At 37.4% G+C, this 57,671-nt stretch carries 54 protein-coding genes and 5 tRNA genes (2 of these 59 running past the window's edge); 37 read left to right on the forward strand and 22 right to left on the reverse strand.

Annotated features, from left to right (window positions below; all coding sequences use genetic code 11):
* Together ACQKNZ_RS00875 and ACQKNZ_RS00880 are read right to left on the reverse strand one after the other, a co-directional pair.
* On the reverse strand, positions 1-460 hold the start of the coding sequence (locus ACQKNZ_RS00875; protein WP_427657535.1) for a BMP family lipoprotein. The gene continues 518 nt to the left of window position 1, outside the view; only the first 460 of its 978 coding nucleotides appear in the window; its start codon is at positions 458-460; its stop codon lies beyond the left edge, outside the window.
* A 187-nt stretch (positions 461-647) separates the two neighbouring features.
* Positions 648-1,523, reverse strand: a complete 876-nt coding sequence (locus ACQKNZ_RS00880) for an SPASM domain-containing protein (RefSeq protein ID WP_144538422.1) — start codon at positions 1,521-1,523, stop codon at positions 648-650.
* 171 nt (positions 1,524-1,694) lie between these two features.
* Here ACQKNZ_RS00880 and ACQKNZ_RS00885 point away from each other — a divergent pair, with 171 nt between their 5' ends.
* The gene (locus ACQKNZ_RS00885) at positions 1,695-2,693 is read left to right on the forward strand and encodes a Gfo/Idh/MocA family protein (RefSeq protein ID WP_427657538.1); all 999 of its coding nucleotides are present in this window, start codon (positions 1,695-1,697) and stop codon (positions 2,691-2,693) included.
* A 187-nt stretch (positions 2,694-2,880) separates the two neighbouring features.
* Here the strand turns inward: ACQKNZ_RS00885 and ACQKNZ_RS00890 are convergent, their stop codons facing one another.
* Positions 2,881-4,491 (reverse strand): glycoside hydrolase family 43 protein, encoded by a 1,611-nt coding sequence (locus ACQKNZ_RS00890; RefSeq protein WP_340862390.1) that lies wholly within the window; start codon positions 4,489-4,491, stop codon positions 2,881-2,883.
* Positions 4,492-4,698: 207 nt separating this feature from the next.
* A complete protein-coding gene (locus ACQKNZ_RS00895) occupies positions 4,699-5,895 on the reverse strand; it encodes an ROK family protein (RefSeq protein WP_427657540.1) in 1,197 nt (398 codons plus the stop codon).
* Positions 5,896-6,060: 165 nt separating this feature from the next.
* Here ACQKNZ_RS00895 and ACQKNZ_RS00900 point away from each other — a divergent pair, with 165 nt between their 5' ends.
* The 3 genes from ACQKNZ_RS00900 (at position 6,061) to ACQKNZ_RS00910 (ending at position 9,160) form a co-directional block, all read left to right on the forward strand.
* On the forward strand, positions 6,061-7,353 hold the full coding sequence (locus tag ACQKNZ_RS00900) for an extracellular solute-binding protein (protein ID WP_154311843.1): 1,293 nt from the start codon (positions 6,061-6,063) through the stop codon (positions 7,351-7,353).
* A gap of 93 nt (positions 7,354-7,446) precedes the next feature.
* Positions 7,447-8,325 (forward strand): carbohydrate ABC transporter permease, encoded by an 879-nt coding sequence (locus ACQKNZ_RS00905; protein ID WP_427657542.1) that lies wholly within the window; start codon positions 7,447-7,449, stop codon positions 8,323-8,325.
* 13 nt (positions 8,326-8,338) lie between these two features.
* Positions 8,339-9,160, forward strand: a complete 822-nt coding sequence (locus ACQKNZ_RS00910) for a carbohydrate ABC transporter permease (protein ID WP_427657544.1) — start codon at positions 8,339-8,341, stop codon at positions 9,158-9,160.
* A 29-nt stretch (positions 9,161-9,189) separates the two neighbouring features.
* Here the strand turns inward: ACQKNZ_RS00910 and ACQKNZ_RS00915 are convergent, their stop codons facing one another.
* Positions 9,190-9,825, reverse strand: a complete 636-nt coding sequence (locus ACQKNZ_RS00915) for a YesL family protein (protein WP_154311837.1) — start codon at positions 9,823-9,825, stop codon at positions 9,190-9,192.
* Positions 9,826-10,024: 199 nt separating this feature from the next.
* Between ACQKNZ_RS00915 and xylA the strand changes: the two genes are divergently transcribed.
* From xylA to ACQKNZ_RS00930, 3 genes are all read left to right on the forward strand, one after another.
* Positions 10,025-11,347 (forward strand): xylose isomerase, encoded by a 1,323-nt coding sequence (gene xylA / locus ACQKNZ_RS00920; protein ID WP_427657547.1) that lies wholly within the window; start codon positions 10,025-10,027, stop codon positions 11,345-11,347.
* Positions 11,348-11,377: 30 nt separating this feature from the next.
* Positions 11,378-12,877, forward strand: a complete 1,500-nt coding sequence (xylB, locus tag ACQKNZ_RS00925; RefSeq protein ID WP_154311835.1) for a xylulokinase — start codon at positions 11,378-11,380, stop codon at positions 12,875-12,877.
* Positions 12,878-12,975: 98 nt separating this feature from the next.
* A complete protein-coding gene (locus ACQKNZ_RS00930; protein ID WP_427658879.1) occupies positions 12,976-14,025 on the forward strand; it encodes an aldose epimerase family protein in 1,050 nt (349 codons plus the stop codon).
* 132 nt (positions 14,026-14,157) lie between these two features.
* On the opposite strand, the gene ACQKNZ_RS00935 is transcribed toward ACQKNZ_RS00930, so the two are convergent.
* The 6 genes from ACQKNZ_RS00935 to ACQKNZ_RS00960 all read right to left on the reverse strand — a co-directional run bounded on the left by ACQKNZ_RS00935 (position 14,158) and on the right by ACQKNZ_RS00960 (position 15,565).
* Positions 14,158-14,811, reverse strand: coding sequence for a hypothetical protein (locus ACQKNZ_RS00935; RefSeq protein WP_154311832.1), 654 nt, complete (start codon positions 14,809-14,811; stop codon positions 14,158-14,160).
* 145 nt (positions 14,812-14,956) lie between these two features.
* Positions 14,957-15,027, reverse strand: a tRNA-Gly gene (locus tag ACQKNZ_RS00940).
* A 15-nt stretch (positions 15,028-15,042) separates the two neighbouring features.
* Positions 15,043-15,118: transfer RNA gene (locus ACQKNZ_RS00945), tRNA-Phe, on the reverse strand.
* A 111-nt stretch (positions 15,119-15,229) separates the two neighbouring features.
* Positions 15,230-15,305: transfer RNA gene (locus ACQKNZ_RS00950), tRNA-Asp, on the reverse strand.
* 3 nt (positions 15,306-15,308) lie between these two features.
* A tRNA-Met gene (locus ACQKNZ_RS00955) sits at positions 15,309-15,385 on the reverse strand.
* Positions 15,386-15,472: 87 nt separating this feature from the next.
* A tRNA-Ser gene (locus tag ACQKNZ_RS00960) sits at positions 15,473-15,565 on the reverse strand.
* 199 nt (positions 15,566-15,764) lie between these two features.
* Between ACQKNZ_RS00960 and ACQKNZ_RS00965 the strand changes: the two genes are divergently transcribed.
* The 4 genes from ACQKNZ_RS00965 to ACQKNZ_RS00980 all read left to right on the forward strand — a co-directional run bounded on the left by ACQKNZ_RS00965 (position 15,765) and on the right by ACQKNZ_RS00980 (position 21,330).
* The gene (locus ACQKNZ_RS00965; RefSeq protein WP_427657549.1) at positions 15,765-17,177 is read left to right on the forward strand and encodes a vWA domain-containing protein; all 1,413 of its coding nucleotides are present in this window, start codon (positions 15,765-15,767) and stop codon (positions 17,175-17,177) included.
* A gap of 14 nt (positions 17,178-17,191) precedes the next feature.
* Positions 17,192-18,880: a MutS-related protein gene (locus ACQKNZ_RS00970; protein ID WP_427657551.1), complete on the forward strand. Its 1,689-nt coding sequence runs from the start codon at positions 17,192-17,194 to the stop codon at positions 18,878-18,880.
* Between the two features lie 111 nt (positions 18,881-18,991).
* On the forward strand, positions 18,992-20,524 hold the full coding sequence (locus tag ACQKNZ_RS00975; protein ID WP_144538427.1) for a DEAD/DEAH box helicase: 1,533 nt from the start codon (positions 18,992-18,994) through the stop codon (positions 20,522-20,524).
* A gap of 29 nt (positions 20,525-20,553) precedes the next feature.
* Complete coding sequence (locus ACQKNZ_RS00980) at positions 20,554-21,330, forward strand: YqhG family protein (protein WP_427657553.1); 777 nt, start codon at positions 20,554-20,556, stop codon at positions 21,328-21,330.
* 46 nt (positions 21,331-21,376) lie between these two features.
* Here the strand turns inward: ACQKNZ_RS00980 and ACQKNZ_RS00985 are convergent, their stop codons facing one another.
* Positions 21,377-22,495, reverse strand: coding sequence for an NADH-dependent flavin oxidoreductase (locus ACQKNZ_RS00985; RefSeq protein ID WP_427657555.1), 1,119 nt, complete (start codon positions 22,493-22,495; stop codon positions 21,377-21,379).
* Between the two features lie 157 nt (positions 22,496-22,652).
* Between ACQKNZ_RS00985 and ACQKNZ_RS00990 the strand changes: the two genes are divergently transcribed.
* The 4 genes from ACQKNZ_RS00990 (at position 22,653) to ACQKNZ_RS01005 (ending at position 25,787) form a co-directional block, all read left to right on the forward strand.
* On the forward strand, positions 22,653-23,330 hold the full coding sequence (locus tag ACQKNZ_RS00990; RefSeq protein ID WP_427657557.1) for an HAD family hydrolase: 678 nt from the start codon (positions 22,653-22,655) through the stop codon (positions 23,328-23,330).
* A 4-nt stretch (positions 23,331-23,334) separates the two neighbouring features.
* On the forward strand, positions 23,335-24,087 hold the full coding sequence (locus ACQKNZ_RS00995) for a DUF2071 domain-containing protein (RefSeq protein WP_144538431.1): 753 nt from the start codon (positions 23,335-23,337) through the stop codon (positions 24,085-24,087).
* Positions 24,088-24,109: 22 nt separating this feature from the next.
* Complete coding sequence (locus ACQKNZ_RS01000) at positions 24,110-25,054, forward strand: MBL fold metallo-hydrolase (protein ID WP_427657559.1); 945 nt, start codon at positions 24,110-24,112, stop codon at positions 25,052-25,054.
* Between the two features lie 259 nt (positions 25,055-25,313).
* Entirely contained in the window at positions 25,314-25,787 is a 474-nt protein-coding gene (locus ACQKNZ_RS01005; protein WP_427657561.1) for a hypothetical protein, read from the forward strand.
* Positions 25,788-25,826: 39 nt separating this feature from the next.
* On the opposite strand, the gene ACQKNZ_RS01010 is transcribed toward ACQKNZ_RS01005, so the two are convergent.
* The 4 genes from ACQKNZ_RS01010 to ACQKNZ_RS01025 are packed head-to-tail and all read right to left on the reverse strand — an operon-like array spanning position 25,827 to position 27,995.
* Complete coding sequence (locus ACQKNZ_RS01010) at positions 25,827-26,207, reverse strand: SLAP domain-containing protein (RefSeq protein WP_427657563.1); 381 nt, start codon at positions 26,205-26,207, stop codon at positions 25,827-25,829.
* A 36-nt stretch (positions 26,208-26,243) separates the two neighbouring features.
* Positions 26,244-26,543: a hypothetical protein gene (locus ACQKNZ_RS01015; protein ID WP_427657565.1), complete on the reverse strand. Its 300-nt coding sequence runs from the start codon at positions 26,541-26,543 to the stop codon at positions 26,244-26,246.
* On the reverse strand, positions 26,525-27,514 hold the full coding sequence (locus ACQKNZ_RS01020) for an anti-sigma factor (protein WP_340862403.1): 990 nt from the start codon (positions 27,512-27,514) through the stop codon (positions 26,525-26,527). The genes ACQKNZ_RS01015 and ACQKNZ_RS01020 overlap by 19 nt, the downstream gene beginning before the upstream one ends.
* Positions 27,507-27,995, reverse strand: coding sequence for a sigma-70 family RNA polymerase sigma factor (locus ACQKNZ_RS01025; protein ID WP_427657567.1), 489 nt, complete (start codon positions 27,993-27,995; stop codon positions 27,507-27,509). The genes ACQKNZ_RS01020 and ACQKNZ_RS01025 overlap by 8 nt, the downstream gene beginning before the upstream one ends.
* A 147-nt stretch (positions 27,996-28,142) precedes the next feature.
* Between ACQKNZ_RS01025 and ACQKNZ_RS01030 the strand changes: the two genes are divergently transcribed.
* Positions 28,143-29,117 carry a macro domain-containing protein gene (locus ACQKNZ_RS01030; protein WP_427657569.1) on the forward strand — a complete coding sequence of 325 codons (975 nt, stop codon included), beginning with the start codon at positions 28,143-28,145 and terminating at the stop codon, positions 29,115-29,117.
* A gap of 44 nt (positions 29,118-29,161) precedes the next feature.
* On the opposite strand, the gene ACQKNZ_RS01035 is transcribed toward ACQKNZ_RS01030, so the two are convergent.
* A complete protein-coding gene (locus ACQKNZ_RS01035) occupies positions 29,162-29,386 on the reverse strand; it encodes a sulfurtransferase TusA family protein (protein WP_144538438.1) in 225 nt (74 codons plus the stop codon).
* A 70-nt stretch (positions 29,387-29,456) separates the two neighbouring features.
* The gene (locus ACQKNZ_RS01040; RefSeq protein ID WP_151113794.1) at positions 29,457-30,512 is read right to left on the reverse strand and encodes a YeeE/YedE family protein; all 1,056 of its coding nucleotides are present in this window, start codon (positions 30,510-30,512) and stop codon (positions 29,457-29,459) included.
* A 211-nt stretch (positions 30,513-30,723) separates the two neighbouring features.
* Here ACQKNZ_RS01040 and ACQKNZ_RS01045 point away from each other — a divergent pair, with 211 nt between their 5' ends.
* Positions 30,724-31,380, forward strand: coding sequence for a vWA domain-containing protein (locus ACQKNZ_RS01045; RefSeq protein WP_427657571.1), 657 nt, complete (start codon positions 30,724-30,726; stop codon positions 31,378-31,380).
* A 165-nt stretch (positions 31,381-31,545) separates the two neighbouring features.
* On the forward strand, positions 31,546-32,457 hold the full coding sequence (gene hemH, locus ACQKNZ_RS01050; protein WP_427657573.1) for a ferrochelatase: 912 nt from the start codon (positions 31,546-31,548) through the stop codon (positions 32,455-32,457).
* Between the two features lie 46 nt (positions 32,458-32,503).
* On the opposite strand, the gene ACQKNZ_RS01055 is transcribed toward hemH, so the two are convergent.
* A complete protein-coding gene (locus ACQKNZ_RS01055) occupies positions 32,504-32,869 on the reverse strand; it encodes a hypothetical protein (protein WP_427657575.1) in 366 nt (121 codons plus the stop codon).
* 233 nt (positions 32,870-33,102) lie between these two features.
* Here ACQKNZ_RS01055 and ACQKNZ_RS01060 point away from each other — a divergent pair, with 233 nt between their 5' ends.
* The 12 genes from ACQKNZ_RS01060 to ACQKNZ_RS01115 all read left to right on the forward strand — a co-directional run bounded on the left by ACQKNZ_RS01060 (position 33,103) and on the right by ACQKNZ_RS01115 (position 49,181).
* The gene (locus tag ACQKNZ_RS01060) at positions 33,103-33,810 is read left to right on the forward strand and encodes an alpha/beta fold hydrolase (RefSeq protein WP_427657577.1); all 708 of its coding nucleotides are present in this window, start codon (positions 33,103-33,105) and stop codon (positions 33,808-33,810) included.
* A 121-nt stretch (positions 33,811-33,931) separates the two neighbouring features.
* Positions 33,932-34,579, forward strand: coding sequence for an SIMPL domain-containing protein (locus ACQKNZ_RS01065; RefSeq protein WP_427657579.1), 648 nt, complete (start codon positions 33,932-33,934; stop codon positions 34,577-34,579).
* Between the two features lie 97 nt (positions 34,580-34,676).
* Positions 34,677-35,882, forward strand: a complete 1,206-nt coding sequence (locus ACQKNZ_RS01070) for an EAL-associated domain-containing protein (RefSeq protein ID WP_340862411.1) — start codon at positions 34,677-34,679, stop codon at positions 35,880-35,882.
* Between the two features lie 232 nt (positions 35,883-36,114).
* Positions 36,115-37,326, forward strand: coding sequence for a NupC/NupG family nucleoside CNT transporter (locus tag ACQKNZ_RS01075; RefSeq protein ID WP_427657581.1), 1,212 nt, complete (start codon positions 36,115-36,117; stop codon positions 37,324-37,326).
* A 244-nt stretch (positions 37,327-37,570) separates the two neighbouring features.
* Entirely contained in the window at positions 37,571-38,344 is a 774-nt protein-coding gene (locus ACQKNZ_RS01080) for an ABC transporter ATP-binding protein (protein ID WP_151111581.1), read from the forward strand.
* A gap of 16 nt (positions 38,345-38,360) precedes the next feature.
* The gene (locus ACQKNZ_RS01085; protein ID WP_151111580.1) at positions 38,361-40,238 is read left to right on the forward strand and encodes an AMP-dependent synthetase/ligase; all 1,878 of its coding nucleotides are present in this window, start codon (positions 38,361-38,363) and stop codon (positions 40,236-40,238) included.
* On the forward strand, positions 40,235-41,119 hold the full coding sequence (locus ACQKNZ_RS01090; protein WP_427657584.1) for a branched-chain amino acid ABC transporter permease: 885 nt from the start codon (positions 40,235-40,237) through the stop codon (positions 41,117-41,119). Before ACQKNZ_RS01085 ends, ACQKNZ_RS01090 begins: the two co-directional genes overlap by 4 nt.
* A gap of 4 nt (positions 41,120-41,123) precedes the next feature.
* Positions 41,124-42,185, forward strand: coding sequence for an ABC transporter permease subunit (locus ACQKNZ_RS01095; RefSeq protein ID WP_144538449.1), 1,062 nt, complete (start codon positions 41,124-41,126; stop codon positions 42,183-42,185).
* Positions 42,186-42,222: 37 nt separating this feature from the next.
* The gene (locus ACQKNZ_RS01100) at positions 42,223-43,437 is read left to right on the forward strand and encodes an ABC transporter substrate-binding protein (protein ID WP_340862412.1); all 1,215 of its coding nucleotides are present in this window, start codon (positions 42,223-42,225) and stop codon (positions 43,435-43,437) included.
* A gap of 20 nt (positions 43,438-43,457) precedes the next feature.
* Complete coding sequence (locus tag ACQKNZ_RS01105) at positions 43,458-44,249, forward strand: ABC transporter ATP-binding protein (protein WP_144538451.1); 792 nt, start codon at positions 43,458-43,460, stop codon at positions 44,247-44,249.
* A gap of 541 nt (positions 44,250-44,790) precedes the next feature.
* Complete coding sequence (locus ACQKNZ_RS01110; RefSeq protein ID WP_427657587.1) at positions 44,791-47,529, forward strand: EAL domain-containing protein; 2,739 nt, start codon at positions 44,791-44,793, stop codon at positions 47,527-47,529.
* A gap of 14 nt (positions 47,530-47,543) precedes the next feature.
* Complete coding sequence (locus ACQKNZ_RS01115; protein WP_342577896.1) at positions 47,544-49,181, forward strand: thiamine pyrophosphate-binding protein; 1,638 nt, start codon at positions 47,544-47,546, stop codon at positions 49,179-49,181.
* Positions 49,182-49,232: 51 nt separating this feature from the next.
* Here the strand turns inward: ACQKNZ_RS01115 and ACQKNZ_RS01120 are convergent, their stop codons facing one another.
* Positions 49,233-49,940, reverse strand: coding sequence for a hypothetical protein (locus ACQKNZ_RS01120; protein WP_342577897.1), 708 nt, complete (start codon positions 49,938-49,940; stop codon positions 49,233-49,235).
* Between the two features lie 407 nt (positions 49,941-50,347).
* Between ACQKNZ_RS01120 and nagA the strand changes: the two genes are divergently transcribed.
* The 3 genes from nagA to ACQKNZ_RS01135 all read left to right on the forward strand — a co-directional run bounded on the left by nagA (position 50,348) and on the right by ACQKNZ_RS01135 (position 53,428).
* Complete coding sequence (nagA, locus tag ACQKNZ_RS01125) at positions 50,348-51,514, forward strand: N-acetylglucosamine-6-phosphate deacetylase (RefSeq protein WP_427657590.1); 1,167 nt, start codon at positions 50,348-50,350, stop codon at positions 51,512-51,514.
* A 10-nt stretch (positions 51,515-51,524) separates the two neighbouring features.
* Positions 51,525-52,232 carry a glucosamine-6-phosphate deaminase gene (gene nagB / locus ACQKNZ_RS01130; RefSeq protein WP_427658882.1) on the forward strand — a complete coding sequence of 236 codons (708 nt, stop codon included), beginning with the start codon at positions 51,525-51,527 and terminating at the stop codon, positions 52,230-52,232.
* A gap of 194 nt (positions 52,233-52,426) precedes the next feature.
* Positions 52,427-53,428, forward strand: coding sequence for a YeiH family protein (locus ACQKNZ_RS01135; protein ID WP_427657592.1), 1,002 nt, complete (start codon positions 52,427-52,429; stop codon positions 53,426-53,428).
* A gap of 69 nt (positions 53,429-53,497) precedes the next feature.
* Here ACQKNZ_RS01135 and ACQKNZ_RS01140 read toward each other — a convergent pair whose 3' ends face one another.
* Positions 53,498-54,127: an alpha/beta hydrolase gene (locus ACQKNZ_RS01140; RefSeq protein WP_340844032.1), complete on the reverse strand. Its 630-nt coding sequence runs from the start codon at positions 54,125-54,127 to the stop codon at positions 53,498-53,500.
* 151 nt (positions 54,128-54,278) lie between these two features.
* Here ACQKNZ_RS01140 and ACQKNZ_RS01145 point away from each other — a divergent pair, with 151 nt between their 5' ends.
* Together ACQKNZ_RS01145 and ACQKNZ_RS01150 are read left to right on the forward strand one after the other, a co-directional pair.
* Positions 54,279-55,541: a cytochrome P450 gene (locus tag ACQKNZ_RS01145; protein WP_427657594.1), complete on the forward strand. Its 1,263-nt coding sequence runs from the start codon at positions 54,279-54,281 to the stop codon at positions 55,539-55,541.
* A gap of 10 nt (positions 55,542-55,551) precedes the next feature.
* Positions 55,552-55,785, forward strand: a complete 234-nt coding sequence (locus ACQKNZ_RS01150) for a hypothetical protein (RefSeq protein WP_151111572.1) — start codon at positions 55,552-55,554, stop codon at positions 55,783-55,785.
* A 111-nt stretch (positions 55,786-55,896) separates the two neighbouring features.
* Here ACQKNZ_RS01150 and ACQKNZ_RS01155 read toward each other — a convergent pair whose 3' ends face one another.
* Positions 55,897-56,814, reverse strand: a complete 918-nt coding sequence (locus ACQKNZ_RS01155; RefSeq protein WP_144538461.1) for a DMT family transporter — start codon at positions 56,812-56,814, stop codon at positions 55,897-55,899.
* A 292-nt stretch (positions 56,815-57,106) separates the two neighbouring features.
* Between ACQKNZ_RS01155 and ACQKNZ_RS01160 the strand changes: the two genes are divergently transcribed.
* Both ACQKNZ_RS01160 and ACQKNZ_RS01165 read left to right on the forward strand, forming a co-directional pair.
* Complete coding sequence (locus ACQKNZ_RS01160; RefSeq protein WP_144538462.1) at positions 57,107-57,367, forward strand: metal-sensitive transcriptional regulator; 261 nt, start codon at positions 57,107-57,109, stop codon at positions 57,365-57,367.
* A 55-nt stretch (positions 57,368-57,422) separates the two neighbouring features.
* A protein-coding gene (locus ACQKNZ_RS01165; protein ID WP_144538463.1) for a DsrE/DsrF/DrsH-like family protein crosses the window boundary here: on the forward strand, positions 57,423-57,671 show its 5' portion. It continues 228 nt past the right edge of the window; only the first 249 of its 477 coding nucleotides appear in the window; it begins with the start codon at positions 57,423-57,425; its stop codon lies beyond the right edge, outside the window.

Raw genomic sequence — 57,671 nt, forward strand, 5'->3', positions numbered from 1 at the left:
CGTTAGTCTTGGTTTTCATACCAGCTAGTGCGCCTATTAAAAAAGAAGCTTCTTCTTCTTTGAAAGTAATATTATAAATATTAGGAAGATCTGACTGAGAGTCAATTAATAAAAAAGTCTTGTCAGGATACTTTTTTGCTATTGTTTCCATAGGTTCTAGCATAGAGAATCCTAAACCAATGATTAAATCATTCTCTTGTTTTACTAATTCCTCTAAACCATTTTCATAGGTTTCACTATCTTGGATTTCTCGATAATCAAAAGAAATATTTAATTCATCTCGTGCCTTTTCAAGACCCGCAAATCCTAAATCTGAAAAAGATTGGTCGCCTAAACCAGCTTCTGAAAGCATGATACCTATTTTCATTTGGTTGCTTTGATTGTCTATTTGGGAACTCGAACAAGCAGTTATCATGAGACTAAAAATTATTATACTTATAATAAGGATAATTTTATTCATTAAATCAATTCCAATCTTTATTTATTGTCACTAAGAAGATATCGTCCGGATTTGATATTTATTTATATATATTAAAATAGTAACTTTAGTTGAAAAATTCTATTACTTCTATATTTAAGACAGATAAAAACCCATCGGAGACAATTCTCGATGGGCTGCTACTTATTTCTTATATAGATGAACAAAATTAAACCCCAAATCTCTGTCTATATCCACATTTTCTGCACATTTCTTCAACGGCTTCTCTTCTTGTGAATCCATCATAAAGTGCATTTGCTCGTTCACTTTCAATGATTTCGGAGAAGGGGGTTTTATTGACATTGCCTAGGTTAATGACACCTTCACCGTCTAAACAACACGGGACAACTGTTCCGTCTACTAAGATGGCGGCTTGGCTACGAAGGGCGTGGCAGAATCCTTTGCCATCGTCCTCAGGGGCTTGAAGGCTTGGCCATTGAAATTCATGGTCTTGGTTTAGGAAAACGTTTGGTGCAATTTTAATCCCTTTGCCTGGCTGTACCTTTTCTTCGATCTTGAAGTCTAGGTTATATTCGTTTTCTAGAATTTCTAAGGTTTCACGATTTCTTCGTTGTACCAGATCAGACACCTGATCTTGTTGGAGATTCCATAAACGATAGGAAATGATAGTATTATGCTCTCTCGAATCACGAACAAATTCAAGAATATCTCCTAGGTACTTTTCTCGATTCTCAGATCCCTCATGGCCATCAAAGCTGTGAAGAGAGAAGTTTATTTGGCGTAGCGCAGGTTTTCCTAATAATTTCTCTCGGTTCTTCTTAATAAGTGTCCCGTTTGTAGTAATATTCACTTTAAACCCTTTGGCATGAGCTGCGTCTAGAAGCTGGTCAATTCTAGCATGGAGCAATGGCTCTCCTTTAACATGCAGGTAAATATATCTCGTATGGTCCTTTATCTGATCAAGGATGTTATTAAAAGCATCCAATTTAATGATGTTGGCCTTGCGGGCAGTTGGTGGACAAAAGCTACATGCAAGATTACAAACACTTGTAATTTCAATATACATTTTCTTAAAAGTTTTCAAGTTTTCTTCACCGTTCCAGTTCTATTTGATAAACAACTATACTCATTTTAACAGAAAAAGAATTTAGGGGAGGGCTTTCTAAAAGTATATTTTTGTGAAGGAGGAAAATACTCAGACTTTGCCGAACAAAGCATTATGAAATACTCTATGAAATACAAGGAGGCGAGTACAGTGGCGAACAAAATTCGTTGGGGAATTTTAAGTACAGCAAGAATTGCGCAAGAGCAGCTTATTCCGGCTATCAAAAGGGCGAGCAATGCTGAATTGGTAGCTATTGCGAGTAGAGGAAGTAATGTTCACGATGTGGCGAGAGCTTTAGATATTCCTATTGCTTATGAAAGCTATGAGGAGCTTCTCGCTAATCCAATGATTGATGCGGTCTATATTCCGCTACCTAATCATTTGCATAAGGAGTGGGTATTTAAATCAGCTAAGGCAGGAAAGCATATACTTTGTGAAAAGCCGATATCTCTTACAGCAAAAGAGGCGTCAGAGATGGTAGAAATTTGTATGGAACAAAATGTGAAATTCATGGAGGCTTTCATGTATCAGCTCCATCCACAGCATAATCGTGTGAAAGAACTGATTTCATCTGGTGCGATAGGAGAAATTAAACTAATCACATCAAGTCACTCATTTTATATGGGCAATCGTAAAAGCCAATTTAGAATGAATAAAGAAATGGGGGGAGGCAGTCTATTTGATGTGGGCTGTTATTGTATTCATGCAATCCGATACATGGCGGATGCAGAACCAGTGAAGGTCCATTGCTTGGCAGATCTAGATAGTGAAACCGAAGTCGACATAAGTGCTTTTGGAACTTTACAATTAGATAATGGTATTCATGCTACCTTCAATTGTAGCTTTGACATGGCAGGAAGAAATGAATATGAAATAGTGGGATCTTTAGGGACGATTAAAGTACCATTCGCATTTCGGCCAGACCAGAATGGTGGTTTAGGAAGAATTTTAATCCAACAACATGACATGACACTAGAAGAAAGTATACATGGTGACCTCTACCGTATAGAAGTGGAACATTTCTCGGATGCCATCTTAAACAACACAAACCCCGAAGTGACTGGGGGATTTAGTGTGGAGAACATGCGAGTGATAGAAGCTTGTCTGGAATCTATTAAAACGGGTGAAGTGATAGAAATAATAAGATAAATTATATTTTATTTATGGAGTGCTATATGAGGGGTATTAAAGGACTGCTAGTACAATTCATCACCTAAAAAAGCACCGCAATTGCGGTGCTAAGAATTTTTATATTTTAGTGACTACTAAATACACTTGGAAATAGACAATTTATTCGTTATCAAAGCCTTCTTTCATTTAGAAGGCTTTTTCAATGTTATTCTGTTTCTTTATAGATAAAATAATCAAAATCGGCAGGCAGACTTTGCCCCGAAGTATCCTGACACTGCATACCGACAAATGCACCGGTAAAGAAGCCGCCACCTTGAATATAGTCATCGGATAATTTATGTGAAGCAAATGGAATAGGGATTAGTGTCCAGCTTTCGCCATTATATGAATACGAATATTCGTAAATAGACGTCTTAACATCTACTCGTAGATATATATATTCCAACTCTTCAGGAATAATAATTTCTCTTCCTTGGAGCGGTTGGTCAAACACAAAGTTATCGCATGTACTTAACTCAAGAATTCTTCCCTTTTCCTCATGCCACGAAATCTGAAGTGCTGTCCAGTTTTCCGTATTATAGTAATTAACAAGACCAGCCGATTGCTGGAAGCTATTCGGGTTAAAGGCTACTTTTGTTTCTGCAGTGAAGTTAAAGTGTTGCCAACGTCTTGCTATAAACGCTTGTGTAAATTTTGATGTTAATGATTCCTTCCCGTAAAGCCTTAAATGGCCGGGGTTATCTTTTAATGAAACAATATGTTCTCCAAGTGGTATACGCAGTGATTGGAAATGATTATTTAAGCGTTCGCCATTAAAATTGTCCTTCTCCTCAAAATCTTTTTCCCATGCTACTTCTTCAATAGCTGGCCCTTCAATTTCAAGTGATGGTCCGTTACCATTAACGACATAAGGCCAATCATTCTTCCACTCTAATCTTTGAATGGCCGTCTCTCTTCCCAGTGGACAATATCCTCGTGGATCGAGTAATGGCTGGTTATCTTTTGGTAGTGGTCTGCCAGTTAAGTGAACTAAAAACCATTCATCCGTATGGGTGTGAACGATAGAAGCATGACCAGACTTTTGTAAAGGATTTCGTGGATAGGGAAATGAAGTTATTAACGGATTATCCGGATGTACCTCGTAAGGCCCCTCTAATTTTTTCGAACGTGCAATAGTTGCAGCATGGTCGTATTTTGTGCCACCTTCTGCAGTCAATAAATAATAATAGTCATTGATCTTGTAAAGGTGAGGGGCCTCTACCAACTTAATATCTGTTCCTTTAAAAATAATAGTAGACTCCCCAACTAGTTTTTGCTGCTTTACATCATATTCCTGAAGTTCAATACCATAAAAATTATGATGGTGAAGACGGTGATCCCATTTCATATTTACTAAGTACTTTTTTCCAGATTCATCATGGTATAAGGATGGATCAAAACCAGAACTGTTCAGATAGATAGGCTCTGACCATTCTCCGTCAATTTTGTCGCATGTAACAAGATAGTTATGGCAATCCTTCCATTGTCCCTCTGTGACTTTTACATCCGTGAAAATTAGCCAAAACTGGCCATCACTGTAGGATAATGCAGGAGCCCAAACACCACCGGAGTTAGGATTCCCCATCATATTCAATTGACTAATACGATTAAGAGGACGGGAAGCTAAACGCCAATTTTTTAAATCCTTTGAATGATAAATACCAACACCGGGGAACCATTCAAATGTAGAAACGGCAATATAATAGTCTTCCCCAACTCTGCAAATACTTGGATCTGGATTAAACCCGGGTAAAATGGGATTTCGTATAGTTGTCAATTGTCATCATCCTTTGCATCCGATTATTTTTTGTCTACTTCAAGCTTGTGTAGTTTCTATACAATACATTTGAAGATAGACTTCGCAGTATTGATGTCTCTTCTAATAATCTCGAAATAAATTTTCCAATATACCAATACATTTAACACTAGAAAAAATAAAACGGCAAGTCATAATTTTTAGATAATTTTAAAACTAGTAAAGCTTTTATTCTAATGTATTATCTTGTTGGATACTGACACTCAAAAAATTTTCAATGGAAAAAGCAGCAACCCCTAGAGCAGTAGATCGTGTCGAGAGCTCTGAAAAATCGATTTGCAAATCATTTTGTTGGAACCATAAAGCTTGATTCGAGACTCTCTTGTTTAACGAGTACTTTAACCATTTTTCAGAGTAAGCTAAACGGTTACCGATGATTACTTGTTGTGGGTTAAAGATATTAATAATGTTATTAATACCGATACCTAAATAGTCTCCCGTCTGTTCAAACAGTTTAATGACCTCGTCATTTCCACTCTCTGCTAGGTTTACTAAACCTTCTAAGTCTTGCGTATCAGAAGGAATATCCAATTTCTCAGCATGTCTAATGAGAGCTTGTTCTGAAGCATATAACTCCCAGCAACCCTCGTTTCCACAGCGACATTTAGCATCCCCTGCTTGGATGGTCATGTGACCTAATTCACCAGAGAATCCATTAAATCCTTTATAAAGGGAGCCATTGAGTATTAACCCAACACCGATACCTATACCAGCACTCACGTATATGACGTTTTCAAAATCTTTACCTGCACCGAAATGTTTTTCCCCGTATGCTCCGGCATTGGCTTCGTTTTCTATGATAATTGGAAGATTATATTTTTCTTCTAGTACCTCTTTCAGGTTTACATTTCTCCAGTTTAAATTCGGTGCTAGTAGAATGTTACCATCCTTATCCACAATCCCAGGTACGCCAACACCGATTCCTATAACGCCATGAGGACATTCAGGAGTGGCAGTGAGGAGGAATTCTATTGTTTCAAATAACTTTATCTCAATCTGTTCATAGGATAAATTCTTAAATGTTATTTGCTTCTCTTTGTGAATATTTCCGTTAAGGTCTGTTAGCACGCCAAGTAAATAGTTAACACCTATGTCTATTCCGATGGAGTAACCTGCTTTTTCATTGAAAAGCAACATAACTGGTCTTCTTCCACCACTGGATTCTCCAGGCCCAGATTCATAGATGAGATGTTCGTCTAGTAAATCATTTACTAAAGATGACACAGTTCCTTTGTTTAATCCGACCTGACTTGCAACAGAGGCCCTGGAGATAGGGGAATTGTATTTTATTTTATCTAGAACTAGCGATTTGTTCCCTTTTTTCACCACATGATGATTCCATGTTTGGTTAGCACTCAGTTTCATCCTATTCAGCTCTTTCTATATCATTTTCATCATTCTAACATATAAATGACAAAGAAAAAAACTTTGTTTATCCACTAGACTAACATAGTGTTATTTGCTACAATGAAAACGCATACAATAGTCAGAATATTGTTGTAAAAATAATTTGGGGTGGGGGAAATAAGAATGAAAATCAACAAAATGATTAAAATTCTATTATTTGCTTCTGTATTTTATTTATTGGCAGGATGTTCAGATTCAAACGAAACATCTTCAAACGCAAATGGGGACAAAGAGATTAAGTTTATGCATTTATGGCCCGAAGGAAGTTCCAAGCAGCATTACGATGTAGTAAATGAAATTATTGCGGATTATGAAAAAGAACATGAAGGAGTCAAGGTGGATCTGGAAGTTTTAAGTAATGAACAGTATAAAGACAAGTTAAGAGTTTTATCGACATCTAAAGAGCTTCCTGATGTAGGGATGACCTGGGCAGCAGGGTTCTTAGAGCCATATGTTGGTGGTAACATGTTCGCTCCTTTAGATGATGTCATTAAAGATCAATTAAGCGATAGCTTCGTTCCAGGAACTGCGGAAGCCTATGCCCTAGACGGTAAAACATACGGTTTACCATTAGAGTTAAACATTGTAACTCTTTATTATAATAAAGCCATGTTTGAGGAACATAATTTAGAAGCACCAAAGACTTTTGAAGAATTAGAAAATGTTATAAAAGTCTTTAAAGAAGATGGTATTGATCCAATTGCTTTAGGAAACAAAGATGCTTGGACAGGATCACTTTGGTATATGTATTTAGCGGATCGTCTTGGAGGAGCAGAAGTTCTAAACAAGGCAATTGATCGTTCAGGTTCTTTTGAAGATCCAGCATTAGTAGAGGCAGCGAAAAAGGTACAAGATCTTGTGAATATGGGTGCATTCGTCAATGGGTTTAATGGTTTAGCAGATGAAGAAGCAAAAAGTATGTTCATGAGTGAGCAGGTTCCAATGTATTTGATAGCTACTTGGGATCTACCGAACTATACAACAAATGAATCTGTTCCGCAGGAATTTAGAGATTCTGTTGAATATCTGAAATTCCCGACTGTTGACGGTAATGGAGATATGGATAGCTTTGTTGGAGGACCAGGGGTAGGGCTATTCGTAGCTGAGAACTCAGATGTAAAAGAAGAAGCAAAGGATTTTGCAGCATACTTTGTTAAGCAATGGGGAGAAAAAGCTGTTACACAAGCTGGCGTAATCCCTGCTACTAAAGTAGATGCAGATTCATTGGATCTTCCAGAGATGTATATCAATATTTTGAATGAACTAAATGAGGCAAGTAATATTACTCTATTTGCAGATGTTCAAATGAGTCCAAATGTGGCACAAGTTCATTTAGATTCTATTCAAGCTCTTTTTGGAAAGGAAATGACTCCAGAAGAATTTTCAAAAGCACATGAGGATGCCCTTTCAAAATAGAAGATAGCTTTAAGAAGATTTGTCAGTGTATGTGAGGGTTATCCTATTAGTTGGATAGCCCTTGTCTACCTGATAAGGAGGGAGTTACTTGTTATGAACAAGGTAATGTCTAACAAACTGCTAATAGCGTTATATATTTCTCCGGCGCTATTACTAGTTTTGGTGTTGGTATTCATTCCGCTAATTTTATCGGGATACTATGGCTTAATGGAATGGGATGGGATAGGTGAAAAAACGTTCGTCGGATTAGAGAATTATATAAAAGGTCTCCAGGATATGAAATTTTGGAGTAGTGCCTATCATTCATTCTTGTTAGCGATATTCTCCACGCTGAGCTTGGCCATTTATTTAACAATATCTTTTGTTTTGGCATCCAAGATAAAAGGATCTGATCTTTTAAGAAAAATATATTTAATACCGATGTTACTGTCCTCTGTGGCGATAGCACAGCTCTGGATTAAAGTGTATAACCCATCTAACGGTATTTTAAATGTTTTTCTAAAGCAAATAGGAGTGGAAAATCCTCCTGCTTGGTTAGCGGATCCGTCTCTCGTTTTGTTTGCTATATTTATCCCGATTTTGTGGCAATATGCAGGATTTTATATTTTGATTTACTATGCTGCATTGAAGAATATCCCAGAGTCATTAATTGAAGCAGCAAGAATGGATGGTGCTACAGCATTCCAAATTGCCACAAAGATTAAGTTGCCATTAATCAAAGAAGTCGTAAGTGTGACAGTCGTATTAGCGATAATTGGGTCGTTAAAATACTTTGATTTAATTTATGTGATGACTTCTGGTGGTCCGAATGGTGCAAGTGAAGTAATGGCTTCCTATATGTATAAACTAGCATTTTCAAGCTATAACTTTGGATATGGAAGTGCGATTGGATTCCTTCTATTAATTATTACTTTAATTGTAACTTTTGTTATTCGTAAATTAACTACACCAAAAGAGAGAATAGAATATTAAAGGAGGTTTGTATATGAAACGCGTTGGCTACTTCTTTCTATATTTCAGTCTAATAGTAGTAGCATTGTTTCAAATCATCCCGCTAATATGGTTATTTATTTTCTCATTAAAAGATAATCGGGAAATATTTGCGGGATCACCATTTGCCTTACCTTCTGAGTTTAGGTGGGAAAATTATCTAAAAGTTTGGGATGGAGGTATAGGAGTTTACTTTTTTAATAGTGTTTGGATTACAGCTCTTGCGATAGTGTTAACTGTTCTTTTTGCAAGTATGGCTACTTTTGCTATTACTCGAATGAGGTGGAAGCTAAGCGGAGCTGTACTAAGTCTGTTTGTCATCGGGTTAATGATTCCTATCCATTCAGCGCTTATCCCACTCTACAGTATGTTTTTGAGTGTAAATTTAATAGATAACCCGTTCGGTGTTGTTATTACATATACAGCCTATAATCTGCCAATTACCATGATGATCTTACTCGGGTTCTATTACACGCTACCAAAGGAAATTGAGGAAGCTGCTGTTATAGACGGTTGCTCAGTTAATCGGATGTTTTTTAAGGTTATTCTTCCAATGACCACACCAGTAATGGCTACAACAGTAGTCATTAATATGATCTATAACTGGAATGAGTTTGTGTTCGTCAATACATTTATAAGCTCTGAGAAATACAAAACGTTAACGGTTGGTATCCAAAATTTCATTGGACAGTATATGACGGATTGGGGAGCGATAGGAGCTACGCTGATCATAAGCGTATTGCCAATCATTATCGCCTTTATTTTCTTTAGCAATAAAGTAGTGGAAGGTATCTCGGCAAGTGCTGTGAAAGGGTAAAGCTAATAGCTTCACGTATATAGAAGCTATTACCCATTGCTTGATTTTAATGCCTCTTGTTTTTCACTTACTTTTTGAAATGCAAGGAGGCCAAATCTCATAGATATAAGAGCATAGACGCTTCCGCCAAATATAAATCCGATAGCTGGAAGAATGCTTATTAAATAGAAGAAGGGCAATAAGCAGAGAAAGATGAATAGCGTAGTAATTGGATTGATTAGCATAATAAAAAAGGAATTTTTTATCACCTGTCCTAGCTTTAAATTGAAATGTACAAAGGATGGAAAAAGGTAAAACAAAAACATAATGAATAGTAGCATAAAAGCAAATAGAGGAAGGTATGTCCAACTTAAAAGCTTGCTATTGGTAGATTGAATATAAAAAATATCTAACACAATAACTACTCCGATGATGGTAACAAAGATTCCTAACAAATTGCTTTTAACAAATTCATTTCTATAATGCTTCCAGAAAGTACTGAACAAGGGTAAATCGGTTTCACCTTTTAGCCACTCTCTTACAACTGCGAACATCGAAATAGTGGAGGGGAAAAAACCGAAAATTACGCCACCTAGCAGAGTAAAAAGTATCCATAGCACATTTAAATAAGCAAATTTAGTAATCCATTCGGTTGCGTTATAAATAAAGCTACTAGTTGCATTCATAGAAATCCGCCTTTGTTTTCTATTTTTTTTAATAAGTTAAATAATTATTAATAGCATACACTCTACTTTTGAAGAATGTCACCACTTTTATTTGAAAGTTATAACTTTGTTCAGATAATTTACAAACTAAAATAAAATACGCTCAGTGATATAACATCCTAAATCTGGTTGCTGAGAGTATAATCCGGAGGTATAAATGATGGTCTATTTTCAAAATGTAAAAAAAGTTAGATTCGAAGGTGCTACTTCGAAAAATCCTTATGCATTTAAGTTTTATAATCCGCAGGAGAAAATTGGCGATAAAACAATGGAAGAGGCCTTAAGGTATGCCGTGTCCTATTGGCATACGTTTACAATGGACGGTTCAGATCCATTTGGAGCGGGAAGTATGAATCGCCCTTGGGACAATTTTAGGGGGTTGGATTTAGCAAAAGCAAGGGTAGAGGCGTCCTTTGAGTTCTACGAAAAGATGGATGTCCCGTTTTTCTGCTTCCATGATGTTGATATTGCTCCAGAGGGAATTAATTTAAAGGAAAGCAATAATAATTTAGACGTGATTGTAAGCATGATAAAGGATTATATGAAAACTAGTAAAGCAAAATTGCTTTGGAATACGGCAAATAACTTTACCCACCCTCGCTTTGTTCATGGAGCTGCAACTTCGAGTAATGCCGATGTATTTGCTTACTCCGCTGCTAAGGTGAAAAAAGGGTTAGAAATTGGTAAGGAGCTTGGTGCACAAAATTATGTGTTCTGGGGTGGGCGAGAAGGTTACGACACTTTATTGAATACAAATATGAAACTAGAATTGGATAACCTGGCTCGTTTTTATCATATGGCTGTAGATTACGCTAAAGAAATTGGCTTTGATGCTCAATTCTTAATAGAACCAAAACCAAAAGAGCCATCTACTCACCAATATGATTATGATGTAGCCACTGCACATGCATTTTTACAAAGCTATGGTCTGGAAAAATCATTCAAGTTTAATATTGAAGCAAATCATGCAACGCTTGCTGGTCATACATTTGAGCATGAGCTTCATTATGCGCGCATTAATAATATGTTAGGCTCAGTTGATGCTAACCAAGGTAACCCACTTCTTGGATGGGATACTGACGAATTCCCAACAGATTTATGGACTACAACTCTTGCGATGTATGAAATCTTGCAAAATGGTGGACTAGGCAGAGGTGGTTTAAACTTTGATGCAAAAGTTAGAAGAGCATCATTTGAACCAGAGGACTTGTTCCATGCACATATCGCTGGAATGGACGCTTTTGCAGTAGGTTTACGAGTGGCTCAAAATCTAATAGATGATAAAGTGCTTGAAAATGTTGTAGAAGATCGTTACAAAACGTACAAAGAAGGCATTGGATTAGAGATAGTTGAAGGTAAAACAGATTTCCATAAACTAGAAGCATATGCTTTAGAGCTACAAGATATTAAACAGACTTCCGGTCGTCTAGAGCAGATTAAGGCGACAATCAATCATTATTTATTACAGGCGTTTAAGAAATAATACGCTTTCATATGGTAGGGGGGCTGAAGTATGAAATATGTCATTGGAGTAGATTTAGGAACGAGTGCTGTAAAAATATTACTCATAAATAAAAACGGAAAAGTCGTTCAAAGTGTTTCGAGGTCATACCCCTTAATACAGGAAAAAACAGGTTACAGCGAACAAAATCCTCAGCACTGGGTTGACCAAACACTTTTGGGGTTAGAGGAGCTTTTGAAGGATTACTCGGACGATGTTGTGAATATAGAAGGGTTAAGTTTTTCTGGTCAGATGCACGGTCTGGTTCTGTTAGATGAGCAAAATGAAGTATTACGGCCTGCGATTCTTTGGAATGACACTCGTACTTCCGCTCAGTGTCAGCAAATCTATGATGTGATTGGCGAGGAAAGACTGCTACAAATAACAAAAAATCCTGCTTTAGAGGGTTTTACTCTACCGAAAATATTATGGGTGAAGGAACATGAGCCAAATATATTTGAGAAGGCAAAGACATTTATACTCCCTAAGGATTATCTAAGATTTAAACTTACAGGACAACTACATATGGAGTATTCGGATGCTGCTGGAACTCTTCTACTAGATGTTAGTAGAAAAGAATGGAGCACGGCTATATGTACATTATTAGATATCAATCCTAGTCTATGCCCTCCATTGGTAGAATCCCACGACGAAGTTGGTTCACTTTCTTTGGAGGCTGCGCAAGCCACTGGTCTTTCAGCTACTACTCGTGTATTTGCTGGTGGTGCGGATAATGCATGTGGAGCGATAGGTTCTGGAATTTTAGAAGATGGAAAAACTCTATGCAGCATAGGTACATCCGGAGTTGTATTATCCTATGAAGCAACATCGAATAAAAATTTTGATGGAAAAGTTCATTATTTTAATCACGGAGCGCCGGATGCTTTTTATACAATGGGTGTAACGCTCTCAGCAGGATACAGCTTAACTTGGTTTAAAGAGGTATTTGCAAAGGAAGAATCGTTCCAACAACTATTGTCTGAGGTAGGTTCTGTTCCAGTAGGTTCAAATGGGTTAGTATTTACCCCTTATCTAGTTGGAGAAAGAACTCCTTATGCAGACGCGGCAGTTCGTGCAAGTTTTATTGGGATGGACAGTTCTCACCAACGTAAGAATTTTACTCGTGCAATTTTAGAAGGAATAACATTCTCTCTGCTAGAATCTATTGAAATCTTTCGACAAAACGGTAAGTTAATAGATACTATTGTGTCCATTGGCGGTGGCGCTCAAAATGAAGATTGGCTTCAAATGCAGGCAGATATTTTTAATGCCAAAATTGTTCGCTTAACGAGTGAACAGGGCCCAGGAATGGGTGCTGCGATGTTAGCAGCCTATGGTTGTGGATGGTTCGATTCGTTAAAGGATTGTGCAGACGAGTTTTTGAAGGTGGAGAAGCAGTTTACTCCTATTAAAGCCAATGTAATAAAATATAAGAAATTATTTCCTATTTATCAAAAGGTTTATTTTCACACGAAAGATCTGAATAAAAATCTTTTAGAATTCCGTGAGTAAGGATGAATAAATTGAGTCTCAACTTATATAGTTGGGACTCTTATTTATAAGGCGATTGGAAGTGAAATTACATAGGAGAGGAATGAAGCAAAGTGTTAGTGCAGAAGAAGCTAATTGGATTAATAGACGACGACCAGCCTGTTACATTGTTTACAGTAAAAAATAAAAATGGTTTTGAAATATCTTGCATGAATTATGGATGTGTAATTACTAAAATTTTAGCATCTGACCGTAGAGGGCAATATGAAAATGTAGTATTGGGGTTCGATACAATTGAGGAGTACGGTCAAAACGCCAAGTATTTAGGAGCTGTCGTAGGTCGAGTCGCTGGTCGTATTAAACGAGGAACTTTCCGCTTAGGAGAGAATGTCTACAATATTCCAAAGAACGAGAAAAACAACCATATACATGGAGGGGCAAAAGGATTCAGTCACGTATTATGGGATGCTACCGTGTTAGAAGGAAAAGAGGAAACAACGATTGAATTTACATACTTAAGTGAAGATGGGGAAGAGGGATACCCTGGAAATTTAGAAATGAAAGTAACTTATACGATTCTAAATGAAAGAGACACTCTATCTATTACGTACAAAGGTATTTGTGATAGGGATACTGTGGTAAACGTAACAAATCACTCTTATTTCAATCTTAGTGGAAACCTACAGAGGGATGTATTGGACCATGAACTAATGATAGAAAGTTCTACATACTTGGAGTTGGATGAGGAATTTCTCCCAACTGGAAATTTAGTTCCAGTAGATGATACTGTATTTGACTTTCGGAAGTTTCGTAAAATTGCTGATGGAGTAGACTCGGTTCATCCTCAAACTGTGCTAGTAGGTCACGGTTATGATCATCCATTTCTATTGGAAGATAATTCTGGCACAATCGTATTAACAGAAAAGGAAAGTGGTCGCAAACTAATAGTAGAAACGACAGAATCTGCAGTAGTCCTTTATTCTGGAAATAACTTGGCTGGCTCTGAAACAATGAGAGGAGAACAGGTAAGAAACTATTTAGGTGTATGCTTAGAAACACAAGGTCCACCTGACTCCATTCATCATCCTCATTTTCCTTCCTCAATTCTACTAACAGGGAATGAGTACAAATCAACGACAATCTATTCCTTTGAAGTGATAATTGATTGACAATGTATGTAAAAGAGGATCTTCTTGGCATAGGTGCAAATATATTTGAGGATAAAGTAAGACAGTGGTTGATTATTAACACATAATAAAACATCTTCAATTGGCACTTGTCCAATTGAAGATGTAAAATAATTAAAGATCAATAATTTCATCATATCCGATTAATTTATCCATATGGCTTGCGATCATAGCTATAATTGTACTTGCCTCATCTTTTTTAAAAGTAAAGGTACTTTCATCGACGAACTCCTCATCATCTACCCAGCTACGATTTCTTCTACGGAGAACACCATCGCCATTGGCACTGTCTATACCGAACTGATATGTTACCTCAATATTATCATCTATTAAAAATGCAGTAACCTCAGGTGTTTCCCAATCCACATCAATTTCTTCTAACATGATTTCATCGTCATCATCATTGTCATCGTTGTCACCATCATCATCCAAATAAATTAATTCACTTTCACTGTCATCTTCAAGAAATTCGTGAAAGCTTTCATGAACAGCTTCTATAATATCAGTAATGTCATCTAACATTATTCTGGTAGGTTGGAGAAGTTCAACATCGAAACTTTCAACATAGAACTCTTCATTATAAGGATCAAATAGAATAGTGCAAAAATAGTCTCGCTCATCCTCTAACGTACTAACAAAAAATTCAATTCGCGGATGTTTAGAGGCGCGATTAATGTTCATGTGGCCGACTTGATCGTACTGCTCGCAAATCGAATTCAAATGATCCTGTAGCTCCTCTGTTACTCTGTCAAACCATTCTGTAGTCATAGTCATTACCGCCTCTCATCATTTTCTCCTACTATCTTGTCCTTACAAGGAGTTATTATTCCAACGAATGAAAGAAATTGAAAAAGAAACGACAAAAAAAGAAGGCCCATTGATCTTTGCATCAATAGGTCTTCTTTTTATTGGAAGCGGGTGAAGAGAATCGAACTCTCATCATCAGCTTGGAAGGCTGAGGTTTTACCACTAAACTACACCCGCATATTAAAACATAAATGGTGGCTCAGGACGGAATCGAACCGCCGACACAAGGATTTTCAGTCCTTTGCTCTACCGACTGAGCTACTGAGCCTAAATTTGTATCAAGTAAACGAAGCTTAGTATCTCATAGTCAGTTAAGTATAATACAAAATATGTATGTTATATCACTTAGTTGCATAGGAACTGCTTGCTTACAAAAAAATGGCGGTCCCGACCGGGATCGAACCGGCGATCTCCTGCGTGACAGGCAGGCATGTTAACCGCTACACCACGGGACCATTTGGTTGCGGGGACAGGATTTGAACCTGTGACCTTCGGGTTATGAGCCCGACGAGCTACCGAACTGCTCCACCCCGCGACAATAAGAAAGAGTTGAAATTTAAATCAACTACGCATTATAAACTAGTATACTATATTTTAAACTTACAAACAACGTAAATAAAAATGGAGGAGGAAGAGGGATTCGAACCCCCGCGCGGTATGACCCGCCTGTCGGTTTTCAAGACCGATCCCTTCAGCCGAACTTGGGTATTCCTCCATATAATGTTACTGTACTAGCAACAAGACAAGAACTAGTATACCATTTTTAAAAAATAAAAGCAACCTCCTTTTTCTACTAAAACAAATTTTAAGGTTATATCCGTAATAATAAAAGTTGTTTCTTCTCTTAAATGAAACATTTTTCCATTATGTTACGTATGGAATTATAAGTAAGTTTAAAAGCAAGGAGGAATTTCATGAATCGGCTATTTACTTTATTAACTATATTGCTCATATTGTTCCTATCAGCTTGCTCGAATGAATCTCAAGCAGGTGAAGAAAATAAAAAAATAAATGACAATCAAAAAATAGTAACAGAAGAGGAGAACACTGAAAAAGAAAAACTCCTCGCAATTGAAAAAATTATTATTCCGACAGATTTAGAGGAATGGAAGAATTCTGAGCCAGGTTTGTTCGCACTAGACTATTCTTTTGAACACGAAACATCCAGTTGGCCAAAGGATGCAAGAGAGCTAACACTAGATGAACAAGAAGAGCTTAAAAATACTACAGACATGATAAAAGATGAGGAAACATTATTTAAAATGCTTCTCTATTATTTCGGTAGCACTGTGTATAGTGATCTGTTAGATAAACAGATGAATTATGTAGCCGTTTTAAATGAACCATATTTACCTGAGCCTACTAAAGAAACAATCTCAGGTGGAAGTAATGAGGAAGTTACACCAAAGTCGATGCTATTACTCGATGCAAGTTCAAGTATGCTATTGTCCGTAGATGGCAAACAAAAGATGGGGATAGCAAAAACTGCTATGAAGCGTTTTGCAAAGACGATTGGAGCTTCTAGTGAAGTTTCTCTTTATGTCTATGGCCATGAAGGTTCACAGGAGGATAAAGATAAGGAGCTTTCTTGTACAAAGATAGATGAGATTTATCCAATGCAGTCTTATAGTACGGATAAATTTGATCCTGTAGTGGATGATGTCGCGGCAAAAGGATGGACTCCATTAGCTGCCGCCATAAAAACAGCAAATGAAGCAAGTAAGAATTCTGAAGGTGCATTAACTGTTTATATTGTTAGTGACGGAGCAGAGACATGCGACGGGGATCCTATTAAAGAGGCCGAAGAGTTTGCTAAAGGAAATGAAAACCGTCAAGTAAATATTATTGGCTTTAATGTAGACCAAAAAGGTCAAGATCAATTAAAGGCTGTAGCTGAAGCGGGAAAAGGAGAATATATTTCTGCTGAAAATAGCGACGAATTGAATAAAAGTATCGAAGAAAAGTGGGTTATTCCAAGTGTCTTAGATGTGGCTTATATTCAATTAAATGCACCCAATGGTTTTGCTATTTCTAATGCGCAGTATGATATTAGTAAAATTTCGCTTTCCCTTTCTTTTGCCATTTCCAATGAACGGAATCGATTGAGTCAAATGGTGACATGGATGGAAACGGAAGAAATAATATCAGCACATCAAGCAGAAGCACTACAAACTAAGGTGCAGGAACGAAAAGACACATTATCCAAGTGGAATGATGATTTAAGTGAATCAAAAAAACAGACGGTGGAAAACGAATATAATCGCATCCATCAAAAAATTAAAGCTTGGACAGATGAAGTGAATAAGCTGAGGTCTGAACAGTCTTAATAGGAGGGCTATTAATGAGTACATTTTTCATTATCGCAATCGTGGTAATTGCCTTCATTTTTTATCATTTACTTACTAGAGAAAGAAAGAAATTAAAGAAGTTTAGAGAAGAATGGGCTTCTGGTATATTTTCCTCACCAGAAGCAGATTTGAACTCCATATCCTCCTATTGGTTTAATGAGAAAAAACAATTGAAAGTTTATGATGGTGTGGATGAGCTGACGTGGGCTGATTTAGGAATGAATGAGGTTTTCAAAAAGCTAAATTACACTCAATCATCTGTAGGGGAGGAATACTTATTTAATGAGCTTCGAGCAATCGACCCAAACAAGAAAGAAAGCAATGAAGCATTGTATTCACTACTTACAGAAAACGTAAACTTGAGAGAAAAAATACTTCTAATACTTTCTGATCTTGGCAAAGAAAACTATACAAATTCATCTTCCTATTTCTTTGACTTCAAAGAGATTGAAATAAAAAATACTTATATGTACGTAATCCTTGCACTTCTGCCCATAGCTTCTCTACTTTTCCTATTTATAAGTATTAAATATGGAATATTAAGTTTTATAGGCTCACTGATCTTAAATGGAATCATTTATTATCGAAACAAGACAAAGATAGAAAATAACCTTCATTCGGTGGGGTATGCTGCTGCTATTATATTTGCTGGTAAGCGAATAGCTTCTATTAAAGATTTGATGCTAATGCCATATATAGATGGACTAAAAAAAAGTGTTCAGCCTTTAAAAAAGGTAGTTACCTTTAACAGAATTGCAACCTTAGGAAGTGGAGGAAGTGGTGAGTTTGATTTATTGTTAGAATACGTGCGTATCCTCTTTTTGTTAGATTTTATTTCCTATAATAAGATTTTCAAAACAATTTCTGCTCACCAAAAGGAATATGAAGAAGTTTGGACTTTAGTAGGAAAGCTTGATGCGGCAATAGCAGTCAGTTATTACCGTAATACATTAGATACATACTGTACACCTACTTTTACAGACCAAGAGGTACTTACATTTGAAAAAATGGCGCATCCTCTTCTAGTAAAGCCAGTTTTAAATTCTTCTCATTTAAGGAAATCTACGCTTATCACAGGCTCTAATGCTTCTGGGAAGTCTACATATATTAAAGCTGTGGCTATTAATGCCATCCTAGCACAAACAATCAATACAGCAATTGCAAAAAGCTGGACTATGAAGCCTAGTTATATCGTAACTTCTATGGCGGTTCAGGATAATGTGTTGAATGGCGACAGCTATTTTATTGCTGAGATAAAATCGTTACAGCGAATTATTCGCCTCATAACGGGAGGAAAGCCTTGTATTTCGTTTATAGATGAAATTCTAAAAGGGACAAATACCATTGAACGAATAGCAGCGTCGGCCTCCATAATGGAGTGGCTATCTCTAAATAAAGGTATAAATTTGTTGGCAACCCATGACATCGAGCTGACCGAAATAGCGGAAAGTATATATGATAATTATCACTTTAGGGAAAAGGTTGAAGGTGGAGAAGTACAATTTGATTATAAAATTCATGATGGGCCTTCTATTTCAAGAAATGCTATAAAATTGCTAGAAATACTTGGATATCCAGATGAGATAACCAAAAGATCTAACGTTTTAGCTCAAAACTTTACAGTACATAGAACATGGGAAGCTTTAAAGGGAAGAGAAAACACGATAGATAGTTTATTTTAAGAATGAATTTTCCATTTTGAGAGTCTTTATATTTTATATTCTCGAAAATAAATCATACACACCTCACATTTGGGCAATCTAAGAAAAATGATTTGCTGTGAGGTGTTTTTTATGTTGATTGAAAGATCGTCTTCCTGGAAGGAAGGCTTAACAAAACGATTGGAAAATGAAGAGTCATGGGATAATTGGAATCTCTATAATATGAGCTATGACATAGTAAAAAATAATTTAATAACTGAGTTTACGGGACTTCAGTCTCCAAAGTATTTGCCGAATCTTCAGGCTTTAAACCATCAATTAGAGGTGGCGCAGACAGTTATTGAACGTATGAATGGGAAAGCAATTTTAGCGGACGAGGTAGGTCTGGGTAAAACGATTGAGGCAGGCTTAATATTGAAAGAATATATGGTACGGGGACTTGTTAAAAAGGCTCTAATACTAGCACCAGCATCTTTGATTAATCAATGGGTGGAAGAGATGAATTTCAAATTTCATATACCTGCCATCCCATACAAAAAGAGTTATTCCCTTGACCACAATGACATTGTCATTATGAGCATGGATACAGCCAAAAAAAGTCCGCATAAAGAACTCATATATGCTCAAAATTATGACATGATCATCATTGACGAGGCGCACAAGCTGAAAAATCATAAAACGAAAATATATGAATTCGTTCAAGGGTTAAAAAAGAAATTCTGCTTGCTGTTAACAGCGACGCCTGTTCAAAACGATGTATTTGAATTATTTTATCTTATTTCTCTATTGAAGCCAGGTCATTTGGGAAATTATGAGACATTCCAGGAGTCTTTTTCTGCAAGCAAGCACAGCCTAGAGCATGATGAGTATTTAAGGGAACTGGTGAATCAGGTAATGGTAAGAAACAGAAGGCAGGATACTGGAATTGAATGGACAACTCGTAAGGTGAATATAATTCCAATTGAATTTACAAAAGAGGAAAAGGAAGCATATGAGATGATTTCCGATTTAAAGAATATTTCCTCTGTTTTTTCTGGTGCTTTTTCTATGATTACACTTCAAAAGGAAATGTGTAGCAGCAAGGAAGCAACCTGTTTAACACTTAATAACATGGTGGAGAAATGTACCAACCGCGAAGAGGTTGCTTATGTGCAAAGTGTGATGCAGAAGCTCATGTCTCTTGAAGTTAACTCTAAAGCAGAAAAAGCTTATGAGATTATTGCAGAAGCAAATGACAAGGTGATTATTTTTACGGAATACCGTGCAAGTCAAATTTATCTGCAATGGTATTTAAGCACGAAGGGAATTACAAGTGTTTTATTTAACGGGAAGTTCAACAAAAACAAGCGTGATTGGATGAAGCATTTGTTCAAGGAGCAGGCACAGGTGCTAATAGCAACCGAATCGGGTGGAGAAGGTATCAATCTCCAGTTTTGTCATCATGTTATCAACTATGATCTTCCTTGGAACCCGATGAAGCTAGAGCAACGAATTGGGCGAGTGCATAGATTAGGGCAAGAGCATGATGTCCACATCTATAATTTGGCTATTCAGGATACGATTGAGCAGCATATTCTAGATTTGCTTTACACCAAAATCGATGTATTTGAAAAGGTAGTCGGCGAACTAGATGATATTCTAACGACTTATAAAAAAACAATATAGTGCAGGTAGGGTATGGAAGGAGGGTATGCATGTACCCAAAACAAGTTCACGATTTTTTACTTCAATTTTTTAAAGAAAATAATTGCCCGATATTAAGTGAGAGCGACCATTACGTGGTCGTTCAATTGACGGAAGAGATGGATAAAAAGCTTATGAATCGACCGTATTATTGGCAATATGTAGAAGCAACTGGTGCCGAGTCGAGTCCTATGCAGCTGACATTCATTACAGACAAAACGAAGCTGCAAGAGGATATAAAAGGAGAGGTAATCCATTTTGGTTCGAACAGGCTTAACCAAATGTTCCAAGCGGCACAGGAGCTCGGGTCATTTGTCCATATGTATGAAAAGGTAGTAAGTGATACCCAAGTCATATTTACACCTTGGTTAGGGGTCAATTATAAGGTTACCTACTATAGTGATCAGACAAAGGAAACTCTCTTCTCCTTGGGGTTAAATTTAATGACTGGAATTGTTAGGGAGGATTTCCACGATTCGATTAAAGAAATTAGTTTTGATGTGGCTATGCCAGACAATGTATTTAATCTGCCATATATCATTAAGCCATTACGTGGTTTAGAGCGGTTAGATGCAGTAATTGACGGTATTATTGCTAACGACGATCATACATGGGCGGAAGAAGCAAAAGAAAGATGGCGAAGGAGCCTAGAGGTACTTGAATACTTTTATGAAGGTGTAGAAGAGAAGCCAGAGTGCTACGAAATGGAGAAAAAGGCTCTCGAGGAGCAGTATGCGGCTCGAGTTGGTATTGAGATTATTAGCGGTGGTTTGTTTTATATGCGATGATAAATGACGGCTCCGGAAAATTAATCTCCGGAGCCGTTTTTAAATGTTAGTCTGCAACCTTAAACCAACCTTTAACCTGCATAATTTTATCCCATAATGGATCTGGAATGTCCAGTTCCTCTTTTTTGCTTACATACACAGCTGGGAAGATGGTGTCGTCTTCTCCTTTTTCCAGTTTTGAAAACCATTCAGGGTCAGTTACTAGTGCACGTCCAATCGCAACAAGGGGAGTCACCTCTAATGCTTTTTCAACGTCCTCTCTAGTTTCCAAAGTACCAACGCCCATTACAGGAACTTTGTCTCCAATTGCTTCCTGGATAAGTTTAATGCGTGGAGTAGTATCGTTTTCATCACGATTAGAGGAACCAAAGAAATGCCCAAGGGAAACGTGAATATAATCTAGATTTTTCTCAGATAAAACATGTACAAGCTCCAAAGAATCTTTCATTGTAAATCCAGGATCCTGATACTCCTCTGGTGAAAAACGATATCCTATTATGAATGGCTCTGTTGAGTACTGCTTAGCTGCCGTCTGAACAGCCTCAACAATTGCTAGCGGGAATGTCATGCGCTTTTCTAAGCTTCCGCCCCATTTGTCTGTTCTACGATTGGAGTGTGGAGAGAAGAACTGGTGGATTAAGTAAGTGTTCGCCCCATGGATTTCTACTCCATCAAATCCTGCCTCAATAGCTCTTCGCGTTGCTTCTTTAAAAGAAGCAATTGTTTTTTCAATTTCTTCTGCTGTCATTTCGCGTGGCACTTCTGCATTGTCGCGTGGAGCAGCAACAGCACTGGCAGATACAGGCTGTTCGCCATTTAACACCTTCGAATTCGATTGTCGCCCGGCATGGAAGATTTGTAGGATAGCCTTTGCTCCATTGTCTTTAATGGCATTTGCTAGCTTTTTCAGACTAGGAATTCTATCGTCAGACTCAGCACCTATTGAGTATTCGAATCCAGCACCAAGTGGCTCTGCATAAGCACACGCTGTAATAACTGCCCCGATTCCACTTTTAGCACGTCGAGCATAATAGATTAGTTCGTCATCTGATATATCGCCATTTTTATCGGATGAATAAGTTGTCATTGGAGCCATTAAAATTCGATTTTTTAATGTAACGCCAGATGGTAATTTGTATGAATCAAACATAGAAGTATTTCCCATTAAGTAACATCTCCTTTTCATTAAATCAACTATATATATACCCTAAAGGAATGCATTGTAAATTCAAAATAATTGGCCTCAAATCTCCCAGTAGGAAGGTTTTTGCTTATAATCTGTAGAAGGTTACCTGTACTCACAAAATTTAGGGGTGACCTTTTTGATTCAAGCGGTGTTTTTTGATTTGTTTGAGACACTTATTACGGAATGGAAAGAGGGAGGTAAGAAAGCAAGCTACTCTGTAGAATCTCTTGGATTGGAGGAATCGCTCTATAGAAGAGAATGGCATGCGAGAGTTAATGAAAGAATGGACGGAACTTATCTCGATCATCCTAGTGTTTTAAGAGAAATATTAAAAGAAAACGGCCTACCAATTGATGAACAGGCCATCAAAAAAATACATGAGCAAAGGGTATTTGTTAAGTCGGTCGCCTTTGAGAATATTGATGAATCTATTATAAAAATGATAGAAAATCTTAAAGCCTTGGATATTAAAATTGGACTTATTAGTAATTGTACTTCAGAGGAGGTAGAAGCCTGGAATAAGTGTTTGTTGCCGTCTTATTTTGACGACGTAGTATTTTCTTACCAAGTGAGAGAGCGTAAACCAAATCCAGCAATCTACCTAATTGCCTGCAACAATCTAAATGTGCATCCTAAGCATTGTTTATTTATAGGAGATGGGGGTTCCGATGAGCTAAGGGGAGCAATTGAGGTGGGGATGAGACCTTACCAGGCTACATGGTTTTTACCGTCTAGCGTAAGCGATCAACTCTACGGATTTCCTAAGTTAAAACAGCCAATGGAGATAATAGACATTGTAAAAGAAAAGGAGTAAAGCTATGGAGGACAAAAAAGATAAATGGGATGCTATTCACCGGTCCTGGCCACTCCCTAAACTACCTTGGACGATGACCCAGACATGGAATGACCTGTTGTTTGTACATTATCCTATTGATCTAAATGTTTTACGAAAAATCGTACCTGACGTACTGCCTTTAGATTCGTTTAATGGCAAAGGTTGGATTGGTGTCGTTCCTTTCCATATGACAAACATTAGGCTGCGTGGAACACCAAGAGTTCCTGGGACCGATCGTTTTGCTGAGTTGAATGTTCGAACTTATGTCACGATAAATGGAAAGCCAGGCGTGTTTTTCTTTAGTTTGGATGCGGAAAATTTACTTGCCGTGAAGGTAGCCCAAACGGTATACCATTTACCTTATATGCATGCAGATATGAAGGTAGTTAGAAGCCAATCGACCATCGAATATTCAAGCAAGCGGCGACATGGTGTAAATGCAAAGCTAGAATGCAGTTACCGTCCTATCTCCCAACCATTCTATGCAGAAGAAGGCAGTTTTGAGGAGTGGCTGACAGAGCGCTATTGCTTATATACGTTAAGTAAAAAAGGGGAGCCACTCCGTTGTGACATACTTCATAGGAAGTGGCCATTACAGCAGGCGGAGGCGGAAATTCGAGTAAATACCATGCTTTCCGAGCAGGGAATCCAGGTGGAAGGAGATGAGCCAGTCCTACATTATTCCAAAAGTATGGAGGTTAGAATGTGGCCATTAGTTTCCGCGATGGACAATTAAGAGTGAAAAAGGAGGAAGTAAGATGAAAAACAGATATCCATTAAAGCTGAATGACAGAATATATTTAATCGATGGTTATGATATGGGATTAACAGAAAGAACAGGTACATATGTCATTCAGGAAGAGAAATTAACAATAGTGGAAACAGGACCAAGCCCCTCGGTCAAGCATTTGAAGGAAGGTTTACAGGAACTGGGATTCTCCTTAGATGAGGTTAAATATATTATTGTGACACATATTCATCTAGATCATGCTGGGGGAGCAGGCCTGTTATTGCAGGAATGTCCTAATGCGAAAGTAGTTGTGCATCCAAAGGGTGCCAGACATTTGGCTGAGCCTGAGCGACTTATTGCAGGCGCAAGAGCAGTATATGGTTCAAAATTTGATGACTTGTTTGATCCTATTGTTGCGATTCCAGAGGAAAGACTGTTAACCAGGGCAGAAGGAGAAACGTTACAGATTGGAGAAAATTGTACACTGACCTTCTTTGATACTCCGGGTCATGCCAATCATCATTTTGGCATTTATGATCCGGTCAGTAATGGCATGTTTTCAGGAGACACGGTTGGAGTTCGTTACGAGCAGCTAGCTAAAGATGGTGTTGATCTAGTGCTACCTTCCACTTCACCAAATCAATTCAATCCAGAGGCGATGCAAAAAGCTATCGAGCGATTCCAAAATATGAAACTAAGCTATATTTACTATGGTCACTTTGGAATGACTGCTGATGCAGAAGCAGGACTAGCGCAGGTTTCTGAATGGCTTCCGTTATTCTTGGAAACGGCAAAGGACGTTAAAAGAGAACAAAAAGACCATGAGGAGCTGGCAAAAAGACTTCAGGCATTAGTAAAGGATCATTTAAGAGGGCAAGAGATTCCTGATGACCATGAAGTATATCAAATCATCCAAATTGACACCGAGGTTGGTGCTATGGGGTTATTGGATTATTTGGAGAAGCAACATTAAAAAATTACACAGGGTGTAGAAAAAGTAAAAGTAAGAGATTAATAGAGATATAGTTTTAGGAGGAACAAAATGTTTAAAATATTTTCTACAAAATGCTCCATTTGTCATAGAAAAGCAGGCCCTTACCGTTTGTTTAAAAGTCCAGAGGGAAAGAAGCTGAAACTTTGTTATGGCTGCTCAGAATATGCAACGAGACGAGCTTATAAAAAATTGTCATAAAAGAAAAATATAAGATTTGTAACTAGAGTGGAGGGTCTTGTTGAAGAAAAAAATTTACATCCTTTTAGGAGCTCTCATATCGTTTGTGCTCTTTGTATGGGGAGCTCTCTATTTAAATGAACGGTTATTTCAGGGGGAATATTATCATTACGAAGATGGCGTGACAATTGAGGTGACTAATTCAAGTGACCAAACAGTAAATGATTTGAAATACTATTTCACTGTAGTACCACAGGAATTAGGAGAAATTTCGAGTTTAGAGCCTGGAGAAAGAAAGGTTTTATATACACCGAAAATTGAAGGAGAAGGGAGTGACCGGAGTTTATACTTCGAATATCCTCTGAACAATACTTCTTTAGTAAAAGAGACTTTAGCTTACTTATCTTCCTACATACCTAGTAAAGTGGTGATTGTTCTTGAAATAATAGATGTGGATCATATAGGAAGAATTTCTTACCAAATAAAAGGATATGAAGATATATTTGGGCGATTTGAATATGATAACACCCACTAATAGAGGAAAGAAAGAGAAAATATTAATTCCTGCCTCTCTCTATTTATCTATGAGAATAAAACCTCTTAATGAACGTGCTCCTTCTTCCAAATTATGCTTAGGAAATATAAATGTCCAAGGCATACTAGCTTTAGGAGGGATTATAAGCATCGGTATTGTGAATAGGTGTCTTGCCTTTATCTCGTTGCCAATGGCATAGACTAACCGAGTCTGGTCAAAGATGAGCTCCTGATCGGTAAAATTATGTACCAGGACAGTTACAAGAAACTCTTTTTTATAATTGATTGCTTCCCGAATAGGAGTGAAAAGAATATCCTCGATCATCAGGTCTTTCGTTTTCAGAAAAATGAGTTCAATTTGTTCTCGATCCTGGGTAGCTACTGCTTTGTCCCAGGACTTTTCCCATTGTAGCTTCTGCATATTAAATCCCTCCTCATGAAACTAGTTTAGCATTTCTTACGGAAACGGGATAACCATCCAGCCTAAAAAGAAAATAACTGTTTGAAATAGCATGAGAAATACTCCCAAACCAATACCCCAAACACTTAGTGATCGGCTAGTTCTTGAAAATAGAGCCAAAACGCTTAAAATAATCGTAAGTCCAACTGCAATTGAGTAAAGGCTATTTATATCAATAGCAAAGTTTGTTAAAATCCCGATGTTTAGAAAAAAAAGAGCAGCCAATCCACTTAAAATTCCAATCCAGCCTGCAATGTTTAATATACGATCGAAACGTTTTAATGTGACCAATTCCATAATTTCACCTCACCAATTTTTAATGTCCGTATAACGCTTAGATCCTTTAATCCAAGCAGGTCTTGTTTTGGACCTGTCACTACTACTGCGTATGTCTTCACACCATTTTTTTCTATATATTCAATGCGTTCAGATAGAGCTAAATTCTTAGCGCTAGACACTTCTGTCGCTAATTCTTCATGCTTAACGATAAACTGGAGAATATCGATAAAAGCCTCTTCATTGGAAGCCACATCTCTAAAAGGTGACCAATAAGTTTGATCAAGCTGTATAGGATAACCAATTGGAGAAACGACATCTCCATCCTTACTTAAATTTTTGTCTTCTACACCAGTATCAATAGCTGCCCACACGATATCTACATTAGGCATTAGTTTTTCTATTTCTTCTACATCTACTACATCGTTTAACGAAATGTAGGCCTCTGCTACTGTTTCATCAGGTAAGCCTTCGAGAACCTTCCATTCACGAGAATTATCAATTTCATTGCGATTATCTGGGTGGGTCAACCAAGGATTTGTTTCTGTAGGATGTTTAGCACCCACTCGCTCAAGAGATGTATCCACTTCTTTTTTAGAAAGGCTCCCTAGCGTAAATTGTAAGTTGTAAGTGTTCGCTATATAATCCTCTTCTCCGATACGTTTATACTGGTCGAATCCTAGTTTCATAGAAAAGGGGGTAAATTCCATGTCAAATTCCATTTCCTCTAGTGAAGTGTTGGGTTCCGTCACGTATAATGTGTTGCTCGCAACATCCATTAGTGTTGTAGAGCTTGTACCAAATGCATAGTAGATAAAGGTTAAAAGATAACTGATTGGCACAATGAGTAATCCAGTTGTAAGGGTTGCAAGAATCAATTTCCACCTAGATGAAGAAATACTTCTTCTCATAGATTTTTGTAATTTATTTGTATCAGTTGCATTCTCCCAATCTCTTTTGGAGTTCGCAAGTAATTTCTCATATTCATCCATTTTTCGTTTCCTCCTTTGTCAGTAACAACCTCATTTTCTTTCTCCCACGAAGTAAATGGCTCTTCACTGTATTTAATTTCAAGTCTAATATATTAGCTGCCTGCTCATAAGTGCATTCATGTACGTCACAAAGCATTATTGTCTGCTTTTCATATGGAGATAACTGATCCAATAACTTTAAGAGCGCTCGGTATGATTCTTCCTCCAATACAACTGTCTCGGGGGTATCTATAGTTTGGGTTTCATTATTGTTAGAAGGCTGCGTGTGGTTTTCCTTCCGTATGTAATCTATAAATGTATAGTAGGCCACTTTAAATAACCACGGCTTGATATCTCTAATTTCATTGGAAAGTAAAGCGATGTGGGCTTTATAAAACGTGTCCTGCATTAAGTCCTCTGCGATAGCTTTATTTTTGCACAGAGAATAGATGTAACGATAAATATCGTTCACATACTGTAAATAAAGCATTTCAATGTCCATTTCTTCCCACCTTTCACATTATCCTCGTATGGAGTATTTAAAAAGTTGCAATAAAATAAAAAAATATGTCATACTTTTCAACTTGTTCTGTTTTGTCTATCATTTAACTTAATAGAAAATGACCGTGAGGGAAAGGGGATAGAGAGTATGCCATTAGAAATCGTTCGAAACGATATTACGAAAATGCATGTAGATGCTATTGTTAATGCGGCAAATCGAGACCTCCAAATGGGAGGCGGTGTATGCGGAGCAATCTTTCAGGCGGCTGGATCGACGAGGCTACAAGAGGCTTGTAATAATCTAGGGAGTTGTCCAACAGGCGAAGCTGTAATGACCGAAGCCTTTCAATTAAAAGCTAAATATATTATTCATACAGTAGGGCCAGTATGGGAAGGTGGTTCAAATAAAGAAGAGGAGCTACTAAAGGCATGCTACAAAAATTCATTGGATTTAGCTTCATCATATGGATGTGAATCTATTGCTTTCCCTTTAATTTCTTCCGGTATATACGGTTATCCAAAGGAGCAGGCACTACAAGTTGCAATTTCTACGATAAGTTCCTTCTTAATGAAACATGAAATGCTTGTTTATATCGTTGTGTTTGATAAAAAAGCGTTTAAATTAAGTGAGAAACTGTTTAGGTCTATCGAAGAATTTATCGATGAGCATTATGTAGACGAAATGGATTTAAGCTTCGGGAGGAATAGAAGGGAAAGGTATCTACAAGAAGATTTAATGGAGGTGCAATCCAATCAGACTCTAGAGGAAATGGTAGAGCATATGGATAAGTCCTTCTCCGAGACGCTTCTTTGCTACATAGACGCGAAGGGTATGAGTGATGTGGCAGTATACAAAAGAGCGAATATTGATCGTCGTCTGTTTTCTAAAATCAGAAATAACAAAGATTATACCCCATTAAAGAAAACTGTAGTTGCCTTTGCCATTGCTCTACAATTAGATCTAAAAGAAACAAATGAACTACTAGGAAAAGCAGGCTATACGCTATCTAGAAGTCATAAATTTGATGTTATTATTGAGTACTTTATCCAACAAGAAAACTATAATATATTCGAGATTAATGAGGCCCTTTTTAGTTTTGACCAAGTAATATTAGGAGCATAAAAGAAAAAGAGGGATCCTGACTAGTGTCTGGATCCCCTAATATATTATTTCTTTTTAACTGTAATTGTCCAAGCTGCATCACTTAGCTGTTCGTAGTTAGTGATGTTGTGTCCTTCTTCTGCTGCCCAACGAGGGATGCTTTCAGTAGCCTGTGTACAATCGAACTCAATTACAAGCTCGTCACCTGAGTTTAATTCAGCGATAGCTTCTTTTGCTTCTACTAAAGGGAAAGGACAAACCATTCCCATAACTTCTAATACTTGTTTCATATAAAATCTCTCCTTTTTTATGATAAGTAATTTTTAAAATTGGTGGTTGAGGAGCAGTCTCTCGCACTTATTAAGCTGTTTTTACACTTGCTTTCATTGCTTTGTTTTTTTGGCGTCCACGGACAAATACGAAGTATACCGCAGTCCATGTTCCGAGAATCATAAATACTAAAGCAATCCAACCTTGCCAAGTCATCATGGCAGTCATAACTAAACCATTACCTATAGAGCATCCACCAGCTAAGCTAGCGCCGAAGCCCATTAAATTACCACCCACAAAACTATTAATACCCGTTTTAACATCGGGCATTCTGAAGCGGAACTCACGGCTGGCTTTTGCTGCGATAAATGAGCCGATGAAAATACCAAGCACTAAAAATACGCCCCAATTGATAAACGCAGTGTCACCGGTAGTTAAATACTGGAGAATGTTAGCGGAAGGAGTAGTAATCCCTAGCCCACCTATACGTCCTGTTGCCACACTTAATGGCCATGCTAAAACTGCAATAGCCCCAACTAAAACTGCTGTTACAAATGGATGCCAGCGTTTTTCAAATAAAATATGTGCTAACCCAGTTCTTTTAGCTTTCAATGATGGAATGAAGACTTTTGGTTTCGTTACTTCTTTATAAACAATCCATCCTACAATAGCAACTAATATTCCTATTAAAATCCATACATTGATTCCAAGTGTTTCGGGAATTGAGTTAGTTGATAGCTGAGGAGAGCTTATTTTATCGTTTAAAGGTACCAATACCCCAGTTTTCATGATTGTAGCCATTAGCATATATCCTGCTAAAGCAATCCAGCTTCCGATTAAGCCTTCTCCAGCACGATACCAAGTACCTGTCGCACATCCTCCTGCTAACACAATACCGATACCAAAAATAAATGAACCTACTATAATTGCTAATAATGGTAGAGTCCCAGCATTAAATTCAAAAACGCCTAACTCTATTAATGTATAGACACCTACACTTTGAACGGCAATTGCTATTAATAACGCATAAAACATGCGATTGTCTTTTGTTAAGTACATGTCACGGAAGCCGCCAGTCAAGCAAAATCTCCCACGTTGCATGACGAATCCCAATAGGGCTCCACAAAATAAGCCTGTAATGAGCATTTGTATCACGTTTATCCCGCCTTCTTTTTAATTCATACTAAACTGATAGGAATATATTACATTGGAACAGTAATTATGACAATGTTTTTGCTCGAAAAAAATGATTGCCAATTTGTGGAGAGAAATATGAATGTCCCTTCGAAAGCGACCTTTTATATAGTAGTAATTGATATTCTACATTTGTAAACAAAAAACAAATGGAGGAAATATAATGAAAAATAATTTAACAGAACTAGTTTTTATATTAGACAAAAGTGGTTCAATGGCAGGGCTGGAGACAGATACTATTGGAGGGTTCAATGCCATGCTTGCGAACCAAAAGAAGGAAGAAGGAGAGGCAATCGTTACAACCGTATTGTTTAACGATAACTATGACCTATTGCATGATCGGATAAATGTTAGGGGTGTTTCGTCAATCACGGAGCGAGATTATCAGGTAGGGGGGATGACAGCTTTACTCGATGCAATAGGATCATCCATACAGAAAATCGGGAATATACAAAAAAGAACTAGCCACGAGGAACGTGCAGATAGGGTGTTATTTGTTATTACGACTGATGGGATGGAAAACTCTAGCTGTGAGTACACATATGAAAAAATTAGAGCAATGATTTCACATCAGAAAGAAAAGTATGGGTGGGAATTCATATTTCTCGGCGCCAATATTGATGCAATTGCTACTGCGGCTAATTTTGGGATTGCAGAGGAGTTTGCAGTAAAATACCATGCAGACAAAGAAGGAACTCGCTTGAACTACGAATCTGTTAGTAACGTAGTATCCTCCTATCGAAAAGGTACCAAAATAGATCGTTCATGGAAGCAGGGAATAGAGAGAGATTTTAATAGCCGCAAGCAACAAAGAAAATAAACATATATATATAATAAGGTCAGTCAAACGACTGGCCTTTTCTTTTGAAATAAAGTAGATGCTTTTGTCTAGATTTCATCATATTGGAGTTCAAATGATAAAAGCTATGATGCTCTTTTATTTTTCTTATTATGTCTACTAGACTAGAAGGGAGTAAAAAGAACAATGATTGGAATTATTTTTTATGCGTATGGAGCTCCAAAATCAAAAGATGATTTACCTGATTTTTTTGCCCACCTTATTCAAGGGAAAGAGGTAACCATAAAGATGATAGGGGACTTTGTTAAAAGATATCGAGAGTTCGGATCCAATGATCCATTGGGTGCACATTCCGAACGCATTGCTCAAGGGTTGGAGAAATTATTGTCTAACTATCCTAAAGACATAAAAGTATATAATGCCTACAAGCATACGTCTCCTTATTTAGATGAGACGCTTAAGAGAATGCTAGAAGATGGGGTAGATACCGTTGTTACTTTCTCAGTAAACCCTATATTTTCTCTGAGTGGAGCTGGTGTGTATCAAAAAGAAGTAGAGGATTTCCTAAATCGATCAGGAGAAAATAAAAAGCTTATTCATATCAAAAAATGGAATACTCACCCAGCTATTATTTCTGTTTACGCCGATCGAGTGAGGCGCGCCTACAAGTGGCTTCCGGCACATGTACAGGATGATGCATTTGTATTATTTACCGTCCATAGCCAACCTCTCTATCCAGAAGGAAACGATGATTATATTGAACAATTTCAAGCAATGGCTCAGGCTGTTGCAAGAGAAGCTGGGGTATCTAACTGGATGATGTCTTATCGCAGTGCTAGCAGTAAGGTAGGATGGCTTGGTCCAGATGTTAAGGATACTATCAGGTCGTTAGCAGCAGCGGGCTCCCGAGGATTTGTAACATGCGAGCTTTTATCCATAGTAACTGACATGGAATCCTATTTTGAAATAGGAAGAGATACACAACTTGTTAGCGAAGAGTTAAAGGTGGAGTTTGTCCGTTCTGAATTTCCCGGAGATTCATTTGATACGGTTATTGCATTGGCGGAAATAGTGAAGGAACAAATAACGAAGTGTTAAACAAAAAAAGAACCTCATTTGTCTGAAGTTCTTTTTATAGCTATTACTATTCATACAACGTAATATCTAAGTCCCCATCTTCCTGATAAATAGCTAGAATTCCATTATGATCATTGACGTAAGGCTTTGCCTTTTCAAGCAAGGCTTCCTTTGTATCCTCTGAGAAAATAGCGCGTTCTCCATCTTCCTTTAGTAGTACCCAGTCATCCTCTCGGGCTTTTACTTCATATCTTGGTCGGCCGCTATCATCTCCGTTCACTGCCTTCCTAGCCTGAGCAGTTGCAATAGCAATTGCTCTTCCTTCATCCGTGTCATCTCTTAATAATGCATTGGCTATTTCAATAGCCTTCTCTCGAACGTCTGGCTCAAGATTTTTCATTGAATCCGGATAATCATTTTTACTCCACGGCATCCCTATCGCCTCCTTGCTTAAAATTTCCCGAAAACTATTTAATATAAACATACGAGTTGGAAATATTGAAGGAAAAATAGGAGCACACTTTCAATTGACTAAATATTTTTAATTTATATATATTTAACTTTTCTATTTATGTATAATTTTACATATACCATATTTTGTAAGGGTTATTCGGATGTATCCATCTTTAACTAAACATGAGCAATTGATTGGAGAGGGGCTACTAAATGATTTTACATACACATATTCAGGGAAGTGGAGAGCCGCTTATTTTTTTACATACTGGACTACAGACAGGGGATACTGATTTTAAATATCAAAGGGAGTTTTTCTGCAAAAGCTATCAGGTGTTCTCTCCAGATTTAAGAGGGCACGGTCAGTCGGCCTCAGATGAAATAGAAGACTTCTTTATAGATTCTGCACATGATTTATTAGAAACCATCGAGCATTATGGATTAGCTAAGGTTCATTTGGTTGGATGTTCACTTGGAGCTATTGTGGCTGTACAATTTGCAAGGCTATTTCCAGATAGCGTTCATACACTTACTGTTTCGGGCATTATGCCTGTTAAACCAAATAACTGGCTTGATTTACATATGCAAGACGTAAGGACTCAGGAAAAGGTTTTGCTAAACGATGAGTTCGTCCATTATTTCAATCAACTACATTTATCTGATTGGAGGCGGTTCATCTACTTAGGGAAAAAAGAGGGTTGGTATCCTTTTGAGGATATGTTATCAATGTATCGATTCCATTTCCCTGTACTTTACATAGTAGGGGAAAACAATGCTCATGAAACCGTGGGAGCAACAATTTATCCGAAAGAAAACAAGCATATACATGTGGCCATAATTCCTTTTGCAGGACATTTAGTGCATGAGGATCAACCGGTTATTTATACAAACGTAGTGGAGGCATTTCTAAAGAAACATTGATGCTGCAAGAAAGAAATGTAACAAGAGTCCAATATTCTCCGCTTGTGAAATTATTATTTTAAACAAGTTTTTTGGATGAGGAGCATATGCTATTTGTATATGCAATATGGAAGGGGATCTTATGTATACAAATGCTTTACAGCCTTGTCCTCTAATTAGAACAATTTCCGTTAATGGGGAGGGAACGGTAAAGGTTCCGCCGAATCATGCTTTCCTGCAGGTAGAAGTTAGTACGGAAGGCAACGAAGTAGAGGAAGCTCAACAAAGAAATGCAGCAATTATGAATCAGGTTATTCAATCTATACTGGAGTTAGAAATTCCGAGAGAGAATATTCAAACCGCTGTATATAATATTTTCCCTCGTTACGATTTTGTAGATGGGAACCAGGTTTTCAGAGGATATGAGGTGACTAATGCCATCTCAGTGAAAATACCTGACGTAGGCCTAGTTGGAAAAGTAATTGATACAGCAGTCAGTAATGGAGCTAATCGAATTTCTTCTATAGAATTTCGATTAGATAACGAAGAAACATACTATCAAATGGCACTTAGCAAGGCATTACTTAATGCACAATCAAAGGCTAAGACGATAGCAGATACGATGAGGCTTTCTGTTGCTCCTCAAGTAATTGAAATAGTGGAAAACAACGAAGGAAGCCCTATAGTGCCGTATAGAATGATGTCACTGGATTCTGCTGTCGGAGCAACTCCTATTGAACAGGGCGTTATCACGATTAAAGCAAATGTTACAGTTAAGTTCCAGTTTTAATAATTATAATTTTTTTTGTATAAAAATACGAAAAGTCCATTTGCATAATACCTTTTTACGACTTATCATGTATTTATGGAGATAAGGGGGGGTCAGGATGGATGCAATCGATGTTCTAACTAACTTAGATAATGTAAAGGTTTATTTTCAGCCTATCTTTAGCGCAGACGAGCATGTCGTTGTTGCATACGAGGTTTCTGGCAAACTAAAATACGATGACAAGCTCCTCGACCTAAATAGTTTCGCTTACGATGAGGAGGTTCCCGAAGAATATAGAAATGATGTGGAGCATAAAATCCTCCATATTGCTTTGGGAGAGCTTGTTAATCAGCCAAAGAACTTTGATATTTATCTGCCATGTAATGCTAATTTGCTTGTGCTAGATTACGGAGAAAGCTTCTTTGAAATTATCAAGCACTATATTCCTGAGGAAGAACTTTCTCGAGTGGTTTTAGTGATATCTGAACATGATTTTAAAGGTGATTTTCATCAATTAAATAACGTAGTGCGCTATTTCAAAACTTATGGAATAAAAATAGCCATTAACCAGCTAGGCTCTGAGAGTCATTTAGACTATATTCAAATGCTTGCACCTAATATACTTAAAGTAAATATTGAACAGCTAAGCTATGAATCATGGGGAGTACAAAATGACCTCTTTACATCACTTAGTTCATTGGCGCGTAAAATTGGAGCAAATATGTTGTTCGAAGGTATCGATACTGTCCATCAACTTCAATTTGCTTGGAAGAATAGTGGCAGATACTATCAGGGGAAATATTTGGCTGAAGCAAGTACAGTACTAATTCCTCGTAATCAACTAAAGAAAAGCTTTAAGGATAGATGTCGTCAATTTATTGCTACTGAAAAACGGATATTGGAAGAGAATTTTAATGCATTGAAGGAATTACAAAACAAACTAGAGAAAAAGGTCCAAGCGATTAAATCATCTAGTGAGGATGTAAATCAATTATTGCAATTGGCGGAAGAATTGGGTGAATACTCATTCCGTCTTTATATTTGTGATGAGGAGGGCTTCCAGACATCACCGAATATTGTTCGAATTGATTCCAAATGGCGAATTCAAGAAGAAGCAATTAATAAAAATTGGAGCTGGCGACCATACTTTTTGAAAACCATCATTAAAATGAGAAATGATCAGAGTGGCGTGTTCTCGGATGTTTATAGTGATATTGAAACAGGAGAAATGACGAGAACTTTCTCAGTTCCAATCAATAACAGCGAGTATATTTTTATTGATATTTCCTATGACTATTTATTTAAAAAAAATATATTCAGATAAAAGAAAGCAGGCTTTTTTTAAAAGTTTTACATCGTCAGTATTTCTAAACTTTAAGACAATTGAATATTAACTCCGTCGAAATCTTAGAAATAAGATTTCGATTTTTTTATGTGTGTCAATATAAATTATTATAAAATGATTAACCGGTTTTTTCGAAGAAAATAGGGAATAGCTAGAATATGTCTAAATTGAGTAAAGCTATTAACACACTAAAAAAGAAGGTGTTTTGCATATGAATATACTTTGGGGAATGGCTGGTATTCTTGTTGTTTTAGCGCTAGCATTTCTTCTCTCCAATGCCAAAAGGTCAATAAATTTAAGGACTATATTAATTGGCTTAGCCATACAGCTTGTATTTGCATTTATCGTATTAAAGTGGGATTTAGGGCGGAAAGCATTGCTTATGCTTTCAGAAGGGGTACAAAATTTAACTGGGTATGCTAGCGAGGGTATCTCTTTCTTATTTGGTTCACTATCTGATGTTGATCAGTTTGGTAGCATCTTTGTTATACAGGTTTTGACCATTATTATTTTCTTCTCAGCTTTGATTTCTGTTTTATATTATTTGGGCATCATGCAATTTTTCATAAAAATTATTGGAGGAGGACTTTCAAAGCTTTTAGGAACTAGTAGAGCTGAATCAGTATCGGCTGCTGCTAATATCTTTGTTGGACAAACAGAGGCTCCTTTAGTTGTTCGTCCCTTTATTGCAAATATGACCAAATCAGAGCTTTTTGCCGTTATGACTGGAGGACTTGCATCAGTATCGGGATCTGTTTTAGTAGGATATTCATTATTAGGCGTACCTCTCGAATACTTACTTGCTGCGAGCTTCATGGCTGCACCAGCGGGACTGATAATGGCAAAATTAATCTTTCCTGAAACTGAAACAATTGATGATACAAATTTTAAGCTGGAAAAGGATGATTCAAAAGTAAATGTTATTGATGCTGCTGCAAGTGGAGCAGCAGATGGGATGAAACTGGCAGTGAATGTGGGGGCAATGTTATTAGCATTTATTGCTTTGATTGCTCTTTTAAACGGCCTTATTGGCGGAATTACTGGGCTATTCGGCTATAATGGAGTTACTATAGAAGGTATTTTAGGCTTTATCTTTTCTCCACTAGCTTTTGCAATAGGCGTCCCGTGGTCGGAGGCAGTGGAAGCCGGGTCCTTTATAGGTCAAAAGCTAGTTTTGAATGAGTTTGTTGCCTATAAGTCATTTACTGATGAGATGGCGGGACTTTCCCAAAAAACAAATCTTGTTGTAAGCTTTGCTCTTTGCGGCTTTGCAAATTTGAGCTCAATGGCAATATTGTTAGGTGGATTAGGTTCATTGGCTCCAAACCGACGAGAGGATATTGCACGCCTAGGATTTAAGGCGGTTATCGCTGGAGCGTTAGCGTCATTATTGAGTGCAGCAATAGCGGGAATGTTTTTATAAAATAGAAAAATTATTTGTCGAATAATGATTTTACAAAACCTCCTATGGGACTAGACATAGGGGGTTTTTATTTTGATGAATAAAAGATATTTACCACCACTCATTTTAATTCAACAGTTTCAAACATATAACGACAAAATATTAGGAAATAAGTCGCATTAATTTCATTGACAAAGCTATTGAATGTAAAGTAATATTCAAAAAAAGCTTAACTGTAAACCCTTACATAAAAGGAGGAGTCCTAGTGGATCCTATATTAGAGATAAAAAATGTTTCTTTACAATTTGGTGGAGTGAAGGCGCTAGAGGATGTCAGCTACCATATAAACAGAGGGGAGATTTTTTCATTAATAGGGCCAAATGGAGCTGGGAAAACTAGTATGTTGAATTGTATCAGTGGTCTCTATCATCCGACTAGTGGCTCCATTTTATATAATGGACAGGAAATTATAAATATGAAGCCTTATAATCGTACTGCACTAGGGATTGCTAGAGCATTTCAAAATATAGCGTTATTTGCCCATATGTCCGTTCTTGATAATCTAAAGCTTGGAAGACATTCATTGATGAACTCAGGTCCTCTAAGTGGCGGGTTATACGTTGGGAAAGCAGCAAGGGAAGAGATAGAGCATAGAAAGAAGGTAGAAGAGGTAATTGAATTTTTAGAGTTACAGGATATTCGTCATATTCCAGTCGGCACGCTGCCTTATGGATTACAAAAAAGAGTGGAGGTAGGAAGAGCGCTGGCATTAAGTCCTGACTTGATATTATTGGATGAACCAATGGCCGGGATGAATAATGCTGAAAAAGATATTATGTCTCACTTTATCTTGGAAATGCATGAGGTTATGGATATAACGGTAGTATTAATTGAGCATGATTTGGGTGTTGTAATGAATTTATCTGACCATATAGCTGTGTTAGATTTTGGTAGGCGTATTGGTTTTGGAACTCCAGCAGAAATTCAAGAAAATCCAGACGTTATAAAGGCCTATATTGGAGAAGAAACCGTTATTTAGAAAGGGGAAACTAGGAATGGATAGAAAAACATTACCCACTCTTTTAGCGGAAAGGTCTGCTAACCATCAGCAAGAGATTGCTCTAAGACAAAAGCATCTAGGAATATGGAATGAGGTAACTTGGGGAGAATATGTTAAAAAGGTAAATCAACTGTCTATTGTTTTATCTGAATATTTTGATTTTTATAAAGGAGAAAGTCTTGCGATTATTGGGGATAATAGGCCTGAGTGGGTTTATACTCAGCTTGCAGTTCAAAGTTTAGGTGGCGTAGCAGTAGGGATTTATCCAGAATCTTTACCCGAACAGCTTGTATTCTACTTAAATGACTGTCAAGCGCGTATTGTAGTTGTTGAAAATCATGAGCAAGTAGATAAATTATTAGAAATTGAAGAGCAAATACCGTTAATTGAGCAAATAATCTTTTATAACAAACAGGGGATGAGGAATTATAAGCATCCGAAGTTGGTAGATTTTGAGGATTTATTAACGGATGGGATAGCATTGTTGAGAGAAAGAGCAAAATTCTCTTTAGAACCACTTCCAGAGGTTTTCGCAGATGATCCAGCAATCATTGCGTATAGTGCAGCTACATCCGGAACGCCTAAGGGAGTTATTTTAACTCATGCAAATCTTATACAGGCAGCAGTGGGTCTGTTAGCAATAGATAAAGTGAAAACGAAGGATGATTATTTTTCCTTCCTACCTTTTGCATGGGTTCATGAACAGATATTAGGAATAGTAACTCCATTAATAGAAGGAACAGTAGTTAACTTCCCTGAAAGACCCCAAACAGTTTTAGGAGACTTAAGAGAGATAGGGCCACACACATTATTAGCGCCGCCAAGAGTCTATCAATCTATTATGTCTAGCTTTACTAACAGAATGGAAGCATCTAGCAAATTTAAAAAGACTATTTTTAGATACTTTAAGAAATTCGGTGACAAGGTAGCTTATGCAGAATTAAACCAAGAATCTCTTCGATTCATTGATAAAGCCATGTATATATTAGGAGATATGGTCATTTTTAGTGCTATCCGAGACCATTTAGGATTGGCAAGAGTTAAAAGAGCCTATGTTGCAGGAGCGGCATTACATTCAGAAGCGTTTTACTTTTATCACAGCATCGGAGTAAACCTTAAGCAAACCTATGGGGGAACTGAGGTTGCTGGAATAGCCTTTGTCCAAAGAGATAAAGAAGTAAGAGCCGGGAGTTCAGGGAAGGCTCTACCAAATACGATGGCTAAAATTGGCGAGGATGGAGCAGTTTATATTAAAAATACTGCTGTTACAAACGGCAGCGTAAATGGGGAAAATGAACAGGGATTAGACGGATGGATATCCTTAGGGGATTGCGGTCACCTTGAGGATGATGGCCATCTATATATATTAGATCGAATAGAGGATATTATTGTTAACCAAAATGGTGAGGTTATATATCCAAGATTGATAGAAAGTAAGTTGAAGTCAAATCCCTACATTCTAGAGGCAGTTTGCTTTGGTCAAAATAAGCCATATGTTACTGCCATTATAAATATGGATTGGATAAGCGTGGGGAGATGGGCAGATAAGAAAAAAATAACTTATACAGAATATGCGGAGTTGGCCAGACACAGTCAAGTAATAGAGTTTCTTGAACGACAGGTGTCATTACTAATGAATGAATTGCCTGCCTTTGCAAGGGTAAAAAAATTTACTCTTCTACACAAGCCGTTTTCTGTGGATGATGGAGAGCTCACCCGAACCTATAAAATTAGAAGGAAGTTTATAGAAAATCGTTATGAGATGCTAATAGATGGTATGTATACAGAAAAAGAAAACATCTCTATGGGGATGAGTGAGAATGAGGTTTTGCGAGTGGTTCAACTAAATAGAGAGCAGGAGGTGACTTTATGACATTTTTTCTTCAAATGCTTGTCACTGGTGTGGTCGTAGGAAGTATCTATGGACTTGTAGCATTAGGATTCGTGTTGATTTATAGGGCAAGTGGTGCACTAAATTTGGCAAATGGAGAGTTTGTTATTATAGGTCCCTATATTTGCTTAGTTTTGATAACTGCTTACCGTATTCCATTTTTCATTGCATTGCTGATAACACTTATATTCAGCGCACTCCTAGGGCTAATCGTGGAGCGATTAGTTATTAGACCAATACAAAATGCGCCTGTCGTGTCCGTTATTATGGCGACTATTGGACTGTCTAGTTTGTTGGGAGGAGCAGTTCATATGATTTGGGGTCATCAAACAAGAATGTTCCCTAAAATATTCCCGACGACGCCTATAAATATTTCTGGGATTATTATTAGTCCCGTTTATCTTTGGTCCTTCGCAATTGTGATAATTCTACTCACGATATTCCTATTGCTGTTCAAATTCTCTAACATGGGAATCGCCATGCGAGCGGTAGCGGATGACCGACAGGCTGCTATGTCTATGGGCATAAGTGTGAAATATGTGTATGCAGCGACCTGGACTATAGCTGCTGTAGTTGCGGCGGTAGGTGGAATATTACTAGGAAATATCAATGGACTGAGCCCCACTATGTCAGCTATTGGTTTGACCGTCCTTCCAGTTGTAATTCTAGGTGGATTGGACAGTGTTCTTGGAGCAATTGTAGGTGGTTTTGTAATTGGTATTCTTCAAAATCTGGCGGGAGGATACATAGATCCACTCGTTGGAGGAGGTTTAAAGGAGGTTGCTCCATTTATAGTGGTTTTACTCATCTTAATGTTAAAACCATACGGATTATTTGGTAGTAGAACAATTGAGAGGGTGTGAACCTGTGAGAAACCTGTTTGTTAGAGAAAGTGGAAATTATAAAACCTCCTATTTAGATGACGCCAAAATGTTTGGGACGACCTCTGGCAAGGTCAAGGGTCTATTAATAGTAGCGATAGTCCTCCTGCTCCCATTAGTTACCACCAATTATTGGATAGGCTTGCTTACTTTATGTGCTATCTCGGCAGTTGGGGCAATCGGACTTAATATATTGACCGGTTTTACAGGCCAAATCTCTATAGGAGTAGGAGCATTTTTAGGAGTGGGGGGATACACCTCAGCTATTCTTACTTCCACATATGGATTGAGTTTTTGGATTTCTCTACCACTAGCTGGCATTATTACAGCTTTAATAGGGGGACTGTTTGGAATACCGTCCCTGCGCTTGAAAGGATTGTACTTGGCGATTGCTACTTTGGCTGCACAAGTTATTATTTTATTCGTCATTAGTAGATGGGATAGTTTGACGGGCGGCACTGCTGGGATGGTCTTGAATCGGCCGAAGGTGGGAAATGTGTCTTTGACAAGTAATACACAGTATTACTATCTTTGTGTCATCATTTTATTACTCACAATCATGTATGCCACTAATTTATTGAGAACGAGGACTGGCCGAGCTTTTCTAGCTGTCAGAGACAGAGATATTGCCGCACAAATAATGGGGATTAATTTATTTAAATATAAAGTGATGGCTTTTGCCATAAGTTCATTTTTTGTAGGAATCTCTGGTGCATTGCTTGCACACTATACGATGATTGTAAGTCCCGAGCTCTATAATTTCCATGTATCTATTGAGTACCTTGCCATGATTTTAATAGGTGGTTTGGGAAGTGTGTTCGGTTCTATTTTAGGGGCGGCATTTATCACGCTGCTGCCTGTAATGCTAGGCTCATTCATAGATATTTTGGCAGCATTTATGCCTGATTTCTATCAGCTGTTTTCAGCCTTTAAAGACTTTGTATTTGGAGCGGTGATAATTTTGTTCTTAATCTTTGAGCCAGGGGGACTCGCACATATATGGATCAATATAAAGAAGTACTTTAGGCTTTGGCCATTTTCATATTAGCTAGTTAGTTTTTCATTAGAAGCAAGGGGGATTGAGGATGAAGTTGAGAAGTAATAAATTTATATTCACAATAATGGGTATTCTGTTCGTGTTGCTATTAGGCGCTTGTTCAGAGGAGGGTGCATCCGAAGGCAGTGATGGTGCTAGAAAGGTAGTTGTTGGTGGCCTGTACGATATTACTGGCGGAACTGGGGACGTGGGAACACCATACGCTGAAGGAGAGAAAGCATATTTTAAATATGCAAAGGATAAAGGAGAAATAGAGGGTGTTGATTTGGTGTTAAACGGGAAGGATTATGCTTATTCTATTCCAGAAGCCCAAAAGATTTATCAAGAGCTACGTGATAAGGAGAAAGTCTCTGCAGTTCTTGGGTGGGGAACTGGAGATACAGAAGCATTACGTCAGCAAGTGGCAAGTGATAAGCTTCCATTCTTCTCTGCATCTTATTCAGAGAGCTTGAAAAATCTAGAGGAAAGTCCTTATAACTTCTTAGTTGCAGCATCATATTCAGACCAAGGAAGATCTGTGCTTAAGTGGATTAAGGATAATCATAAAGGATCAGATCCAACGGTAGCACTATTATATAATGATACAGCATTTGGACGTTCACCAATTGAAGATATTAAAGCCTATGCAGCGGAAATTGGTATTAAGATAGTGGATGAACAAATAGTGGATGTTCAAGCTACAGAGGCGCAATCTCAATTACTGAATATGGAGAAGAAAAATCCAGACTATGCAATTATCCAAGAAACATGGGGTGCAACGGCAACAATTCTACGGGATGCTAAAACCCTAAATATAGACACTCAATTCATCGGCTTGAATTGGGCCTCTGGTGAAGGAGTTATTACAATGGTAGGAGAAGAAGTGGCAGAGGGCTACATTGGTATTCTTTCTCACGCTCTACCATACGAGGATCATCCAGGAATGACAGAGGTGGAGGAATATTTAAAATCTGAGGGAAAAACAATAGAGGATATCAATCAAAAGTTTATCCAAGGCTGGTCGGCCGCCAAAATCATGGTTGCTGGTATAGAAGAAGCTGCTAAAAAGCATCCAGATGGTGATATAACAGGAGAAGAGATCCGATCTGGTCTTGAATCTTTAAAAGAATTTGATCTTGGTGGACTTGGAGCACCTGTAAGCTTTAGCGCTGACAATCATACAGGTACGGAGCAAACTCGTCTAGGAATTGTGAAGGGTGGAAAATGGGAACCTTTGACGGATTACTTTAGCTATAAGGACTAAAATAGAAAAGAGGAACTGGCATGCTAAAAGTTAATAATGTAGAAGCAGTATACTCAAAAATTATTTTAGCTTTAAAGGGAACAACCCTTCAGGTTCCAACCGGAGATATCGTGGCTCTTTTAGGTAGTAACGGTGCAGGGAAATCGACAACACTTAAAGCTATTTCGGGGCTGCTTTATGCCGAGGATGGGCAATTAACAGACGGAACTATCGAATTTGAAGGTAGGTTATTAAAGGGACTTACTCCTGATGTAATTGTAAGACACGGTATATTCTTGTGTATGGAGGGTAGACGCGTTTTTAAAGATTTAACGGTAGAGGAAAATCTTATGGCGGGTGCATTCACTCGAAAAGACCGTTCAAATATAAAAAAGGATATAGAAAAAATATATGGATATTTCCCAAAGCTTCAACCTCTATCTTCCCGAAAGGCAGGCTTCCTTTCAGGTGGTGAGCAGCAAATGCTTGCTATAGGCAGAGGGATTATGGCTAAGCCTAAGCTGCTGCTATTGGATGAACCGTCCTTAGGGATAGCACCTTTATTGGTGAAGGAAATATTCCAAAATATAAAGCAAATAAATAAGGAGGAAGGTACCTCTATCCTAGTTGTAGAGCAGAATGCCAATGTGGCATTATCTATCGCGGATTATGGATATATAATGGAAAATGGCAGAGTAGTTTTGCAAGGTGACGCTCCAAGTCTTCTGTCGAATACAGAGGTAAAGGAACATTATTTAGGAATTGGTAAAGATGGAGAGAGGAATTACAGAGACAATAAGGAAGTTAGGCGTAAACAGCGAATGGTTTGGTGATAAATCTAAAAGAGTGTGGCGAACCTTGCGGAGATGCCGCTGAACTTTGCAGAGATGAGTTCAAATCTTGCGCAAAAGGATCCCAATGTTGCAGAGAAGTCGCAGAACCTTGCACAAAGAGCATCTTCAAGGAAATATTAAGAGGAGTATATTCTCATTGCGTCTATTTCAATATAGTCAATGGATATCTACTCGCTACAATGAAAAACCTATTATACTATTTTAAGGATGAACTCTAAGTTCATCCTTTTTTTAGTTTATAATACACCTATACACCTATATAATTACTCGCTAATAAATCACTTATAAATATAGAACAGGAAATTTAGGTACTAAGCTCTATATTTTTGGTTTTAATATTTTGTTAATAGGGAAAAGTATTAATATTTACAATATATTTTTTGATGAGAAAGTTTTAGTTCTTCCTAATTCTCGATAAATAATAATATTACTAGATTTATTGACAAAAAAAGGTGTTATTATAGATATTAATTTAACTAAAATGAAAGACTTATAGATTATTCAAAAATGGAGGTCCCTTATGAAAAAGCAAACGAGATATTCTCGTCTAGCACATATAACTAAGTTGATTAATACTACATTAGACCTAAGAGAAGTATTGGAGCAAGTCGTCAAGGCTATATCCGAGGAGATTGTTCGATGCGATTCTGTAGGAATTTATTTGCCGCAGCAGGATGGACAATTTAGAGGCTTCGTTGGAAAACCGGATTTTATCAATGGTTTTACGTTAGATATGCATATGATCGAAACGGAATATGACTTACTTGCAAAAGAAGTGATAGAAACGCAAAAAACTATCTACATACCCGACACTTCGAAGGATTCAAGGCCAGATCCAAGAGCCGTAAAATCCTTTCAGATAAAGTCTCTATTAGCTTTACCTATCTCATTTGAAAGTGAGCTTTTTGGACTTGTTTTCTTATTCGATTACGGTTCGCCTATGAATTTGACGGAAGATGAAATCCAAACAGTAGAGGCTTATGTCAATATGGCTGGAGTAGCTATTCAAAATGCTACAAATCTTACGCGCAAGGAAAACCTTATAGCAGAAAAACAATTACTTTTGGACCATACCAGAGAGTTATCCATGTGTTCAACCATGCAGGAAGTCATAGACCGCTGTTTCTTTTATGTCGGTAAGGTGTTAGGCAACTATAACATCGGGGTTCATTTATTGGATCCTATGGCTGAAAAAAATATTAAGCCAGCCAGCCTGAGTCAGAATAGTGACTGGACAGAAGAAGACTGGATGAAAACGCATAAAACTTTGAAGGTAGACGAAAATGACCCTGTATTTCAGGAGGTTATTTTAACTAAAAAAGCCATAATGATTCCAGACGTATTTGCTGACGAACGTCCTAATCATGAGGCCTGTAAAACATTTGGTATAAAAGGGATGTTCCTATTTCCATTAGTAACAATGGGAGAGGTGCTGGGGTTAATCGCAGTTGTGAATCTAGATGAAGAAGAATTGGAGTATTCGGAGTCCGACATTCTTCTGACCCAATCTATCGTAGATGCGACTGCGGCAAGCCTATCTAATCTGCTTTTCATGGACAAGCAGGAAACCATCATAGAAGAGAGAACATCGGAAATTCGCGTTAAAAACACAGAATTGGAAAGAGTAGTTCATGAGCTGCAACATTTAAGTAAAGAAAATGAGTTAATATTAAACTCTGCAGGTGAGGGAATTTTTGGAATAGATTTGGATGGAAGAATAACATTTTGTAATCCCGCTAGTGAAAAAATGCTTGGATACGAAAAGGGAGAACTAATTGGAACACCATCGTCTACAGTTATTTGTCATGAGCCAGACCATTCGCCATACGGAGAGACAGTACAAATGTTTTGTAAGAAAGATAAAACAATTTTAGCTGTAGAATATGTACTTTCTTCTATAGAAGAGGATGAAAACGTGATAGGGCAAGTTGTAACATTTAAGGACATCACTGAAAGAAAGAAAATGGAAGAAGAGATTAGATATCTTGCATATTATGATAGTTTAACTGATCTCCCAAACAGAGTTTTGTTAAACGATAAGTTAAAAAAAATACTAGAAAACAAAGAACAACAGGTGGCAGTTTTGTACTTGGATCTAGACCGTTTTAAGTTAGTTAATGATAGTTTAGGACACAGCTATGGCGACTTGTTGCTTCGCGAGGTGGCAAACCGTCTGAAAATTATAATTCCAAAAGAAGCAATTGCTTCCCGACAGGGGGGCGATGAGTTCACTGTTGTTCTGCCTGACATTAATGGTATAGAAGATGTGTTACTTGTAGTAGACCATATCTCGGACATATTCTCTCAGCCTTTTTCCTTAATGGGAAATGAAGTATACATTAAAACGAGCATAGGAATCAGTATGTTTCCTAAAGACGGTGAAGATGGAGAAGTTTTAATAAAAAATGCAGACGCTGCCATGTATAAATCTAAGGAAAAATCCGGAACTGGATATCACTTCTTTGAGAGTGAGATGAATAACCGATCATTAGAGAGCATTAAGCTGGAAAATGCCCTATATAAAGCGCTAGACCGAAATGAATTAGATATATATTATCAGCCACAAATTGATAGTAGGACAAACTCTATTATAGGAGTTGAAGCCCTTTTGAGATGGATTCACCCAACAGAAGGGATGATTTCTCCAGCTGATTTTATTCCCATTGCAGAGGATACTGGTTTAATAGTGCCAATCGGAGAATGGGTATTAGAAAATGCTTGTAAGCAATTGAAGAAATGGCACGAAGAGGGGAATCATTCATTGAGCGTTTCCGTTAACTTATCAAGTAGACAATTTGAAGAAAATGATTTAGTAGAAGTAGTTCAGAGGATTTTAATCGATGTAAATTTGGCGCCCGAATTTTTACATTTAGAGCTGACGGAAAATCAAATCATCAAAAACAAAGACTTGACGGTTGAAATGATGGAGCAGCTAAAAGAGATTGGCGTGAAGATAGCGATAGATGACTTTGGCACAGGCTATTCGTCATTAGGATATCTTAAGAACTTTCCAATTGATGCGTTAAAAATCGACAAATCATTCATTCAGGATATTAGAGAAGGTGATGATAGTAATTCAGCCATTACCAATACGATCATCACACTAGCACAGAATTTGAAGCTTAACGTAATTGCGGAAGGTGTCGAAACAAAGAAACAGTTAGATTTTCTGTTGTCAAAGGATTGCTATTTAATGCAAGGATATTATTTTAGTGTTCCTTTAAAAGCAGAGGCATTAAAAGAAAAATATTTGATTTAATAGGGGGATATGAAATGAAGGCTGTTCGTTCTGTGTTGGAATATTTAAAGGGGATTGGTGTACAACACGTATTTGGAATACCAGCAGGCTCTGTGAATGCTTTTTTCAATGAATTATATGATATGCCGGAGATAACGCCAATTGTTACTAAGCATGAGGGGGCAGCCTCTTATATGGCGGCAGCCTATGCAAAGTACTCCAATCAGCTAAGTGTGTGTATTGGAAGCAGTGGACCTGGCGGCACTAACTTAGTGACAGGTGCAGCAAATGCGATGAGAGAGCACTTGCCGATTTTGTTTTTAACGGGAGCTGTACCTGTGAGCACGGAAGGCTTAAATGCTTCTCAAGAGCTTGATGCGGATCCTATTTATAAATCTGTAACGAAGTATAGTGTGACAGTAAGAGACTCAAAGGATTTGTTAAAGGAGATTGTAAAGGCTACAAAAATTGCTGTTTCTGGAGTACCTGGACCAGTTCATATTGCTATGCCAATTGATGTTCAACAAGGGCCTAGTGGCATTGAAGAGATTCCTGCCATACTAGTACGAGAAGAAGTAATACCAAACCTTGAAACGATTAAGCTGGTAGCTAAAGAGCTAGTGGAAAGAAAAAGTGGTTATATATTTGTAGGGCAAGGAGTTAGAAATTCTGTAGACCTATTATTTGAGTTAGCCGAAATGCTGGAATGGCCAATAATGACAACGCCTGTCGCAAAAGGCTATGTTCGCCAAGATCACCCATTATCTGCTGGAGTATTTGGATTTGCAGCTACAGAACAAGCCACTAATCTTATAAATGATGGAGACGGTAAGTCACTTTTAATTATTGGTTCAAGCCTTGGAGAAACAGCGACTAATAACTATAATAGCAGTCTTACTGATGGGCGCTTTACGGTTCAAATGGACTTCGATGAAACCGTCTTTAATCGCAAGTATTCAATTGATATCCCTGTCCTAGGTGATATTCAACTAAGCCTTTCTGCGTTAATAGAGGAGCTTAAGTCTATAGGGCTTAAGAGAAAAGAAATGGCGTTTAATAGAAAAGAAAATAATGACCAAATTCTAGATGAGTATAGCACTAAGAATGTATTGCTACAGTTGCAGTCTTATCTTCCTTCTTCTACTCGATACACAATAGATATTGGGGAATTTATGGCTTATGTTATTCATCATATGGATGTTCTTGAATATAGCACATTCGATATAAATGTTCATTTCGGTGCTATGGGAAGTGGTATAGGGTCTGCCATAGGTGCAAAACTTGCGGAGCCAGATCGTCCTACAGTTTCAATTACAGGAGACGGATGTTTCTTCATGCATGGGATGGAAATTTTGACTGCTAAAGAATACAATATTCCTGTTCTATTTGTTGTTATGAACAATGCCCGATTAGGCATGGTATACCATGGACATAATCTGCAATACAAACGTGTTCATCCAACATTTGCACAAGAGCCAATTAACATTGCTGCAATGGCTGCAGCAATGAACATACCTAGTATTCGTATAGAAGAAATGGAAGACCTGAATGAGGAAGTAGTTAATAGCCTCCTTCAGATGAATGGCCCGGCTATATTAGAAATATCTTTGGTGGATAACAACATTCCTCCGATGGGAGATCGGGTTAAATTCCTTTCATCATTTGGAAAATAAAATATAAAAGCTCTTATCTGTTTTTCTCAGGTAAGAGCTTTCCTTATATATTTACATGGCATGGCTGTACTTAGTATTTATCACTTCTATTAAACTATCAAGGACCTGTTTTTTAAATGCGTCAGGTACTGGCTGGTTATCAGAAGTACAATAGTAATAACACATTTTTTCATGGTCATAGGTAAAACCAAGACTATTTAAGTTTTCATGTAAACTTTCTGGTAAGCCGTCTAATCCAGTTTTAAGTTTAAAAAAATCAGTTGCTATTATGTATACATCTATGTCATTTGCTCCAGTAGATACAATAAACAAATCACTGTCCTGTCGAAGAATCCACTGTTTTTTAGAATATAAGGAGATTCCTTTATTTTCTAAGAATGCAAGACCATTTGTGTTAATGCCAAAAAGCTTTTTTAATAGAGCACGAATTTGCTCGCCGGTCCATTCTTGTTGATGATTGGATAAATACCAAGTAATAGCTGCCTTTGGAGAAGGATCTTCTAGCTTTGCTGAAGTTTCCTTGTCTAACAGATAAGCTTTGTCTAAATCAATATAAAAAGCATGGTGGACAAAATGGGCAATTGATTCGGTATTTACTTGTATCTCTTCGGAATCAAAATATCGATCCATTGCTTCAATTTTAGACATATTCTTAAGCCTTGAATCTAATGATATTTCATCTAACCCTTCTTTTTTTAAGGTATGAATAATTATTTGATCAATAGATGGGTGGTATTTTAAAGAAAATGAGTATGCCATAATATTCCTCCTTATTTTTCTATATCATACATTAAAACTTTGATGAAACAATTATTTTTAATGAATATTTTATAATTTTGAGTAATATGAGCTAATTTCATATATAGCACTTTACTATTAAAATCCCAACATTTTTACACTGTTTCTTTTAGCTGCAAACGGCGACTCCAGTGAGCTTATCGTCCCCAACGGAGAGGGTCTTCTAAATAGGAAATCAATCATACCTTGTATTACCTTCCAGTGGCTCGTCTTTTTTAATCATGAAATGGATTCATACAAATATGGATTAGAAGATCTTATTTAAATAAAGCTCTGAAGATATATTAATCTTTCGTTATATATTGTATGATTATTTAGAAATATATAATTTTTTAGTGGTCAAAATATTCAATGGAAAGGTGTTTCTAATGAGTAACTATCTTATTCAAAACGTTCAGATTTGCGCAGAAGATGGCCGATTGATTGATGGAGATATTTTAATAATGAACGAAAAGATTGCTTGTATATCTGAGGGTAAAATAGAAGGATATGAGGGAGCTATACTGGACGGGAGGGGTTACGTGGCAATGCCTGGCTTTATTGATATTCATATCCATGGAGCAGTGGGGGCGGACTTTATGGACGGAGAGATAGATGCAACAGAACGAATATCCGCGTACTTACCCCAAGAAGGCACGACATCTTTTTTAGCAACAACTATTACTCATTCTCAGGAACGTATACAGCAATCGGTAGATGTGAACACAAGCTTCTTAAAAAAGTCTAATAAGGAACAGGGTGCAGAAATGCTTGGCTTCCATTTGGAAGGGCCATTTATTCACCCGGAGCAGGCAGGAGCTCAGCCTATTCAGCATATACAAAAACCATCTGTTTCATTGTTGAAAACCTGGTTTGGAGAACAGGTTGCTCAATTAAAAGTTGTCACACTAGCCCCGGAACTTGACGAAGAATTTAAGATGCTTCAATTTTTACAAGAACAGGGGGTGATTTCTTCCGCAGGACATTCAAAGGCTTCTTATTTGGAGGTTAATGACGCGGTGCAAAATGGTTTATCCCATTTAACCCATTTTACTAATGCGATGACAGGTCTTCATCACCGAGAAATAGGCATGGTGGGAGCAGGCTTCATGAATGACTCGCTTTTCTGTGAGATAATCGCTGATGGCATCCACCTCTCCGATGATATGCTCCAATTAGTAATGAAGGTAATTGGCACTGATAGAATCATCCTCATAACAGATTCCATGAGAGCGAAGGGACTTCCCGATGGAATCTATACACTTGGTGATCAAAAAGTTAAGGTAGTTGATCGTACTGCCACCTTGGAAAATGGAACTCTAGCTGGAAGTGTGCTTAAAATGAATGAAGGTATGAGAAGGATTCAAAGTTTAACTAATCTACCTTTACATGAGCTAGTGAAAATAACGTCGACAAACGCAGCAAAGAGATTAGGGATAGATAATCGAAAAGGAAGTCTTGCAGTTGGAAAAGATGCGGACATTGTATTGCTAAACGATTCCTTTGAGGTTCAATACACTTTTTGTAGAGGAAGGCTGAGTTATTCTAATGGTTAAAGCAAATAATATAAAATGGATAAAAGTAAATACATATGATGAAATGAGCAAAATGGCAGCCGCTATTTTTGAGAAGCAGTTAATTGAAAAGCCGCAAAGTGTGTTAGGGATGGCTACAGGAGGAACCCCAGAAGGATTTTACAAAGAACTAGTCCAATGCTACATGAAGGGCGATATTTCCTTTGCGGAGGTAAATACCTTTAACTTGGATGAATATGTGGGAATTGCAGAGGAGGAGGCTACTAGCTACCATAATTATATGTATGAGCACCTATTTAAGCATATTAATATTCCGCGACAAAATGTTCATCTTCCGAATGGCTTAGCAGAGGATTTGGAGAAGGAATGTGCCTATTATGATAAGTTAATTGAGCAGAATGGTGGTATTGATCTTCAGTTGTTAGGGATTGGGGTAAATGGTCATATCGGGTTTAACGAGCCTGGTACTTCTTTTCAAACAAGAACCCATATTGTGGAGCTTGCTGAGAAAACAAGGCAGGATAATGCCAAATATTTTCCTGAAGAAAAAGAAGTTCCCAAGCTTGCAATTACCATGGGGATTGAAACTATTATGGAAGCTAAGCGAATTATTCTCTTGGCTTTTGGCGAAAATAAAACTGAAACTCTTAAGCGTATCCAGCAAGAAGGTATTTCAGTGGAATTTCCAGCTAGCTGTCTAAAGGATCATCGTGATGTGACGATTATTTACGGTAGTTAAAAAAGCATATACTAAATCCTCCCTCTTACAAGTTGGAGGATTTTTTAGTTTCCAATTATTTAGGGAGTCAGGTATCTACTAAGTACTTAATAGCTTTTTTTCATTTTACTTACGATAATAAAAGTCTTATTCTAAAGTTTAGTATAAAGAAAACTAACGCTTTTTATTTAAAAGCTTAGTAGCGAGGGATAGATATGAAAAAAATTGCTCGAATTTTACCAGGGTTGTTCTTATGTATGATCATTGCGGTTATAGCAAGGTTTATCGGGGAGTTATTTCCTGCTTTGGGAAGTGGACTGTTTGCTATTTTAATCGGTATTTTAATTGGGAATTTGAAAATTAGTTCGTCTCCAAGATGGTCTGCTGGAGTGAAATTTTCTGAAAGTAACCTCTTGTATTACTCCATCGTTTTATTGGGTGCGACTTTAACTTTCCAAACAATCATGGAAATGGGAGTGTCAGGGCTTTCTTTTATCGTTATTCAAATGTCTTTAACCATCATTTTTGTTGTCTGGCTTGGTAAAAAGCTAAGATTTGGAGAAGACTTCTCCTTACTAATGGCTAGTGGTAATGCTGTATGTGGGTCCTCGGCCATTGCTGCGACAGGGCCAGCAATCCAGGCCAAATCCTCTGATATTGCTTTATCTGTGACATTGGTTAACCTTCTTGGGTCTGTTCTAATGATTTTTTTGCCAGTAATCACAAATCTTGTTTTTTCTAATGCTGTGATATCATCTGCTGCTCTCATAGGAGGTACGCTACAATCGGTAGGACAAGTAGTTGCGAGTGGGAGTATTGTTGGAGAAGAGGTAAAGGACCAAGCAGCGGTATTTAAGATAAGTCGAATTATTTTTTTAGTCGCAGTAGTTTTTGTGTTAAAGCAGATTAAATTCAGAAAACAGGAAAGTAAGGTAGCGACGAAAGATAAGTTTAGCTTTGGTAAAATTATTCCTTGGTATGTGGCAGGATTCCTTCTACTATGCTGTATTAATAGTTTATTGCAGCCATCTGCTACCATTACTAATCCTATAAAAGAGCTAGGAGGATATTTAGAAATTATCGCACTAGCAGGGATAGGGATGGGGGTAAAGATAAAAGAACTTATAAAGTCGGGATGGAATTTAACTATATATGCTGGAGGAGTAGGGGTATTCCAAATTTCTGTGGCTTTAATTTTAATATTGCTTTTATTGTAGATGTTATATAAAAATGCTCTAAGTTGATTATTAGCAAATCAGCTTAGAGCATTTTTCATAGAAATTTTCTTATAGTTCTTTTATAAAAGTAACGATATCACGCTGATTTTCAGGAATAACACCATGACCGTCTTCGTATGTTTTAAACGTCACATTAGCTCCTTGTTCCTCAAAGTACTCTTTGCTCTCTGCTCCCCATTGAGATGGAATGACATAATCATAATCCCCATGAGATATGAAAACGTTCAAATGTTCAATAGGATGCTTTCTGTATTCCTCTTTAACGAAATCGGGTAAATAACCACTTAAAGCAACTACTCCATTAATAACATTACCCATAGTAAAAGCTAAAGTTTGAGCCAATACAGCTCCTTGGCTGAAACCTAATAAATTTATTTTGTTTTGATCCAGATTATATTCTTCTATGGCCTCTGCGATGAATTGGTGCAGATAAGTCACGACCTTATCAAAAACCTCTCTATGTGGTTTTCCCGCTTCTTCAATAGTAAAAAATGCATATCCAGGACTAAACACGATGGGTCCACGCAAACTAAATATATGATGGCTTCCTTCGAATTCTTTTACAAGCTGGAGCAGATCCTCTTCGTTACTACCCATACCATGCAGTAAAAATAGAGATGGTTGGTTGGGAGTGATAGTTTTAGGTGGTAAGTATTTGTATGTAAAAGGTGATTTCATAATGGTTTCTTCCCTTCTGGAGACTGTACATTTATTTTAGCATACCAACCTTATATCTTTTAAAACATTAGTGTTAGCCCCTTGCTAGTTTTAATCAGATTAAAAAGGGAAAAGTAAACCAACAATAGTAGCTAATAAGGAGATGGTTGAAATGACGAATTCAAGTCAAATGCCAAAAGAAGAGGGTTTGGATCATAGCCTCACATTATTACGGGAAGGATATATGTACTTGGCTAATAGGCGGAAGAGTTTCGCCTCTAATATTTTTGAAACTCGTCTCCTAGGACAAAAGGCAATATGTTTGGGTGGAGAGGAAGCATCAAAACTTTTTTATGACAATGACAAATTTATGAGGAATGGAGCTGCACCAAAGAGACTTCAAAAAACGTTATTTGGTGAGGGGGGAGTTCAAACTTTAGACGAGGAAGAGCATAGAAACCGAAAAGGTATGTTCATGTCTATAATGACACCTTCACATTTGGAGCACTTAAAAAGTCTGACTCATAAGAATTGGGATTTAAAGGGTAGCGAATGGGAGCAAAAAGAACAGATTAATTTATACGATGAATCCAGAGAGTTATTATGCCAACTAGCATGTGAATGGGCAGGCGTTCCTTTAAATGAGGGTGAACTTAAAAAGCGGACGGAGCAACTGACTAAATTATTTGAATCTGCGTCTGCGTTAGGTCCCGAACATTGGATGGGAAGGCATGCAAGGAAGGAATTAGAGGATTGGGTTGGAGAAATGGTGGAGCAAGTTAGAAATAAGGAGTTATCACCACGGGAAGGCTCTGCCTTGTATAACTTTTCAATTCATAGGGATATAGATGGTAAACTTTTGGACAAAGAAATCGTTGCTGTGGAAGTACTGAATATTATCAGGCCAATTGTAGCAATTTCCGTCTATATTACCTTCACTGGATTAGCTGTTCATCAATATCCAGAAAATAAATCAAGACTTTTAAAGAATGAAGAACAATTCCAACAAATGTTTGTCCAAGAGGTACGTCGCTTTTATCCATTCTTTCCAATGGCTGTTGCAAGAGTGAAGAAGGATTTTATATGGAACAATTTTCAATTTGAAAAGGGTACGTTAACGCTATTGGACTTATATGGTACCAACCATGACCCAAACCTATGGGATAATCCTGAAGTTTTTAATCCTGAACGTTTCGAGGGGTGGGATGAGAGTCCATTTAGCTTTATTCCACAAGGCGGAGGTGACTTCAATATGGGACATCGCTGTGCTGGAGAATGGGTAACCATTGAAGTAATGAAGGTGAGTCTTCAATATCTTTCAAATAAACTTGATTATGAAATTCCAAATCAAGATTTAAGTTATAGTATGGTGAGTATACCTAGTCTCCCACATAGCAAATTTATCATGGCTAAGGTAAGAAGCAAGCCGCAATAGGAGAACAAATATGAAAGAATTTAAAGTAACCTACTTTTTTGATGAAAACCACTACATTAGGAGGTTTATACACTTAGATTCTCAAGAAGAAGCTGAGGACCTTATCCAAAGTGAGAGAGACCAATATATTTCCTTTCGAGATAGTAGAGGAATTTACCATGAGTTAAATACAGAGGATGTCCGAGTAGTCCAAATATCTGAATACCATCGTGTAGATAAAACTAAAAAAAAGGTACCTAAGTGAATTTTCAGTCACTAGGTACCTTTTTAAAAGACAAGAAGCAAAGATTTGTCTAGCGCCTTGCCCCTCGAGAAAAGGTAGCGTTAGCCGAAGAACTACCTACTCACTTGCCAATCATGTATGAGACTTGACCAACTTTTTTTGTTGTAGGGATAGCCGTTGTTTTTTTCCATAAAGGTTGACGAACAACAAGCTGCTAATAGCAATTACTCCTCCAACAATAGAGAGAGGAGATGGAAGCTCGTGAAGCCAAATCCAAGTGATGACTATAGCTACAACCGGCTCAGCGTATAATGTATTTGAAACAGAGCTTGCATTACTTTGAGATAAAGCTATTGCCCATGTGAGGTAGGCAAGTGCGGTAGGGAATATTCCTATATAAATAGCCGATAAATTAGCTTCATTTGTTGCACTTTGGAGTGTATCAAACAGTCCTGGAGCAAAAAATAGAAAAGGCAAAGTACCTGTCCATGTAAAATAAGCAGTAAGTTCAATAGCGCTATACTTTTTAAATAAAGGCTTTTGGTAAACGAAAAAAATAGAAGTTGCAATAGCTGCTATTAAAACTAGGAATACTCCTGGAGAGATGTCAAAGGAAGAATCCCCAGTTCCAAAAGCAATAAGAATAATTCCGATAAAGCCGAAAGCTAAACCAACCCATCCTACCTTACCTAAACGTTCCTTTAAAATAATTACAGCCATCACAGTGGTAACGATTGGCGCAGAACCAATTAACATGCCTGCAGTCCCTGCAGAAATAGTCATCTGTCCAAAAGTGACGCATATATGATACAAACTAATACCAATCCAGCCTAAGATTATTATTTTCCACCCATCCTGTTTTTCGGGTAGTTTAAATTTACTTCCTGGCCAGAGTGCAATGAGTAAAAATATAAGCGAGGCAATCAAAAAACGGAATAATGCCAAATGACCGGGAGGATAACCTCCGTTTAAGCTGGCGCTAATTGCTGCAAAAGAAGATCCCCAAATTGCTACAGTCAAAATCGCCAGTAAAAAAGCTTTCGTATTCATCTATAGTTCACCTTACCTTTAGATTAAGTGTGTTAAAGTAAGTAAAAATATTTTAATATAACTAGTGAATCTTACAACATATATGTAAATTAAACAATCCATCTTTTTTTTGATTAAAAATAAATAATTAATTTATCAACTAGTGTTTAGTACACATACCTTTTTGCAGATATATAAAGGAAATTATCACTAAGGGACAAAATTACTTTTTTATATTGGTTGACAAAATACCTAGAGGGGTATAATATAACGGTTATAACATTCATCAAATTTTCAGAAGGAGGTGTGCTTGTTGGCATACGATGCAAAAACTATTAATCGTATTAAACGAATGGAAGGCCAGCTTCGTGGAATATTACGGATGATGGAGGAGGGCAAGGACTGCAAGGAAGTCGTTACCCAGCTTTCAGCAGTTCGCTCTGCAGCAGATCGTACAATTGGTGTAATTGTTAGTAACAATCTTTTAGAATGTGTGCAAGAAGCAGAAGGAAATAAAGATAAAATGAATTCTGTTATTCAAGAGGCAATGAATTTGGTTGTAAAGAGCCGATAGTCCGGCTTTTTTATTTAAATAAAATAATACCCCGGCAGGTATGAAGGAGATTGAGATGGAAAAGAAAAGAACTACGATAGTTTTATTCAGTGGTGATTATGATAAGGCGATGGCAGCATACATTATTGCAAACGGTGCAGCAGCTTACGATCATGAGGTTACAATATTTCACACATTTTGGGGAATAAATGCGCTACGTAAACAACAGCATATTGAGGTTAAAAAAGGATTTTTAGAAAAAATGTTTGGCAAAATGATGCCGAGGGGAGCAGAGCAGCTTGGACTATCTAAAATGCAGATGGCT

It is taken from the genome of Psychrobacillus sp. NPDC093200 (assembly GCF_050280345.1).
GTDB classification, from domain to species: domain Bacteria; phylum Bacillota; class Bacilli; order Bacillales_A; family Planococcaceae; genus Psychrobacillus; species Psychrobacillus faecigallinarum.

Bases quoted from the DNA above. Each gene is read 5' to 3' on its own strand.
- ACQKNZ_RS00895 (WP_427657540.1), bottom strand. From the start codon at position 5,895: ATGAAACTGAGTGCTAACCAAACATGGAATCATCATGTGGTGAAAAAA.
- ACQKNZ_RS00900 (WP_154311843.1), top strand. From the start codon at position 6,061: ATGAAAATCAACAAAATGATTAAAATTCTATTATTTGCTTCTGTATTT.
- ACQKNZ_RS00905 (WP_427657542.1), top strand. From the start codon at position 7,447: ATGAACAAGGTAATGTCTAACAAACTGCTAATAGCGTTATATATTTCT.
- ACQKNZ_RS00910 (WP_427657544.1), top strand. From the start codon at position 8,339: ATGAAACGCGTTGGCTACTTCTTTCTATATTTCAGTCTAATAGTAGTA.
- ACQKNZ_RS00915 (WP_154311837.1), bottom strand. From the start codon at position 9,825: ATGAATGCAACTAGTAGCTTTATTTATAACGCAACCGAATGGATTACT.
- xylA (WP_427657547.1), top strand. From the start codon at position 10,025: ATGGTCTATTTTCAAAATGTAAAAAAAGTTAGATTCGAAGGTGCTACT.
- xylB (WP_154311835.1), top strand. From the start codon at position 11,378: ATGAAATATGTCATTGGAGTAGATTTAGGAACGAGTGCTGTAAAAATA.
- ACQKNZ_RS00935 (WP_154311832.1), bottom strand. From the start codon at position 14,811: ATGACTACAGAATGGTTTGACAGAGTAACAGAGGAGCTACAGGATCAT.
- ACQKNZ_RS00965 (WP_427657549.1), top strand. From the start codon at position 15,765: ATGAATCGGCTATTTACTTTATTAACTATATTGCTCATATTGTTCCTA.
- ACQKNZ_RS00970 (WP_427657551.1), top strand. From the start codon at position 17,192: ATGAGTACATTTTTCATTATCGCAATCGTGGTAATTGCCTTCATTTTT.
- ACQKNZ_RS00975 (WP_144538427.1), top strand. From the start codon at position 18,992: ATGTTGATTGAAAGATCGTCTTCCTGGAAGGAAGGCTTAACAAAACGA.
- ACQKNZ_RS00980 (WP_427657553.1), top strand. From the start codon at position 20,554: ATGTACCCAAAACAAGTTCACGATTTTTTACTTCAATTTTTTAAAGAA.
- ACQKNZ_RS00985 (WP_427657555.1), bottom strand. From the start codon at position 22,495: ATGGGAAATACTTCTATGTTTGATTCATACAAATTACCATCTGGCGTT.
- ACQKNZ_RS00995 (WP_144538431.1), top strand. From the start codon at position 23,335: ATGGAGGACAAAAAAGATAAATGGGATGCTATTCACCGGTCCTGGCCA.
- ACQKNZ_RS01000 (WP_427657559.1), top strand. From the start codon at position 24,110: ATGAAAAACAGATATCCATTAAAGCTGAATGACAGAATATATTTAATC.
- ACQKNZ_RS01010 (WP_427657563.1), bottom strand. From the start codon at position 26,207: ATGCAGAAGCTACAATGGGAAAAGTCCTGGGACAAAGCAGTAGCTACC.
- ACQKNZ_RS01015 (WP_427657565.1), bottom strand. From the start codon at position 26,543: ATGGAATTGGTCACATTAAAACGTTTCGATCGTATATTAAACATTGCA.
- ACQKNZ_RS01020 (WP_340862403.1), bottom strand. From the start codon at position 27,514: ATGGATGAATATGAGAAATTACTTGCGAACTCCAAAAGAGATTGGGAG.
- ACQKNZ_RS01025 (WP_427657567.1), bottom strand. From the start codon at position 27,995: ATGGACATTGAAATGCTTTATTTACAGTATGTGAACGATATTTATCGT.
- ACQKNZ_RS01030 (WP_427657569.1), top strand. From the start codon at position 28,143: ATGCCATTAGAAATCGTTCGAAACGATATTACGAAAATGCATGTAGAT.
- ACQKNZ_RS01035 (WP_144538438.1), bottom strand. From the start codon at position 29,386: ATGAAACAAGTATTAGAAGTTATGGGAATGGTTTGTCCTTTCCCTTTA.
- ACQKNZ_RS01040 (WP_151113794.1), bottom strand. From the start codon at position 30,512: ATGCTCATTACAGGCTTATTTTGTGGAGCCCTATTGGGATTCGTCATG.
- ACQKNZ_RS01045 (WP_427657571.1), top strand. From the start codon at position 30,724: ATGAAAAATAATTTAACAGAACTAGTTTTTATATTAGACAAAAGTGGT.
- hemH (WP_427657573.1), top strand. From the start codon at position 31,546: ATGATTGGAATTATTTTTTATGCGTATGGAGCTCCAAAATCAAAAGAT.
- ACQKNZ_RS01055 (WP_427657575.1), bottom strand. From the start codon at position 32,869: ATGCCGTGGAGTAAAAATGATTATCCGGATTCAATGAAAAATCTTGAG.
- ACQKNZ_RS01060 (WP_427657577.1), top strand. From the start codon at position 33,103: ATGATTTTACATACACATATTCAGGGAAGTGGAGAGCCGCTTATTTTT.
- ACQKNZ_RS01065 (WP_427657579.1), top strand. From the start codon at position 33,932: ATGTATACAAATGCTTTACAGCCTTGTCCTCTAATTAGAACAATTTCC.
- ACQKNZ_RS01070 (WP_340862411.1), top strand. From the start codon at position 34,677: ATGGATGCAATCGATGTTCTAACTAACTTAGATAATGTAAAGGTTTAT.
- ACQKNZ_RS01075 (WP_427657581.1), top strand. From the start codon at position 36,115: ATGAATATACTTTGGGGAATGGCTGGTATTCTTGTTGTTTTAGCGCTA.
- ACQKNZ_RS01085 (WP_151111580.1), top strand. From the start codon at position 38,361: ATGGATAGAAAAACATTACCCACTCTTTTAGCGGAAAGGTCTGCTAAC.
- ACQKNZ_RS01090 (WP_427657584.1), top strand. From the start codon at position 40,235: ATGACATTTTTTCTTCAAATGCTTGTCACTGGTGTGGTCGTAGGAAGT.
- ACQKNZ_RS01100 (WP_340862412.1), top strand. From the start codon at position 42,223: ATGAAGTTGAGAAGTAATAAATTTATATTCACAATAATGGGTATTCTG.
- ACQKNZ_RS01105 (WP_144538451.1), top strand. From the start codon at position 43,458: ATGCTAAAAGTTAATAATGTAGAAGCAGTATACTCAAAAATTATTTTA.
- ACQKNZ_RS01110 (WP_427657587.1), top strand. From the start codon at position 44,791: ATGAAAAAGCAAACGAGATATTCTCGTCTAGCACATATAACTAAGTTG.
- ACQKNZ_RS01115 (WP_342577896.1), top strand. From the start codon at position 47,544: ATGAAGGCTGTTCGTTCTGTGTTGGAATATTTAAAGGGGATTGGTGTA.
- ACQKNZ_RS01120 (WP_342577897.1), bottom strand. From the start codon at position 49,940: ATGGCATACTCATTTTCTTTAAAATACCACCCATCTATTGATCAAATA.
- nagA (WP_427657590.1), top strand. From the start codon at position 50,348: ATGAGTAACTATCTTATTCAAAACGTTCAGATTTGCGCAGAAGATGGC.
- ACQKNZ_RS01135 (WP_427657592.1), top strand. From the start codon at position 52,427: ATGAAAAAAATTGCTCGAATTTTACCAGGGTTGTTCTTATGTATGATC.
- ACQKNZ_RS01140 (WP_340844032.1), bottom strand. From the start codon at position 54,127: ATGAAATCACCTTTTACATACAAATACTTACCACCTAAAACTATCACT.
- ACQKNZ_RS01145 (WP_427657594.1), top strand. From the start codon at position 54,279: ATGACGAATTCAAGTCAAATGCCAAAAGAAGAGGGTTTGGATCATAGC.
- ACQKNZ_RS01150 (WP_151111572.1), top strand. From the start codon at position 55,552: ATGAAAGAATTTAAAGTAACCTACTTTTTTGATGAAAACCACTACATT.
- ACQKNZ_RS01155 (WP_144538461.1), bottom strand. From the start codon at position 56,814: ATGAATACGAAAGCTTTTTTACTGGCGATTTTGACTGTAGCAATTTGG.